General features: G+C 65.5%; 47 protein-coding genes and 1 other RNA gene. 21 read left to right on the top strand and 27 right to left on the bottom strand.

Annotation, left to right across the window (positions count from 1 at the left end):
* The 3 genes from K7W03_RS15025 to K7W03_RS15015 form a co-directional block, all read left to right on the top strand.
* A partial coding sequence (locus K7W03_RS15025) for a fimbria/pilus outer membrane usher protein (protein WP_319024319.1) occupies positions 1-2,308 on the top strand: 2,308 nt, incomplete at its 5' end.
* A complete protein-coding gene (locus K7W03_RS15020; RefSeq protein ID WP_044662699.1) occupies positions 2,305-2,811 on the top strand; it encodes a spore coat U domain-containing protein in 507 nt (168 codons plus the stop codon). The genes K7W03_RS15025 and K7W03_RS15020, both read left to right, overlap by 4 nt.
* 265 nt (positions 2,812-3,076) lie before the next feature.
* Positions 3,077-3,730, top strand: coding sequence for a Crp/Fnr family transcriptional regulator (locus tag K7W03_RS15015; protein ID WP_025547559.1), 654 nt, complete (start codon positions 3,077-3,079; stop codon positions 3,728-3,730).
* 182 nt (positions 3,731-3,912) lie between these two features.
* Here the strand turns inward: K7W03_RS15015 and K7W03_RS15010 are convergent, their stop codons facing one another.
* From K7W03_RS15010 to K7W03_RS14980, 7 genes are all read right to left on the bottom strand, one after another.
* Positions 3,913-5,370, bottom strand: a complete 1,458-nt coding sequence (locus K7W03_RS15010; RefSeq protein WP_222886691.1) for a TRAFs-binding domain-containing protein — start codon at positions 5,368-5,370, stop codon at positions 3,913-3,915.
* Positions 5,371-5,422: 52 nt separating this feature from the next.
* The gene (locus tag K7W03_RS15005) at positions 5,423-6,022 is read right to left on the bottom strand and encodes a hypothetical protein (RefSeq protein WP_044662700.1); all 600 of its coding nucleotides are present in this window, start codon (positions 6,020-6,022) and stop codon (positions 5,423-5,425) included.
* Entirely contained in the window at positions 6,023-7,735 is a 1,713-nt protein-coding gene (locus tag K7W03_RS15000) for a toll/interleukin-1 receptor domain-containing protein (RefSeq protein WP_222886690.1), read from the bottom strand.
* Positions 7,736-8,144: 409 nt separating this feature from the next.
* Positions 8,145-8,960: a ferredoxin--NADP reductase gene (locus K7W03_RS14995; protein ID WP_222886689.1), complete on the bottom strand. Its 816-nt coding sequence runs from the start codon at positions 8,958-8,960 to the stop codon at positions 8,145-8,147.
* Positions 8,961-9,118: 158 nt separating this feature from the next.
* Positions 9,119-9,331: a hypothetical protein gene (locus tag K7W03_RS14990; RefSeq protein WP_226870181.1), complete on the bottom strand. Its 213-nt coding sequence runs from the start codon at positions 9,329-9,331 to the stop codon at positions 9,119-9,121.
* A 143-nt stretch (positions 9,332-9,474) separates the two neighbouring features.
* Entirely contained in the window at positions 9,475-9,792 is a 318-nt protein-coding gene (locus K7W03_RS14985) for a hypothetical protein (protein ID WP_222886688.1), read from the bottom strand.
* A gap of 111 nt (positions 9,793-9,903) precedes the next feature.
* Entirely contained in the window at positions 9,904-11,499 is a 1,596-nt protein-coding gene (locus tag K7W03_RS14980) for a phosphoenolpyruvate carboxykinase (protein WP_061938393.1), read from the bottom strand.
* Between the two features lie 289 nt (positions 11,500-11,788).
* On the opposite strand from K7W03_RS14980, the gene K7W03_RS14975 reads away from it, so the two are divergent.
* The 9 genes from K7W03_RS14975 to K7W03_RS14935 all read left to right on the top strand — a co-directional run bounded on the left by K7W03_RS14975 (position 11,789) and on the right by K7W03_RS14935 (position 19,736).
* The gene (locus tag K7W03_RS14975; protein ID WP_044662702.1) at positions 11,789-12,496 is read left to right on the top strand and encodes a response regulator transcription factor; all 708 of its coding nucleotides are present in this window, start codon (positions 11,789-11,791) and stop codon (positions 12,494-12,496) included.
* On the top strand, positions 12,462-14,057 hold the full coding sequence (locus K7W03_RS14970; protein WP_025547574.1) for a stimulus-sensing domain-containing protein: 1,596 nt from the start codon (positions 12,462-12,464) through the stop codon (positions 14,055-14,057). Before K7W03_RS14975 ends, K7W03_RS14970 begins: the two co-directional genes overlap by 35 nt.
* 227 nt (positions 14,058-14,284) lie before the next feature.
* Entirely contained in the window at positions 14,285-14,734 is a 450-nt protein-coding gene (locus tag K7W03_RS14965; RefSeq protein WP_025547576.1) for an HPr kinase/phosphorylase, read from the top strand.
* Positions 14,731-15,663, top strand: a complete 933-nt coding sequence (gene rapZ, locus K7W03_RS14960; protein ID WP_222886687.1) for an RNase adapter RapZ — start codon at positions 14,731-14,733, stop codon at positions 15,661-15,663. Before K7W03_RS14965 ends, rapZ begins: the two co-directional genes overlap by 4 nt.
* A gap of 32 nt (positions 15,664-15,695) precedes the next feature.
* Positions 15,696-16,100: a PTS sugar transporter subunit IIA gene (locus K7W03_RS14955; RefSeq protein WP_025547579.1), complete on the top strand. Its 405-nt coding sequence runs from the start codon at positions 15,696-15,698 to the stop codon at positions 16,098-16,100.
* The gene (locus K7W03_RS14950) at positions 16,097-16,369 is read left to right on the top strand and encodes an HPr family phosphocarrier protein (protein ID WP_025547580.1); all 273 of its coding nucleotides are present in this window, start codon (positions 16,097-16,099) and stop codon (positions 16,367-16,369) included. The genes K7W03_RS14955 and K7W03_RS14950 overlap by 4 nt, the downstream gene beginning before the upstream one ends.
* A 117-nt stretch (positions 16,370-16,486) precedes the next feature.
* Complete coding sequence (locus tag K7W03_RS14945) at positions 16,487-17,482, top strand: sensor domain-containing diguanylate cyclase (protein ID WP_222886686.1); 996 nt, start codon at positions 16,487-16,489, stop codon at positions 17,480-17,482.
* A 134-nt stretch (positions 17,483-17,616) separates the two neighbouring features.
* Positions 17,617-18,417 carry a TrmH family RNA methyltransferase gene (locus tag K7W03_RS14940; protein ID WP_044662706.1) on the top strand — a complete coding sequence of 267 codons (801 nt, stop codon included), beginning with the start codon at positions 17,617-17,619 and terminating at the stop codon, positions 18,415-18,417.
* 44 nt (positions 18,418-18,461) lie between these two features.
* On the top strand, positions 18,462-19,736 hold the full coding sequence (locus tag K7W03_RS14935; protein ID WP_222886692.1) for an MFS transporter: 1,275 nt from the start codon (positions 18,462-18,464) through the stop codon (positions 19,734-19,736).
* On the opposite strand, the gene K7W03_RS14930 is transcribed toward K7W03_RS14935, so the two are convergent.
* From K7W03_RS14930 to K7W03_RS14890, 9 genes are all read right to left on the bottom strand, one after another.
* Positions 19,708-20,244 (bottom strand): GNAT family N-acetyltransferase, encoded by a 537-nt coding sequence (locus K7W03_RS14930; RefSeq protein ID WP_222886685.1) that lies wholly within the window; start codon positions 20,242-20,244, stop codon positions 19,708-19,710. The genes K7W03_RS14935 and K7W03_RS14930 overlap by 29 nt on opposite strands.
* 101 nt (positions 20,245-20,345) lie before the next feature.
* Positions 20,346-22,970 (bottom strand): TonB-dependent receptor plug domain-containing protein, encoded by a 2,625-nt coding sequence (locus K7W03_RS14925; protein WP_226870179.1) that lies wholly within the window; start codon positions 22,968-22,970, stop codon positions 20,346-20,348.
* 341 nt (positions 22,971-23,311) lie between these two features.
* Positions 23,312-23,680: a 50S ribosomal protein L19 gene (rplS, locus tag K7W03_RS14920; protein ID WP_025547586.1), complete on the bottom strand. Its 369-nt coding sequence runs from the start codon at positions 23,678-23,680 to the stop codon at positions 23,312-23,314.
* A gap of 11 nt (positions 23,681-23,691) precedes the next feature.
* Positions 23,692-24,423, bottom strand: a complete 732-nt coding sequence (gene trmD, locus K7W03_RS14915; RefSeq protein WP_061940132.1) for a tRNA (guanosine(37)-N1)-methyltransferase TrmD — start codon at positions 24,421-24,423, stop codon at positions 23,692-23,694.
* Complete coding sequence (locus tag K7W03_RS14910; protein ID WP_222886684.1) at positions 24,420-24,692, bottom strand: hypothetical protein; 273 nt, start codon at positions 24,690-24,692, stop codon at positions 24,420-24,422. Before K7W03_RS14910 ends, trmD begins: the two co-directional genes overlap by 4 nt.
* A 133-nt stretch (positions 24,693-24,825) precedes the next feature.
* Positions 24,826-25,305 (bottom strand): ribosome maturation factor RimM, encoded by a 480-nt coding sequence (gene rimM / locus K7W03_RS14905; RefSeq protein ID WP_025547590.1) that lies wholly within the window; start codon positions 25,303-25,305, stop codon positions 24,826-24,828.
* 5 nt (positions 25,306-25,310) lie between these two features.
* Positions 25,311-25,763, bottom strand: coding sequence for a 30S ribosomal protein S16 (rpsP, locus tag K7W03_RS14900; protein WP_025547592.1), 453 nt, complete (start codon positions 25,761-25,763; stop codon positions 25,311-25,313).
* Between the two features lie 79 nt (positions 25,764-25,842).
* Positions 25,843-27,294, bottom strand: coding sequence for a signal recognition particle protein (gene ffh / locus K7W03_RS14895; protein ID WP_044662712.1), 1,452 nt, complete (start codon positions 27,292-27,294; stop codon positions 25,843-25,845).
* Between the two features lie 203 nt (positions 27,295-27,497).
* The gene (locus K7W03_RS14890) at positions 27,498-28,217 is read right to left on the bottom strand and encodes a hypothetical protein (RefSeq protein WP_222886683.1); all 720 of its coding nucleotides are present in this window, start codon (positions 28,215-28,217) and stop codon (positions 27,498-27,500) included.
* Positions 28,218-28,394: 177 nt separating this feature from the next.
* Here K7W03_RS14890 and K7W03_RS14885 point away from each other — a divergent pair, with 177 nt between their 5' ends.
* The 7 genes from K7W03_RS14885 to K7W03_RS14855 all read left to right on the top strand — a co-directional run bounded on the left by K7W03_RS14885 (position 28,395) and on the right by K7W03_RS14855 (position 35,059).
* On the top strand, positions 28,395-29,795 hold the full coding sequence (locus tag K7W03_RS14885; protein WP_044662714.1) for an amino acid permease: 1,401 nt from the start codon (positions 28,395-28,397) through the stop codon (positions 29,793-29,795).
* A 41-nt stretch (positions 29,796-29,836) separates the two neighbouring features.
* The gene (dapF, locus tag K7W03_RS14880; protein ID WP_222886682.1) at positions 29,837-30,637 is read left to right on the top strand and encodes a diaminopimelate epimerase; all 801 of its coding nucleotides are present in this window, start codon (positions 29,837-29,839) and stop codon (positions 30,635-30,637) included.
* A 1-nt stretch (position 30,638) separates the two neighbouring features.
* Complete coding sequence (mtaB, locus tag K7W03_RS14875) at positions 30,639-31,901, top strand: tRNA (N(6)-L-threonylcarbamoyladenosine(37)-C(2))-methylthiotransferase MtaB (protein WP_222886681.1); 1,263 nt, start codon at positions 30,639-30,641, stop codon at positions 31,899-31,901.
* Positions 31,902-32,021: 120 nt separating this feature from the next.
* Positions 32,022-32,954 carry a signal recognition particle-docking protein FtsY gene (gene ftsY, locus K7W03_RS14870; protein WP_025547600.1) on the top strand — a complete coding sequence of 311 codons (933 nt, stop codon included), beginning with the start codon at positions 32,022-32,024 and terminating at the stop codon, positions 32,952-32,954.
* A 106-nt stretch (positions 32,955-33,060) separates the two neighbouring features.
* Positions 33,061-33,711, top strand: coding sequence for a septation protein IspZ (gene ispZ, locus K7W03_RS14865; protein WP_044662717.1), 651 nt, complete (start codon positions 33,061-33,063; stop codon positions 33,709-33,711).
* A gap of 172 nt (positions 33,712-33,883) precedes the next feature.
* Positions 33,884-34,498, top strand: coding sequence for a superoxide dismutase (locus tag K7W03_RS14860; protein ID WP_222886680.1), 615 nt, complete (start codon positions 33,884-33,886; stop codon positions 34,496-34,498).
* 123 nt (positions 34,499-34,621) lie between these two features.
* Complete coding sequence (locus K7W03_RS14855; protein ID WP_222886679.1) at positions 34,622-35,059, top strand: hemerythrin domain-containing protein; 438 nt, start codon at positions 34,622-34,624, stop codon at positions 35,057-35,059.
* A gap of 2 nt (positions 35,060-35,061) precedes the next feature.
* On the opposite strand, the gene K7W03_RS14850 is transcribed toward K7W03_RS14855, so the two are convergent.
* From K7W03_RS14850 to mscL, 11 genes are all read right to left on the bottom strand, one after another.
* Positions 35,062-35,400, bottom strand: a complete 339-nt coding sequence (locus K7W03_RS14850) for a (2Fe-2S) ferredoxin domain-containing protein (RefSeq protein ID WP_222886678.1) — start codon at positions 35,398-35,400, stop codon at positions 35,062-35,064.
* Positions 35,373-35,921 (bottom strand): J domain-containing protein, encoded by a 549-nt coding sequence (locus K7W03_RS14845; RefSeq protein WP_025547607.1) that lies wholly within the window; start codon positions 35,919-35,921, stop codon positions 35,373-35,375. Before K7W03_RS14845 ends, K7W03_RS14850 begins: the two co-directional genes overlap by 28 nt.
* 100 nt (positions 35,922-36,021) lie before the next feature.
* Positions 36,022-36,407, bottom strand: an RNA gene (rnpB, locus tag K7W03_RS14840) — RNase P RNA component class A.
* Positions 36,408-36,467: 60 nt separating this feature from the next.
* Positions 36,468-37,166, bottom strand: coding sequence for an N-acetylmuramoyl-L-alanine amidase (locus K7W03_RS14835; RefSeq protein ID WP_025547608.1), 699 nt, complete (start codon positions 37,164-37,166; stop codon positions 36,468-36,470).
* A 114-nt stretch (positions 37,167-37,280) separates the two neighbouring features.
* Positions 37,281-38,189 (bottom strand): CheR family methyltransferase, encoded by a 909-nt coding sequence (locus K7W03_RS14830; RefSeq protein WP_226870178.1) that lies wholly within the window; start codon positions 38,187-38,189, stop codon positions 37,281-37,283.
* Positions 38,189-39,268, bottom strand: a complete 1,080-nt coding sequence (locus K7W03_RS14825; protein WP_025547611.1) for a chemotaxis protein CheB — start codon at positions 39,266-39,268, stop codon at positions 38,189-38,191. The genes K7W03_RS14830 and K7W03_RS14825 overlap by 1 nt, the downstream gene beginning before the upstream one ends.
* Before the next feature lie 67 nt (positions 39,269-39,335).
* Positions 39,336-39,701, bottom strand: coding sequence for a response regulator (locus K7W03_RS14820; protein ID WP_025547613.1), 366 nt, complete (start codon positions 39,699-39,701; stop codon positions 39,336-39,338).
* Between the two features lie 94 nt (positions 39,702-39,795).
* Positions 39,796-40,233, bottom strand: coding sequence for a chemotaxis protein CheW (locus tag K7W03_RS14815; RefSeq protein WP_044662721.1), 438 nt, complete (start codon positions 40,231-40,233; stop codon positions 39,796-39,798).
* Between the two features lie 18 nt (positions 40,234-40,251).
* Complete coding sequence (locus K7W03_RS14810; RefSeq protein WP_222886677.1) at positions 40,252-42,621, bottom strand: chemotaxis protein CheA; 2,370 nt, start codon at positions 42,619-42,621, stop codon at positions 40,252-40,254.
* A gap of 148 nt (positions 42,622-42,769) precedes the next feature.
* Positions 42,770-43,045 (bottom strand): hypothetical protein, encoded by a 276-nt coding sequence (locus tag K7W03_RS14805; RefSeq protein WP_025547617.1) that lies wholly within the window; start codon positions 43,043-43,045, stop codon positions 42,770-42,772.
* A gap of 135 nt (positions 43,046-43,180) precedes the next feature.
* Positions 43,181-43,609 carry a large conductance mechanosensitive channel protein MscL gene (mscL, locus tag K7W03_RS14800; protein WP_065846006.1) on the bottom strand — a complete coding sequence of 143 codons (429 nt, stop codon included), beginning with the start codon at positions 43,607-43,609 and terminating at the stop codon, positions 43,181-43,183.
* A 101-nt stretch (positions 43,610-43,710) separates the two neighbouring features.
* Here mscL and K7W03_RS14795 point away from each other — a divergent pair, with 101 nt between their 5' ends.
* Both K7W03_RS14795 and K7W03_RS14790 read left to right on the top strand, forming a co-directional pair.
* Positions 43,711-44,313, top strand: a complete 603-nt coding sequence (locus K7W03_RS14795; protein ID WP_222886676.1) for a LemA family protein — start codon at positions 43,711-43,713, stop codon at positions 44,311-44,313.
* A 7-nt stretch (positions 44,314-44,320) separates the two neighbouring features.
* Positions 44,321-45,036: TPM domain-containing protein (locus K7W03_RS14790; protein ID WP_222886675.1), on the top strand; the 716-nt coding region annotated here is incomplete at its 3' end.

Raw genomic sequence — 45,036 nt, 5'->3', positions numbered from 1 at the left:
AGGGGCCATGGTCGCGCTCTGCCTCCTGTCCCGCCCCGCCGCCGCCCAGGCTCCCCCCGGCCATGGATCGCCGCCGGCCGCCCGGGAAGACGGCGACGGGCCCTCGCTGATGCTGGTCCGGCTTCTGGTCAACGGCCAGGCGCAGGAGGGCGAGATACTGGCCGGGCGGCGCGGCGATGCCTGGTTCCTGAAGGCCGCGGACCTCGAACGCTGGAAGATCCGCCCCGATGCCCCGCCCGTGACGATCGACGGAGAGGCGCTGGTCCCCCTCCCCTCCTTCATCACGCCCTCCTTCGATGCGGCCAGCCAGCAGCTTGACCTGACCGTACCCGCCGAACGGTTCGCGGTGCAGCGGCTTTCCGGATCGGCCGGCAGGCTGCTGCCCACAGCCGGCACCTTCGCCGCCTTCCTCAATTACGACCTGTCGGTCTCCTATCAGGACGAACTGGCCTCCTCCGCCTTCCTGGAAGCCGGCCTGTCGGACGATTGGGGCCTGTTCGCCAACAGCATGACGGTCGGGCAGAGCAGCGGCATCGGCAACGGCGTCGTGCGGCTCGACAGCTATTTCATCCGCGACGATCCCCAGGATCTCCGCCGACTGATCCTGGGCGATACCGTCACGACCAGCCCCGACTGGGGTCGCCAGATACGCTATGGCGGCGTTCGCTACGGCACGGAATTCGGACTCAGTCCCACCCTCATCACCTTTCCCACCCCCGCCTTTCTCGGCCGCACCGCCGTGCCCTCCAATGTCGAACTGCTCGTGAACAATGCCGTGCGCTTCCAGTCGGACGTCGATCAGGGGCCCTTCTCCATCGATCAGGTGCCTCTGGTAACAGGCGCGGGCGAGGTGACGCTGGTCGTGCGCGACGCCACGGGCGTCGAACGGCGCGTGCGCACGCCCTATTATGTCAGCCCCCGGCTGCTCAGCGCCGGGCTGTCCGCCTGGTCGTTCGAAGCCGGGGCGGAACGGCGCGACTATGGCATTGCCAGCTTCAGCTACGGCACCGCCTTCGCCGCGGGCAGCTACAGGCGCGGCCTGACGGACTGGCTGACCGTGGATGCCCGGGCGGAGGCGAGCGGCAACGTGCAAATGCTGGGCGGCGGCCTGTCGTTGGTCTGGCCGCTGCTCGGGGAATTCAGCCTCGCTTTGGCGGGATCGCGCGGGAGGGAGGGGAGCGGCGGCCTCTATCGCGCCTCCTTCGCCCGCATCACGCCGCGCTGGAACATCGCGCTCAGCTATCAGCGCGCGTCGGATCGCTTCGACCAGATCGGCATAGACCGCCCGGCGGACCGCATCGCGCGGCAGTTCCAGGCGTCGGCAGGGGCGTCGCTCGGCGATCTGGGCAGCATGGTCGTGACCTGGACCGACCTTGAATATGGCGACGGCAACCGGGCGAGGATCGGATCGGCCAATTACAGCGTCGGCATCGGCAGCCGCGCCTATATGAGCCTGTTCGCCATCCGCAGCGACATGGCGGGACGGGAACCGGAGGCGGTCGTCGGCCTTGGCCTCACCATTCCGCTGGGCCCGCGGACCAGCGTCTATGCGCAGGGCGACAATCGCAACCGCCTGGCGGAAATCCGGCGGACGGCGCCGCTTTCGGGCGGCTGGGGCTATCGCCTGGCGGGCAGCGAGGGCGAAAACGACCGGCAGCAGGCGGAAATGAACTGGCGCGGCTCCACGGGCGAGCTGAGCCTGGAGGCGGCCCGCTTCCGGGGCAAGACGGGCGTGAGGCTGCTCGCGAGCGGCGGGGTCATGTTCGCGGCCGGCGGCATCCATGCCTCCCGGCGGATCGAAAATGGCTTTGGCGTGGTCGAGGTGCCGGGGCAGGGCAATGTGCGCATCTATCAGGAAAACCGCCCCGTCGCGCGCACCGACCGGCGGGGCATCGTCATCGTTCCGGACCTGCGCCCCTATGAGGCGAACCGGATTTCGCTGGCGCCGTCCGACCTGCCGCTGGACGTGCGGCTGCCCGACGACACGATGATCGTCGTTCCGCGGATCAGGGGCGCGGCCCATGCCCGCTTCCCGGTCGAGCAGGACCGGCCGGGCACGGTGGTCGTCGCCACCGCCAACGGCAAGCCGGTCGCAGCCGGCGCGAACGTGCGCACCGACGACGGCGAGACGCTGTTCGTCGGCTTCGGCGGAGAAATTTTCGTGCGCAATCTCCGCGAAGGGATGGTGCTGGAGATCGACACGGGCGGCGGCGTCTGCAAGGCGACCGTGACAGGCATCGCGCCGCGCGACACGCTGCCCCGCATCGGCCCCGTCGCCTGCGCGTTCCGGCGGGAGCCGGCGCCATGAGGCGGCGCGCTCAGGCCCTGACGGCCCTGCCGCTGCTGACGGCCATCCTGTTCCTGATGCAGCCAAGCCCTGCCCAGGCCGCCTGCAACGGTCTGGCCGGCTGCTCCTGCACGGTCACGGCCACCGGCATCAGCTTCGGCAACTATAATCCGCTCTCGCCCACCGCGACCGACGCGACGGGTACGATCAACGTCCATTGCGATCTTCTGGTGGCGCTGGCCGGCTCCTACACGATCGACATCAGCGCCGGCAGTTCCGGCAGCTTCGCGCCACGCACGCTGCGAAGGGGCGCCGCTGCCCTCAACTACAACCTCTACACCAACGCCGCACGCACGCAGATATGGGGCAACGGCACCGGCGGATCGGTCAACGTCACGCGCACCGTCCTGGCATTGCTGGTATTCAACGACAGCGTCACCGTCTACGGCCGCATCCCGGCGGGACAGAATGTGGCGGCCGGCGCCGGCTATCTCGACACGCTGACGGTGACCGTCACCTATTAGGGCAGCGTATACGGGCCGGCGTCAAGCTGAGCATGGTGGGCGCCTTCTCCCGCCCAACGCCTTTGTCGGAGATCGACGAAGCGTGATGCACGTCACGCGCAAGATGGGAAGAGGCGCTTATTGTTCCGCCCGCGACCCGAGGAACTCAGGCTTGCCTGATTTCCAACTCAGGGCCCGGCAGCCTTCGCGCTGCTGGGCCTTTTTTTGAGAGCCATCAGCCGGTAGGTTCGACCGCGCTGGCCCACATGGTTTTTGGGGGAAGAGCTTGCTTGAGACGGAACGGCTGGCCGTTATCAGAAGCGTGTTTTCATGTGGGCAGGCAGGTGCCGAGGCTCTGGCGTCCGCCGTTCGCGACATGGTTTTTCCGCACAAGGCCGTCGTCGCGCATCAGGGCGACCTGGCCGATCATTGCTGGGTGGTCGTGGAGGGCGCCGCCCAGGCCCAGATCAACTCGGCCGATGGCCAGTTGACCTTGCTCGCTTCCCACGGGCCGGGCGAAATCTTCGGCAGCTATCCCGAACCGGCGGCGCTGCGCAGCGACATCGTCGCGCAGGGTTCGCTCCATCTCCTCTGCATCGAAACCTCGGCATTGGTGGACCTGGCGCGGCACAGCGCGGATATCGCCCATGGCCTCAGCCTGCTGTTCGCGCGGCAGTTGGACGTGATGCTGGACCGCATGGCCGCCAGAACCACTTTGACGGCGAATGGCCGGGTCTATGCCGAACTGCTGCGCCTTGCGGGCGCCTCCAACCGCATCGAGCCGCCGCCCGTGCTGTCCGCGCTGGCGCTGTCGGTGCATACCACGCGGGAGACGACATCCCGGGCCATTGCGCATCTGCTGCGGCGGGGCATCGTCAGCCGGACAGACGAGGCGCTGGAGATACTGGCGCCGCGCCTGCTCGCCGAATTGATAGCGTGAAGCCTGCCCGGACCACGCCATGCGGAGATCGGGCCTGCAAGCGCCGATTCTCCTCCCGGTCGCGGAAGCCGGATCCTCGCACATCCTGAGCGACGTCCGATGAACCGGAACCGCTCACATCCGTTCGCCCTCAGCTTGTCGAAGGACTCAGCGCGGACCAGAAAGAGGTGATTCCCCCAGGCTCAGGGAAACAGGCCATAAAGCGCCAGGTCGCCCGACGCCGTCCTGATGTCGCCCATCGGCTGCACATTCGCCTCCGGCGCATGCAGGGCAAGGGCAAGGGCGGCCGACTCACTCAACGCCACCGCCCCCTCCAGGTCCGCGGCGGCGATCATGAGCGCACGATCCCAGCGTCCGTCCTGCGTGTCGGCCAGGGCGCGGTAATCCAGCGCCAGCCGGGCCTCGGGATGATCGCCGCGCAAAGCAGCGGCCCTGTGGGCCGCGTCGGCAAGGGAAGACAGGCCATAGGCATGCTGCCCCTCCTGCCCGATCAAGAGCGTCGCATCCCCGCCGAAGTGGAAGGGCAGGGATTCCGGAACGGCGATCAGCGCCACGACTTCCGCCTCCGGCGACAGGGCGACCTGAGCGGCGTTGCTCCGTTCCAGCGCCAGCCGATCCAGCCGAAGCCCCAGCGCTTCCCAGCCTGCCATGTCGCCTCCCCCCTCCTCGCCCCGCCCGACGATCTGCAAGGCGCGGGCGGAGGATTGCAGGCGCTTGGCCTCGCACAGGGCCAGCCCCATGGCGGCCTGCCTCGACACCTCGACGGATGCATTGCTGAGCGGTTGCCAGTCGTCCATTTCCCTGACCGACACCGCCCTTCCCATCAACGCATCGAACCGATCGGCCCATGCCGGACCGAAAGGATCGACCGACGCCGCCCGGAACAGTTCGGCCGGACAGGGCAGAACGACATGCAGCTGGCGGCCCGCCTCAATGGCCGCCTCCGCCACCAATATGTCCGCCCCGGCGGCCAGCGCCCCGATCACCATGGAAGGGGCCAATGCATCCACCGCCCCGGCAATCGTGCGGGCCGCCTGGGCGTCATCGGCTGCAAGGCCCAATATTCCTTCGAAATAGAGCGGCGAAGCCGGACGGTGACGGTCCAGCCAGTCCGCCGGCCGCCCCGCCTCCGCCAGGATCATCGCGAACTGTCGCAGCGTGGAGGCATGGTCTTCCCACGCTTCGGGCTGATGCCCGATGGCCTGCCGCAGCATCCGTTCGGCATCCTGGGTCCGGCCCAGCAGCAGCAGCGCCTCGGCCCGCGTCGCATCGATCCAATAGGGCGTCTCGGCGGCGCGCAGCGGATCGTCGAGCAGCGTCATCACGGCATTGGCCAGCGCCACCGCCGCCTCGTGCCGCCCTGCCACATAGGCCAGCGTCGCCGCGTTGATCAACGGATAGGTCGCATGCGAAAGGGCGGAAGCACGCTCATAGGCGGTGATGGCCCGGTTCAGCAATTCTTCCCGCGCCGCGCCGCTCTCCCCCGCCGCGCGGTCCTTCAGCAGGCGTCCGTAAACCGTCAGCACATCCGGGTCGTCCGATTGCGGCGACAGGCCGGCGGCATGGAATGTGGTCCAGGCCTGTTCCAGCGCGCCCGCCCGGGCCAATCGCGTGATGCTGTTAAGCTGCGGCCTGATCATTTCCCGCCTTGTCCCACAAGCGCCCGTCCGCCGCCACCGGATTCGCGCGATCCTATTTCCGCGGTCCCTTGCTGACGCCGTCGGGATCGATCGCCAGGACAACCCCCGAATCGCCGCCATGTTCATAACGGCCGCGAATATAGAGATTGAAGATGAAGCCCTGCTCCTCCCCTTCCTTCAACGGTTCGCCGGTATAGCCGTTGCACATGTAGTTGCGGCAGCGCAGCGCCGGATAGCCGCCGATGTCGGTCATCTCCAGGTCGTAGAAGCTGCGGTTGGGCGCCACCGGCGCGGGCGGCGGGGGCAGCGAACTGTTTTCCTTCTTCTCCACGAACCAGATCGGATCGGTGTCCTTTCCGTCATGGAAGCTGTAGCCGGGCGCATCCAATATGATGGTGAAGAAGCACATATATTCGACGAAGGCGATGTTCTCGAACCCATAGCCCCTGAATTCGGGATATTGCGCGGGGTCGCGGGACTGCGCCATCTTCAGCAGGCGCGCCTCCGTGGCCTGCAGTCCGCGTTCGCAGATCGGCGCGAACCAGCGGCTGACATTCCACGCGCCTTCCCGCACGCGAATGGAGAGCAGGGTGACATGATCGATCTTGTCGCCGGGGCCGATGGTCCTGACACTGTTCCCGTAAGGCAGCATTCACTCCCCCTTTGCCGAAGCCCTGTCATTCGACTGTGCTATAGCATCCAGACGTCGGATCGACGTAGCCCGAAATGCCGGGTCCGCCGCGGCCGTCGGACTTGCATCATGCATGATCCGACGGGCCTGGTCGACCAGTCGGTGGACCTCCGCGCCCTGGTGGCGCGCCCTCGCCACCTCGGCTGCATCCATCAGCAGCCGCAAATGCTGCTCGAACCAGTTCTGGTTCTCCGGATCGCGCTGGCGCAGCGCCGAAGACTGGCTCCGCGCATCGCGCAGCAGCCTGACCGCCTTGGCCGTCTCACCGGTCTCGAACGCGATCCGTGCAAGCGAACGGGTCGCCACCAGAGTGTCATAGGCGATGTCGCCATTTTGCGGATCTTCCCGCCGCAAGGGTTCGAGCAGCCTCAGTTGCTCCAGCCGATGCTGCTCCGACGCCCGGAAGTCGCGGCGGTCGAAATGCACGTCGGCCAGCCGCGCATGGCGTTCGGCCACCTCCATGCGAATGTTGAACGATCCGGGATCGGCCTGCTGCGCCCGCTGGAACCAGTAGAGCGACTTCGCATAATTCCGGATCGCATCGTCATGGTCGTTCTTCGATTCCCATTGGACCGAAGCGATGTTGCTGAGCGCATAGCCCATTTCCGTGAAGCTGCGCGCCGCCTGGGGCTGATACCGGAAAAGCTCGCGGGCCCAATGCAGATAGGCCCGATAATGCCTGAGCGCGGCGTCGGCCTGCCCGGATAGCTGATCGACCTGCCCGATCCAGAATTCGCTCTGCGCATGAACGAAAATCCATTCGGGGCGCTTGGGATCGTCGTCCAGCAGAGCGGTGGTGGTGCGATGCGCTTCCTCGAATTTGCGCCGCGCCGCCGGCAGGCTGCCGCGCGCAATATCGTCCTCCCCCATCGCCTGAAGGATGCGCGCCCGCCTTTCCAGGCTGTCGTCCGGCAAATCGTCGAGGTCGCCCTGGTCCCGATAATAGTTCATCGCCCGGTCGTTGACGACGGTCAGGGCATCCAGGCGACCGACGCTGCGCAGACGTTCCCGCAAATCGGTCAGCATGAATTCGATGATCCCTTCTGCTTCGGCGCGTTGCCGCTCCGCTTCCCGCTGCGCTTGCAAAGCCGCAATCGACAGCGCGAGAAAAGCTAGCATGACCAGCAGCAGGGCCAGCGTGACAGCCGTCACGCGCCGGACGCGCCGCTGCGCATCGCGCTGCACCAGCCGGTCCAGGCCGATCCCGGCCAGCCCGGCAATGATCTTCAGGGTGCCCAGCCGAACGCCGTCGCCCTCCCGCCGAAGGTCGGCGGCAAGCGGTTCGCCACCGTCCTGCAGCGCGGGCGGAAAGGCCTCTTCCGGTTCGCCTTCGATGATCGCCGCCAGGATCGGCCGGTCGGGATGGAGGACGCGGAACAGGCGGATTTCCTTGTCCACCCAGGGCGAAGCCGCCGCATGGGGCGAACACAGGACCACCAAAGCCGCCGATCGGGAAAGCGCCTGCTTCACCGCCTCTGACAGGTCGGCCGCGGCAGGCAGTTCGTCGCGGTCGCGGAAGATCGGGCCAAGCCGCCGCCCGCCGTCGGATCGCATGGCGCCCTTGGGCAGCCGATAGGATTCCAGCCGCCGTTGCAGCCCGCGCGCGGCCCGAACGTCCCTGTGATTATAGCTCAGGAAAGCGGTGTAGGCCGCCTTCGTACTGTCTGCCCGCATCTCCACAAATCGCGCCGTCGCCCCTTCCTACGCCGGAGGTGGACTGCTTATCGCGATGTTCCACCGAAAAATCGACCGCTTTGCCGAATCGCCCGCTGCCGCAACGGCCGAATGGAGCCGCATCCCGGGCGCGACTCGCCGCGAGGGCCATGCGCGGACGCCGGAGCATATCCGATAAACCGTTCATAATGGACGATGATCATCTTGCCATCGGCACGGGAAAGGGAAACAAGGATAGGGACCGGCCAGAAGCAAAGCCTCGGGTCGCAGCCGGTTCATTGCGATGACATCGTCTGGCGCCGTTGCGATGCCGGCCTTGCGCCGCCTGCCCCCGTCATGAAGACCATCCACGGAAAAGCAGAAGGGCCGGCATCGCCGCCAGCCCTTCCCTTGCCGATGCCGCAGGCGATCAGCCTACGAAGGCGCGCTCGATCACATAGGCGCCGGGCGCGGCGTTGGAGCCTTCGGCAAAGCCCTGTTCCTCGAAATAGGCGCCGAACTGCTTGATCATCTCCATGCTGCCGCACATCATGATCCGGTCGGTCTCGGGATTGAACTTCGGCTCGCCTGCAATCCCTTCGAACAGCGCGCCCGTTTCCACCAGCGTGTCGATGCGGACATTGTTGCGGAAGGGTTCGCGCGTCACGGTCGGCACATAATGGAACTGGCTGGCCGCCTGCTCGGCCACCAGCGGATCTTCCGCCAGCTTGCCCGACAGCTCGTCATGGAAGGCAAGGTCGCTCACCCGGCGGACCGAATGCACCACCACGACCTGCTCGTAAAATTCATAGACGTCCGGATCGCGCGCCAGGCTGAGGAAGGGCGCCAGACCCGTGCCGGTCGACAGCATGAACAGCCGCTTGCCCGGCAGCAGCGCGTCCGTGACGAGCGTGCCGGTCGGCTTGCGCCCCAGATAGATCTGGTCGCCGGGCTGGATCAGTTGCAGTTTGGACGTCAGCGGCCCGTCCTGCACCTTGATCGACAGAAACTCCAGTTCCTCGTCCCAGGCGGGGCTGGCGACCGAATAGGCGCGCAGCAGCGGCTTGCCATTGTCGCCCTGCAAACCGATCATCACGAACTCGCCCGACCGGAAGCGGAAGCTGGCCGGCCGCGTGATGCGGAAACTGAACAGATGTTCGTTCCAATGCCGCACCGACAGCACGGTTTCCACTGAAAGCGCGCCGGTCGGTTCCAGCACCGGCTTTTCGATCGTCACGTCGTTCAAAACCTTTTCCCCTGCCAAATCCAGGGCGACTGTCGCGGTAAGAGCGTCAGTTGCGTGGGCTTCGCAATAAGCTATGCAGCGCGAATGCCCCTTAGGACGTTCCAAGGCAAGGCGAAAAAAACTTGTCCGTGCGAAAGCTGGCGATCATCCGCTCCGGATCAGGACCGCGGGCAAAGCGGCGGCACCGCGCGACGCGCCGGCACGCAGCAGGGAAGATTGCGCGTCTCCGGCGCATTCAGGGCACGGTAGCTGGGCACGCAGGCCCCGTCCTGCATCCATTCACCGGACAGAAATTGGCTCTGCGCCTGCGCGTTGCTGCTCAATATCGCTGCAATGGCGGCGCTGCCGCGCAGCATATCCCCCATCATCATGATTTTCCCCTGCTCCCGGAGCGCCGACACGCCCGTCCCGCAGCAAGCTCATAATCGCTTATCTATCCAAAAGCATACCCAATCCGGGGTATCCCGGCCATTTCCGCAAAATCCGTCATCCCAGCGTGTGCCGGGACGGCGGATCAGCCGAAAAGACCTTTGGCCAGCCCGCCCAGTTCGTTGAGCGGATTGCCGTCGCCATCCCGGTCGAACAGGCCTCCGATCTTCGACAATATGGCTTCCGGGCCGCCGAAATGGGCGAACAGCTCCTGCAACTTGTCCGCCGACACGCCATGTTCGGCGGCCGTGGTCGCCAGCGCGGCGACATCGGTCTCGCCCGAAGCGATCTTGCCGCCGATTTCGCTCATCAAGGCCTGCATCTGGTCGGGCTGAAGGCCGATCTTCGCGGCAACCGCCTCCAGGCTACCCATATTGCCCAGCAAATCGTCGAACAGTGCCATAGCTCATATCCCGCTGAAGTTTGATGCAGGATAGCATTCCGTCCCGCCGACGGGAAGCGAAAGAGGCCGGAAGATCGCTCCCGGCCACTGTCGTTACGAAATGCGGGCCTGTCAGGCCGCCGTCAGCGCCGCGTCGCGCACCGACGCATCGACATGATCCTCGAACTGGGCGAAATTGTCGACGAACTGCTTGACCAGCTTGCCGGCGGTTTCGTCATAGGCCGCCTTGTCGGGCCAGGTCGCGCGCGGATCGAGTATGGTCGAATCCACGCCCGGAACCGCAACCGGCACCTGGAAGCCGAAATTGGGATCGGTGCGGAATTCGGCGTTGTTGAGGCTGCCGTCGAGCGCCGCGTTCAGCAGGGCCCGCGTCACCTTGATCGGCATGCGCTTGCCGACGCCATATTTGCCCCCGGTCCAGCCGGTGTTGACCAGCCAGCAGGTCACGCCGCCCTTGTTGATCCGTTCCTTCAGCAGGTTGCCGTAAACGGAAGGGTGACGCGGCATGAACGGCGCGCCGAAGCAGGTGGAGAAGGTCGCGGACGGCTCCGTCACGCCGATCTCCGTCCCGGCGACGCGCGCGGTATAGCCCGAAAGGAAATGATACATGGCCTGGTCCGGCGTCAGCCGCGCGATCGGCGGCAAAACCCCGTAAGCATCGGCGGTCAGGAAGATGATGTTCTTCGGCACCGGCCCCAGATTCTTCTCCGACGCATTCGGGATGAAGTCGATCGGGTAGGAACCCCGGCTATTCTCGGCCAGGCTGTTGTCGTCCAGGTCGATCTCGCGGGTTTCCTCGTCGATGACGACATTTTCCAGCACCGTGCCGAACCGCTTGGTGGTGGCGAAGATCTCCGGCTCGGCCTCGGCCGACAGGTTGATCATCTTGGCGTAGCAGCCGCCCTCGAAATTGAAGACGGCGGTGTCCGACCAGCCATGCTCGTCATCCCCGATCAGCGTGCGGCTGGCATCGGCCGACAGGGTGGTCTTGCCCGTGCCCGACAGGCCGAAGAAGACCGCCGTGTCGCCGTTCGGGCCGATATTGGCCGAACAGTGCATCGGCATCACGCCCCGCGTCGGCAGCAGATAGTTGAGGATGCCGAAGACCGACTTCTTCATCTCGCCGGCATAGCGCGTGCCGCCGATCAGGATCAGCTTCTCGGTGAAGTTGACCGCGATCACCGTCTCGCTGCGGGTGCCGTGACGGGCCGGATCGGCCTGGAAGGTGGGCAGGTCGATGATCGTATATTCAGGCGCGAAATCCGCCAGCTCCTCCGCGCCCGGACGGACCAGCAGCGTGCGGATGAAGAGGTTATGCCAGGCGAATTCGTTGATGATCCGCACGTTGACGCGATGCTCAGGCTGCGATCCGCCGAACAGATCGGCAATGTACAGCTTGTCCTTCTGCCCCAGGGCGGCGAAGAAATCGGCCTTCAGCGCGGCGAAATGGTCCGGCGTCATGGGCACGTTGGTCTTGCCCCACCAGACGGTGGATTCGGTTTCCGCGTCCCTGACGATGAACTTGTCGCTTGCCGACCGCCCGGTATGCTTGCCGGTCTTGACCACCAGCGGGCCGTCCTTGGCCAATATGCCCTCGCCATTGGCAAGCGCGGCTTCGACCAGCGGCGCGGTGCCCAGATTCCAATATTGATCGGCGCTGGTGGAAATGCCCTGCCGATCGAGGGTGAAAGAGGATTTGGCCTGCACGCCTTTACTCCTGAATATCATTATGTCCGGCCGCCATCTTATCATGTTCACGGCCGGTCCGCCTCTCAACGCCGCGATCTTCGCCGCTTGGCGCCATCTGCTGCAGACCTAGCGGGCATAAGCCTTTGCAGAAGATGCGTCAAACCCCGGGAAACCCCGCATCCCCGGCATTTATCCCGAATTCCCATGGCTACACCGCATAACCCGCCCGCCCGGCCTTCCTTGCAGGGGAAGCCGCCTTCGTCTAACGCAGGGGCATTCCCATTGCCGACGATTTTCGGGGCGCAGCATGACCGCAACCATCGCTCTGGTGGACGATGACAAGAATATCCTGACCTCCGTCTCCATCGCGTTGCAGACGGAAGGGTTCCTGACGCGCCTCTATTCGGACCCGGAGGCGGCGCTGAAGGCGCTGATAGAAAATCCCGCCGACCTGGCCGTGTTCGACATCAAGATGCCGCGCATGGACGGGTTGGAACTGCTGCGGCGGCTGCGGGAAAAGAGCCATATGCCGGTCATCTTCCTGACGTCCAAGGCCGACGAACTGGACGAGGCGCTGGGCCTCGCCATGGGCGCGGACGATTATATCAGCAAGCCTTTCTCCCAGCGGCTGCTGATCGCGCGCATCCGCGCGATCCTGCGCCGGGCGGAGGCGAGCAAGGTGGATGCCGCGCCCGACGAGCCGGTGGCCGAACCGATCGTGCGCGGCCGGCTGGAAATGGACCCTGCCCGCCACCGGGTCAAATGGATGGGCCGGGACGTGACGCTGACCGTGACCGAATTCCTGATCCTGGAAACGCTCGCCGCGCGCCCCGGCGTGGTCAAGAACCGCAACCAGCTGATGGATGCCGCCTATCAGGACGACGTCTATGTCGACGACCGCACCATCGACAGCCACATCAAGCGCCTTCGCCGCAAGTTCCGCGAAGTCGACCCCGAATTCAACGCAATCGACACCCTCTATGGCGCCGGCTATCGTTTCTCCGAAGAAGCATGACGCGGGCGCAAGGTGGAGCTGGTCCGGCCGGATCAGCCTGACCCCGCGCATCCTGGCGGTCAATGTGTTCGCGCTGGCGCTGCTGGCGGGCGGCTTCTTCTATCTGGACAGCTACCGCACGCGCATCGTCGACGACCGGCTGGAGCAGTCGGCGCGCGAATTGAAGCTGCTGGCCATTGGCCTTGAAAATGCGCCGGCTGACCGGCAGGACGCGCTGATCGCCGCCTATGCGCGGCAGACCGGCGACCGCGTGCGCCGCTATGACGCGCAGGGACGGCTGATCGCCGACAGCTTCGCCATGAACGCGCCGCGCTATCGCCTGCGCCTGCCCGCCGAGGAGGAATGGCAGCGCCATGTCGCCCGCTTCCTCGACAAGGTGATAGACCGCATCGTGTCCGCCGACCGCCCGCCCAATTTCGAGGAGCCGGCGGTCGACCGGGCACAGGCATGGCCCGAAATGGTGGTGGCGCGCAAAAGCGGCCGCACCCAGGCGGTGAACCGCTATGCCCCCGACCGCACCTTCATGATCTCCGCGGCGGTCAATGTGAAGGACGGCACCGGCCTGCTGGCGACGGAAAACGCCCGCGACATCACGCGCACCGTCCGCGCGGAGCGTTTCCGCCTGGGCATGGTGCTGGCGGCGGCGGTGCTGGCTTCCGTCCTGCTCTCCCTGTTCCTGGCCCGGACCATCGTGCAGCCGCTGCAACGCCTCGCCCGCGCGGCGGTGCGCGTGCGGCTGGGACGGGCGCGCGAAGTCACGGTGCCGCGCCTGCCCGACCGGCGGGACGAGATCGGCATGCTGGCCCGCGCCCTGTCCGACATGAGCCATGCGCTGCGCCAGCGGATCGACGCCACCGACGCCTTCGCCGCCGATGTCAGCCATGAGCTGAAGAACCCCATCGCCTCCCTGCGTTCAGCCCTGGACGCGCTGGACCGGGTGGACAAGCCGGAACTGCGCGCCCAGCTGATGGCGATCGCGCAGGACGATGTGCGCCGGCTCGACCGGCTGGTGACGGACATTGCCGAAGCCTCGCGCATCGACGCGCAGCTTTCCCGCACCCGGTTCGAGCCGATCGACCTCGGCCTGCTGATCGAGAAGATGGTGGTCGCCCGCGAAGCCCGCGGTGTGCCCCGCGGCGTGCGCCTCGCCTTCGCCCGGCCACGCAGGAATGTCGCGGTTGCGCTGGGCGAGGAGCAGCGGATCATCCGCGTGCTCGACAACCTCATCGACAATGCGATCTCCTTCTCCCCCGATGACGGGCTGGTCCAGATCGTCGCGACCGTGGCGGACAATGAAGTGCTGGTCAGCGTGGAGGATCAGGGTCCCGGCGTCCCGCAATCGGAACGCGAGCATGTCTTCCGCCGGTTCCACAGCGTCCGCCCGGAAAATGAGGCGTTCGGCAAGCATTCGGGCCTTGGCCTCGCCATCGCCCGCTCCATCGTGGAGGGGCATCAGGGCAAGATCAGCATCGCGGACCGCCAGGACGCGCAAAGCGGCGCCTGCTTCATCGTGCGCCTGCCCATGGCGGTCGAACGCGATCCGGGGATCGTTTCGGAATAAGCCGGAAAGGGGAGGCTCAGATACTCCCCCTCCCATGGGTGGGAGGAGGCCGGGATTTTCGACTGCCGCCCCCCAGGCCCGCTGCGCCCGCACCGACCGTCTGCGGGGAATAGCCTGGATTTACCGCTCCCCCACACCCCACTGCACCATAATGAGAAACGCCCCGGTTAATTCGATTTCCACCAGCGCCAACAGGAGCTAATATGACGTCAAAGCGATAAGGCGATATGGCGTCGACACATTCTTCCGAAACCCTGCATGCGACCAGCGTGGCGATCGACGGCCGGGCCGTGCTGCTCTGCGGCCCCAGCGGCATGGGCAAGTCCGACCTGGCGCTGCGCCTGATCGATCGCGGCGCCGTGCTGGTGAGCGACGACTATACCCGCCTGCTGGAGATCGAAGGGCGCCTGTTCGCCCGCGCGCCCGACCGGATCGTCGGCATGATGGAGGTGCGCGGCCTGGGCCTGGTCGACATGCCCCATGCGGACAACGCCCCGGTCGCGCTGGCGGTCGACCTCAGCGACGATGTGGAGCGCATGCCGCCGGAAACCGCGCAACGGTCCATCGCCGGGGTCGCAATCCCCGTGGTCCGGCTCGCCCCGTTCGAAGCATCCGCCCCGATCAAGGTGGAACTCGCCGTCCGGACCCTGGGCCTCGGGAGCATGGACCCGTTGTGAGCCTGGAAACGCCGAAGACCATCCTGCTCGTGTCGGGCCTGTCAGGCGCGGGCAAGACGACCGCGCTCAAGACGCTGGAGGATATGGGCTGGGAAGTGGTCGACAACCTGCCGCTGGTGCTGCTCGACCGCCTGCTCGACACCCCCCTGCCGGAGGGGCATGAGGAAGGGACGGACCGTCCTCTGGCGCTGGGCATCGACGCGCGCACCCGCGGCTTCGACGCCGCCGCCATCGTCCAGCGGATCAAGGCCCTGCGCGCTCGCCACGGCCATGATGTGGAAACGCTGTTCCTCGACTGCTCCGGCGAGGAGCTGGAGCGTCGTTTCGCGGAAACCCGCCGCCGCCATCCGCTGGCCACCGACCGCCCGGCCCGCCATGGCATCGCCCGCGAGCGGGAACTGACCGAACCGCTGCGCCGCTGGGCCAATCAGGTGATCGACACCAGCAGCCTCACCAGCAACGGCCTGCAACAGGAAATCCGCAACCGCTTCTCCCGCGAGGGGCTGTCGGACCCGGTGCTGACCATCATGTCCTTCGGCTATTCGCGCGGCGTGCCGCTCAACGCCGATCTGGTGTTCGACATGCGTTTCCTGCGCAATCCCCATTGGGAGGAGGCGCTGCGGCCGAAGACGGGGCTCGACCCCGCTGTCGCCGCCTATATCATGGAAGATCCCGCCTATGAGGAGGCGGTCGGGCGCATCGAACACTTGCTGGCCCTGCTGCTGCCCCGCTATGCGGAGGGCGGAAAAAGCTACATTACCGTGGCCTTTGGCTGTACGGGCGGCCGCCATCGGTCGGTCCATGTGGCCGAACGCATCGCCAGATACTTGCAAGATGCGGGCTTTTCGCCCACGGTCTCGCACCGCAATATGGAATCAGCGCCCCAGGACGCCCTGGAGAAGCGCAGACCGGGAGGCCCGAAAGCGTAATCCATGAAGAACAGGTGGGCCACGTAAGCAAGATGATTGGACTGGTACTCGTCACCCATGGGGCGCTGGCGACGGAATTCGTCGTCGCGATGGAGCATGTGGTCGGTCCGCAGCAGCAGATCGAGACCATCTGCATCGGGCCTGAGGACGATATGGAGATGCGCCGCGCCGACATCGCCAATGCGGTGGCGCGCGTCAACGACGGGTCGGGGGTGATCCTGCTGACCGACCTGTTCGGCGGCACCCCCTCCAACCTCGCCATCTCCCTGCTGAAGGCGGGCGAGATAGAGGTGATCGCGGGCATCAACCTGCCCATGCTGATCCGCCTGGAAAGCGCGCGCAAGGTCATGGACGTGCGCCAGGCCGTCGCCGCCGCGCGGGAAGCGGGTCAGAAATATATCAGCGTTGCATCGGAACTGTTGGGCAGCACCACATGAGCGAAATCAGCCAGGAAGTCAGGATCAGCAACCGCCGGGGCCTCCACGCCCGCGCCAGCGCGAAATTCGTGACCCTGGCCAGCGGCCTTCCCGCGCAGATCACCGTGCGCAAGGATGGCAGCGAAGTCACCGGAACCTCCATCATGGGCCTGATGATGCTGGGCGCGGCGATGGGGGACAGCATCGTCATCAGCGCCACCGGTCCCGAGGCAGCCGATTCGCTGGGCAAGCTGGTGACGCTGGTCGAGGATAAATTTGGCGAGGAATAAGGCCGGTCGAGCCTGCTAAGCCTTTGTCAAACATCGGCAAGCGACTATCACAGGATAATATCGAACGGGAATCGCGGGGCGCAGGAAGGGCGCGCCGCCGGTTGAGGATAGTTGGCAATGCTCGATCCAAAGCTGATGGACGAACCGGCGCGTCTCGCCGCGCTGAACCGGTACGAAGTTCTGGATACGCCAAGGGAATCCTCCTTCGACCGCATCACCGATCTGGTCCGCAGCATCCTGGGCGTGCCGATTTCGGCCGTCTCGCTGGTCGACACCGATCGGCAGTGGTTCAAGTCGCTGGCCGGCCTCGACGAAAGCGAAACCGCCCGCGACATCGCCTTTTGCGACCACACCATCCGCCAGCGGGCGCCGATGGTCATCACCGACGCCAAGGAGGATGCCCGCTTTCGCGACAATCCGCTGGTGACGGGCGATCCCAACATCCGCAGCTATGCCGGCATCCCGCTGGAAACGCCGGACGGCTATAATATCGGTTCGCTCTGCGCGATCGACACCGTGCCGCGCGAATTCGACCCGGCGCAGATCGCCATCCTCAAGAACCTCGCCGCGCTGGTGGTCGAGCAGCTCGAACTGCGCCGCATCGCGGAGCGCGATCATCTGACCGGCGCGCTCAGCCGCCGGGCCTTTCTCACCGAAATGAACCGCGCCATCGCCCTGTTCGAACGGCATGAGCGGCCCGCCAGCCTGCTGCTGTTCGACATCGACCATTTCAAGCATATCAACGACACCTACGGCCATCCCGCTGGCGACGAGGTGATCCGCGGCATCGCCCGGCTCTGCGCCGGCCTGCAACGCCCCAGCGATTCGCTCGGGCGGCTGGGCGGCGAGGAATTCGGCATATTGCTGCCCGAAACGGCGGAGGACGATGCCGCAAGGGCGGCGCAGCGCTTCTGCGACGCGATCGCCGCTGCGGAAATGCCCGGCACGCCGCCGCTGCGCGCCACCGTCAGCTTCGGCGTGGCGGAACTGCGCGGCGACTGGCCGACAGGCGAAAGCTGGCTGGCGGTCGCGGACATGGCACTTTATGAAGCCAAGCGCTCCGGCCGCAACCGCGTCGCCGTCGCCCGGCACGGCGCCTCCCAGGCGACCTGAGATAGGGGATCCGGTTTAAAGCCCGCCGGCAGCAAGGCCAAATCCCCACCCTGCCAAGCCCCCTACCCTTTTCCCCTCTCCCCCTATAGAGAGGCCGTTTCGGCGGACCTGCAAAAAGGGCAAGAGACAGCATCGTGGCGCGAGAAATCACCGGATTTTCCAACCCGCTGGTGAAGCGCGTCCGTTCCCTGCGGGAGAAGAAGTTCCGCAAGGCGGAGGGCCTCTTCCTGGCCGAAGGGCTGCGCATCCTGACCGAAGCGCGCGAGGAAGGCGTGCTGCCCGAAATGCTGTTCCACGCCGGTTCCACCCACCCCCTCGCCGCCGACCTGATCGCGGCGATGGAGGCGGCGGGCGGCGACGTGATCGAGACGACGCCCGACATCCTCTCCAAGATCAGCGGCAAGGATAATCCGCAGGCGGTGGTCGGCGTCTATCGCGACCGCTTGACCCCCCTGGCGAAGCTCGACCGGAGCAGGGCCGACATCTGGATCGTCGCCCAGTCGCTGCGCGATCCCGGCAATCTGGGCACGATCCTGCGCACCGGCGATGCGGTCGGCGCGGGCGGGCTGATCCTGATCGACGATTGCGTCGACCCCTTCTCCGTCGAATCCGTGCGGGCCAGCATGGGCGCCCTCTTCACCCAAAGCATCACCCAGGCGCGCTGGGGCGAGTTCATGCACTGGCTGCGCCAGGGGCCGGGCGAGCTGATCGGCACCAGCCTGAAGGCCACGCACGACTATCAGGAACCGCGCTACCAAAGCCCCAGCTTCCTGCTGGTCGGCAATGAGGCGCAGGGTCTTCCCGAAAGCTATGAAGCCGAATGCGACCTGCTGGTGAAGATGCCGATGCTGGGCAAGGCGGACAGCCTGAACGCGGCGGTCGCCTGCGCGGTTATGGCCTATGAATTGCTGAACCAGAAGCGGGCGGGGAAATGACGACGATGGGGGGCGTGCAAGCGGTGGAAGCAGGGGCCAGGGAAATGGGCGGCATGGGCGCGATGCTGCGCCACAAGCGGGTGCTGGCGGCCAGCCTGATCGGCACGGCCGTCGAATTCTACGACTTCTATATCTACGCGACCGCCGCCAGCCTGGTCTTCGGGCCGCTCTTCTTCCCCGCCTCCTCCCCGTCGGCACAATTGCTCGCCGCCTATGGCAGCCTGGCCCTCGCCTTCTTCGCCCGGCCCCTGGGCGCGGCGGTGTTCGGCCATTATGGCGACCGCATCGGGCGGAAGGCGACGCTGGTGACGTCGCTGATGCTGATGGGCGGATCGACGCTGGCGATCGGATTCCTGCCGACCTATCAGAGCATCGGCTGGTGGGCGCCGCTGATCCTGTGCCTCCTGCGCTTCGGACAGGGTTTCGGCCTTGGCGGCGAATGGGGCGGCGCGGCCTTGCTGGCGGTGGAGAATGCGCCTCCGGGCTGGCGGGCGCGCTTCGGCATGTTCCCGCAATTGGGCGCGCCGGTGGGCTTCCTCGCCGCCAACGGGCTGTTCCTGTTGCTCGGCATGTTCCTCACTGACAAGGATTTCTTCGCCTGGGGCTGGCGCCTGCCCTTCCTGGGCAGCGCGGTGCTGGTGATCCTGGGCCTCTGGATACGCCTGAAGCTCACCGAAACCCCCGAATTCGCTGCCGCCCGGGCCGAAGCGCCGCCGCCCGCCGTGCCGCTCGCCACGCTGTTCAAGAGCCATTTGGGCGCGGCCGTCGCGGGCACCTTCGCCTGCGCCGCCTGTTTCGCCGTCTATTATATCGCGACCGCCTTCGCCCTCGGCTATGGCACCACCACGCTCAGGATCGACCGCGAAACCTTCCTCGCCATCCAATTGGGCGCGATCCTGTTCATGGCGTTCAGCATCATCGTCGCCGGCTGGTGGTCGGACAGGAGCAGCCCGACCCGCGTGCTGGTCGCGGGCTGCATCGGCACGGTGGCGATGGGCGTGATCTTCGGTCCCGCCATGGGCACCGGGCAATTGCTGCCGATCTTCCTGATCCTCAGCCTCGCCCTGTTCCTGATGGGCTTCGTCTATGGGCCGCTCGGCGCCTATCTGCCGCATCTCTTCCCGGTGCAGCTTCGCTATACCGGCGCGTCCTTCGCCTTCAACCTGGGCGGCATCATCGGCGGCGCGCTGGCGCCGATCGTCGCGACCTGGCTGATCCAGGTCCAGGGCGTCGAGCTGGTCGGCCTCTATATGTCGGCAGCGGCGGCGCTCAGCCTGATCGGCCTCTGGTTCACGAGTCGGGACTCTGGCCGGCAATAGGCTTGCGCATCAGGATCAGCGGCACGCCGCTATCCTCGAACGCCCGCATGTCGGCGAAGCCGAAGCTGCGGTAAAGCGGCACGCCCGCCATGGTGGCGGACAGTTCCAGCGCCGCGAAGCCCTCGGCCCGCGCCGCCGCCTCGCAGAGGGAGAGGATCAGCGTGCCCACGCCCTTCCGCACATGATCGGGATGGGTGTACATGGCCCGCACCCTGGCGGCCTCCGTCGCCGGATCGAGCAGCCGGTCGTCCCGCCCCGCGCTATGGTCGCCGCCATAGGCCGTGGCGCGCCGACTCCAGCCGCCGCAACCGGCAATCTCCCCCCGATCCTCGATCGCGAAATAGGTGCCGTCGCTGATCAACCGGCTGTCCAGCCCCATGAAGCCATGGCTGGCCTTCACCTGTTCCGGTGTCAGGAAACCGGATTGCAGGCGGTCGATGGCCAGGGTCATCAGTTCCAGCAGCGCCGGTTCGTCGGCCGGGGTGGCGATACGGTGGAAAAGCGGCATGGACTGGCACCGATAAAAGGCAGAAGGGCGGCGACGGCTCGTGCCGTTCGCCGCCCTTCCCGTTGCAAGACAGGCAGGCCGGAAGGCCTGTCCGCCTTTTTTCAAAAGGTGACGTTCACCCGCGCATAATAATAGCCGCCATTGATGCCGAAAGGCGAGATGGTCGGATATTTGCTGGTCGAATAGCCGCGTTCGCCATTGGCGAGTTCCGCGTTGCGGATGAACTCCTTGGACCGCTGGGTCGGATATTTGTTGAACAGATTGTTCGCACCGATGGAAAGCTTGATCGGCTTGGCGATCTGGTAGCCAAGTTCGAGGTCGGTGATGAACGCCTCCTTGACCGGCACCTTGATGAGGTCGCCGGCATCCGGGCCGCTGCGCGCGGTTTCCAGCGTATAAACCTGCGAATAATAGCTTTCGCGCAGGTTGGCGGAGAATTTGCCCCAGGTCCAGAAGGCGTTGAACGTGCCCCGGAAGCGCGGCGTGCTGTGCTCCAGCTCCACTTCGCTCGACGCGTCGATAAGGCGCGTCAGCTCGGGATTGACGGTGCTGGAATAGAGCGCGGAAGGAAGCGGATTGATGCCCAGGACCTTGTTGGCGTTGTAATTGCCGGTGAAGGTCAGGTCGAGCTTGCCCATTTCGCCAAGGTCGGTGACATAGCTCGCCACCAGGTCGACACCCCGGGTCCGCATCTTCACGCCGTTGACGAAGCTCTGCACCGACACCCCGCCCTCGGTGTTGCGGTCGACGCCATTGTCCGCGAACAGCACATAGGCCGGGATCGCGTCCGCCGTCCTCCAGTCCGTCACCGTGCTGCTGCCGCCCAGCGCCGCGTTCACCGCGCTCAGCACCGCCAACTGGTTGTAGATGGCATATTGGTCCGCATCGAAGGGCAGGCAGGCCGCCGCATTGCCGCCCGCATAACCCGCCGGGCAGCGATTGCCGGTAAAGCCGGAGAAGGCCGTGGAGGTCATGATGCGGTTGCGGATCGTGATCTGATAGGCGTCCAGCGTGATGGTGAAGTTGCGCGCCGGGTTGATGACCGTACCCAGGCTGAAGTTGGTCGATTTTTCAGGCTTGAGGCCGCCAAAGCCCAGCGACGCCGCGGCGGACGATGCGGGCGGAAGCACGCCGCCGATGAAGCCCGGTCCGACGTTCAGGCCGGAATAGCCTCCTTCGGCCAGGGTCGGCGCGCGGAAGCCGGTGCTGACCGTGCCGCGCAACGCAAAGGCGTCGGAGAAGTCATAGCGGCTGGTCAGCTTGAAGACGGTCGTGTCACCGAAATCGCTATAATGTTCGTGGCGGACCGCGCCGTCCACCAGCCAGTTTTCCAGCGGCTTGAGGCTGATGTCCAGATATTGCGAGAAATTGTCCCGCTTGTACTTGCCCGCGTCATTGGGGCTGTAGCCGAAGAAGGACTGCGCACCGCCGCCATAATAGGAGGCCGGATCGCCGGCCCGGATGCCATAGGTCTCATGCCGGAATTCCAGGCCCGCCGCGATGTTGACCGGTTCCGAAAGCCCAATGTCCACGGCATGCGTCAGGTCGAGCGTGTTGCTCCACTGGGTGTTGAAGAAGTCGCCATTGTGGAAGGTTTCGGGCGTGAAGCCGGTATCGGCGTAGAGCTGGGCATTGGCTGAATGATAGACATAGACCTTGACCAGATCCTTGCCATAGGTGGACGCCAGGTCGAACGTCGTGTCCCCCAATGTGCCGCGGAAACCGCCGGTCACCGAATAATCGGTCTCGTCGATGCGCTCCTGCGGCTGGAAGCCGCCGGCATAATAAGGCACGCCGCCGGCGCTGACGACGGTCGTCGGCGGGCGCGTATTCTCATAGGCGGCGGCCTTCTTGTGGCCGTAGCTGCCGAAGCTGTAGATTTCATAGTCGCCGAATTCATAGCCGGCATTGTAGTTCACGACCGTCTGGTCGATGTGCGGGTCGCCTATGATCCGGTTGGTATAGGGATAGCCGGGCAGGTTCCTGATTTCGGGATAGGTGTTGGACAGGTTGATCGATTGCGGGTTGATGTCGCCCCGGAAGCTGAAGCCCTTGTGCTTCTTCTGCGCCGATATGTTCAGATAGGCGCCGTCGAAGGGCGCCAGGCCGATATTGCCGCCGATCGCATAGGTCTTGCCGCCCTGGTCGTAATATTCGCCGCCGGTCGCATTGATGGAGCCGCCATGGTCGGCCTTCTTCTGGAGGAAGTTGATGACGCCCGCGATCGCGTCCGTGCCATATTGCGCCGCCGCGCCGTCCTGCAGCACTTCCACGCGCTCGATCGATTCGGGCAGGATGAAGCTGACGTCCGGAGCGGCGCTGCCGCCATAGGGGCCACCGGCGACCGAGACGTTGGCGGTGCCGTGACGCCGCTTGCCATTGACCAGGACCAGCGTGTGGTTGGGGCTGAGGCCGCGCAGCTTCATCTGCAGGTTATGCGCCTGAAGGTCGCTGCCGAAGGATTGCGCCTGGACGGAGGGAAGCTGCTGCGCCAGGCTTTGCATCAGGTCCGGGGAGCCCGTGCGCTGCAACGTGTCCGCGCCCAGGAGCTGGATCGGCGCCGGGCTGTCGGCCACCTTCATCCCGGTCAGGCGGGTGCCGGTGACGATGATCGCCGCGCCATCCGTGGCGGAGGCCGCTTGCGGATCAGTCTGTGCGTAAACTGTTGCTGAAGAAGACAGCGCAATAATCATGGCTGCGCGAGAAACGAAACTCTTGTGGTTCATGAACCAGCCCCCTTGCTTCGTTATGAAGAGAGCCTCTCCCGACAGATTTTCTTGTTCTTACCTGAACAGTTCGTTCAAATCCTTTGAGCTACGATGATCCTGCTCCAGAGCCGCAGGCTTGGATCTTCGAAATATTGAGCAATCTCTGGAAACGGAACGCTGACACAAAACCGCCATCAAAGAAAAACGAATTTCTGCTGCGGCGCAAAATCATGGCTGACGGGGAAAGGGGAAATCCCCGCAATTCCGGATCAAATCATTGATGCATAAAGAAAAAGGCGGCACCCGCATGGGATGCCGCCTGTCTCTTTTTTACAACTGTCAAGACAGTATGAAAGCGATCAATCCTCGCTGCGCACTTCACGGCGCTCGGCAATGCGAGCGCGCTTGCCGGTGCGGCCGCGCAGATAATAGAGCTTCGCGCGACGCACCACGCCCTTGCGGACGACAGTGATCGAATCGATGTTCGGCGAATAGAGCGGAAAGACGCGCTCCACGCCCTCACCGAAGCTGATCTTGCGCACGGTGAAGTTGCTGCCCATGCCCTTGTTCGAGCGGGCGATGCAGACGCCTTCGTAATTCTGGACGCGGCTGCGGTCGCCTTCGACGACCTTCACGCCGACGCGCAGCGTGTCGCCGGGGCGGAATTCCGGAATATCCTTGGCGAGGGCCGCGATGTTCTCGGCCTCGATCTGCTGGATCAGGTTCATGACTTCAAGTCCTACTTTTCGCGTTGCGCACCAGAGGGCGGCTGGTCCCGAACGCCGATATGGCGTTCCCAAAGGTCCGGCCGCCTTAGCCGTGTGTCCTCTTCCGCCCTTTGTTTCCGCCAGGCGGCGATCTTCGCATGATCCCCCGATCGCAACACTTCGGGGATCATACGCCCTTCCCATATAACGGGCCGGGTATAGTGCGGATATTCGAGAAGGCCGCTTTCGAAGCTCTCTTCATCCCCACTGGAAGCGGCGCCCATTACCCCAGGAAGCAGGCGGATGCAAGCATCCAGCAGCATCAGGGCGCCCATTTCTCCACCGGAAAGGATGATGTCGCCCATGCTGATCTGCTCGACGGGCCGGGCGTCGAAAATCCGCTCGTCAAATCCCTCGAACCGGCCGCAGAGGATGGTGGCTCCGGGACCGGCGGCAAGCTGGCGGATGCGCCCCTGGGTGATCGGCGCGCCGCGCGGCGTCATGGCGATAACGGGCAGGTCCGGGCGCTTTTCCAGCGCATGATCGATGGCAAGGCCAAGTATGTCGGCCCGCAACACCATGCCCGCCCCGCCGCCCGCGGGCGTATCGTCCACGGTGCGATGCCTGTCCGTGGCGAAGTCGCGAATGTGGATGGGATCGCAGCCCCATTTCCCCTCCGCCAGCGCCCGCCCGGCCAGCGACACGCCCAGCGGCCCAGGAAACATCTCCGGGTAGAGCGTCAATATCTGCGCCTGAAAGCTCATGCCTTGCGCGCCTTGAACCAGGCGCCCGTCACGCTGCCCAGCAGCGACACCCCGCCGCCGAGCATCAGCGCAATGCCGATGGCGCACAGCAGGTCCGCGAAGGGCCGGCCCGGCTGCACCAGCGCGGGCAGCAGGAACAGCATCGGAATGGGAACGACCATCGCCACGCCCGCGGCGATCTTGAGCGCCCGCGACCAGGACATGGCGAAGAGACGCCAGCCAGCGGCGACCATCAGGAGCAGATAGAGAGCGGCAAGGATTTTCGGCATGGTTCGCGCCCTCTTACTGCCTCCGATTGATCTACAAGCTGCTCCTGCGAAGGCGGGAGCCTGGTTCCACCGTCCGATCTGAGCTCCTGTCTTCGCAGGAGCACGGCGGTTCAATTGCCCTGGCGAATGAAGCTCAAGCCGCAAACGCGGCCTCTATGACCGCCCGCTCATCCGCAATGGTCACCGCATGCATCGGCGCCATGAACCGCTTGCCGTTGGGCCGCTCCACCTCGATGATGTCGCCGGCGCCGAAATTCTCGACCGCCACGACATGGCCCAGCCCTTCGCCATCGCTGGAGAAGCAGGGCAGGTCGATCAGGTCGGCATGATAATATTCGCCCTCCCCCAGGGGGGGCAAAGCCGAACGGGGAACGGTCAGTTCGGTGCCGCGCAGCGCCTCCGCCGCGGAGCGATCACCGACTTCGGCAAAGCGGGCGACCGCGCCGTTCGGGCCGGGGCGCACCGACTTCAACGTCAGCCTGCGCCCCGCCGCATCGAAGCCGTCATAGGATTTCAGGGCCTCAGCCCCCTCCCCGAACAGCTTCAGACGGACCTCGCCCGTCACTCCATGCGCGCCGATGATGACGGCAAGCGTGACGGGCTTGTCGGTCAAAGGGCTCAGCCTTCAGCCGATTCTTCGGCCGGAGCGGCTTCTTCCGCCGGTGCTTCGGCGGCCGGAGCGGCAGCGGCCTCGGCGGCGGCCGCCTTGGCGGCTTCGGCAGCTTCAGCGGCTTCCGCAGCCTTGGCGGCGCGGTCTTCGGCGCGATCCTTGGCCTTCTGACCCGGCTCGGCCTTCTTCGGGTTGTTGCGGGCGGCGCGTTCCTTCACGCCGGCAGCATCCAGGAAGCGGGCCACGCGGTCGGTCGGCTGCGCGCCGGCGGCAACCCAGTGCTTCGCGCGCTCGACGTTCAGAACGACGCGCTTCTCGTCGCCCTTGGGCAGGACGGGGTTGTAGCTGCCGATGCGCTCGATGAACTTGCCGTCACGCGGGGCGCGGCTGTCCGCCACGACGATGCGGTAATAGGGACGCTTCTTCGAACCGCCGCGCGAAAGACGAATGGACGTTGCCATGAAACCTGACCTTACCTTTCTGTACCAAATTACGTGTTTTTCAATTCGTCATCCCAGCTTGCGCCAATGACGAGCAGCTTCACTTCTTCATAAAATTCTGAAAGCCGGGTGGCAGGTTCGGCATATTGCCCCCCAGTCCCGGCAAACCCTGCGGAGGCGCGCCGCCACCGCCCAGCATCCCATCCAGCCCACCACCGGTGAACATCTTGGCCAGCCCTTTCAGGCCGCCCATCTTGCGGATCTTCTTCATCGCCGTTTCCATCTCCTGATGCATTTTCAGGAGCCTGTTGACTTCCTGCACGGTCGTGCCGGAACCCTTGGCGATACGGATCTTGCGCTTGGCGTTGATCAGGGCGGGCTTCTCCCGCTCCTTGGGGGTCATCGACCCGATCATCGCGTCGAGATGGATCAGCGTCTTGTCGTTGGCGCCGCTCTGAGCCATCGCCGCCTGCGCCTTCTTGAGGCCCGGCAGCATGCCCGCCAGCGCGCCCAGACCGCCCATGCGGCGCATCTGGTTGAGCTGGGCGCGCAGGTCGTTCATGTCGAACTGACCCTTGGCCATCTTCTTGGCAAGCTTGTCGGCTTCCTCGGCGTCGATGGTCTCGGCGGCCTTTTCGACCAGCGAGACGACGTCGCCCATGCCCAATATGCGCTGCGCCACGCGCGCAGGATGGAACGGCTCGATCGCGTCCAGCTTTTCGCCGGTACCCGCGAACTTGATCGGACGGCCGGTAACGGCGCGCATCGACAGCGCCGCGCCGCCGCGCGCATCGCCGTCCATGCGCGTCAGCACCACGCCGGTCAGCGGCACCTGCGCGGTGAAGCTGGTCGCGACATTCACCGCGTCCTGACCGGTCAACGAGTCGACCACCAGCAGGATTTCCGCCGGGCTGGAGACTTCGGCCACCGCCTTCATCTCGTCCATCAGCGCCTGATCGACATGCAGCCGGCCGGCGGTGTCGAGCATCACCACGTCGAAACCCTGCAGCTTCGCCGCCTGCAACGCCCGCCTGGCGATGTCGACCGGCTGCTGCCCCGGCACGATGGGCAGGGTCGCCACGTCGGTCTGCGTGCCCAGCACCGCCAACTGCTCCTGCGCGGCGGGTCGCTGGACGTCGAGCGACGCCATCAGCACCTTCTTGCGCTCTTTTTCCTTCAGGCGCTTGGCGATCTTCGCGGTGGAGGTGGTCTTGCCCGAACCCTGCAGGCCGACCATCATGATGACGGCGGGCGGGGTCACGTCGATCAGCAGGTCGGAGGATTCCGAACCCAGCGTCTCGGTCAGCGTGTCCGAGACGATCTTGACGACCATCTGCCCCGGCGTGACCGATCGCAGCACATCGCTGCCGACCGCCCGCTCGGTCGCCTGATCGACGAACTGGCGCACCACCGGAAGCGCGACGTCGGCCTCCAGCAGCGCGATTCGCACCTCGCGCATCGCGGCGCGGACATCGTCCTCCGTCAGCGCACCGCGCCCACGCAGCTTGTCGAATACCCCACCCAGACGATCGCTTAGCGAATCGAACATCATCACCTCAATTTGGGCCGAAAGGCCCGGAAAACCTTGCTTACCCCGTCAAACGACAAAATCGCCGGCGGGCGAAACCTCGCCGGCCAGCGTCCATCCGGTACTCCTCTTGAGTGCCATGGATCTGTCAGGGTATCGGACGGCAAACCATCCGACTGCTGGCGCGCCCTTAGCGCAAGGGCGCGCCCGACGCAACCGAAAGCGGCTCAGCCGGCCAGGGCGGAAGCCAGCCAGAGGACAGGCCGCGTCGCCGCCAGGACCGGCACGGCCAGTCCCTCCACCAGAATTGCCGCAGCGCCCACGGCATAGGCGGGATGCACCCGGCCCCGCGTGGCGAGGTCATGGACCATGCCGGCCGCGACGAACAGCATCTGCCCGCTCATCACCGCCAGCCCGCCCCAGGGGCCGAGCAGCGGCATCGGCAGGATGCGTCCGAAGGCAGGCCCGATGATCGCCACCATGGCGCACAGCATCAGCCGCCGATGCCATTCGGTCCGTCGGCGCATCCGGATGGCGTCCGTCAGCAGGGCGGCGAAGGTCAGCAGTTCCAGAAGGCTCAGCGCCAGGAAGATCGGCGGCGTGAAGAAGGGCGGCACCCGGTCCAGCACGACCGCCATGCTCATGGTCAGGATGCCCAGCGGCACCATCGCCGTGGCCAGGCCCACGGCCACCCATCCCATGCGCCGATGCAGCGCCATCGATCCGCGATGGGCAAAGGCGTTCTGCATGACGAACAGCAATGTCCAGCCGACGAACACCGCGCCGTGGACATGCACCCAATAGGGCACACGCGCCACATCCACCATCCCGCGCAGCGCGTAGGAGCCGAAGCCCCCGATCACCGTCGCCGCGATGGCGACCGACATTACGAAGTAAAAGCCATTTTCCCGCACGGACGCAGGAACGGTCGACGCAGCAGCATCCATGGGACGCCTTCCCCCTTTTCAAGAAGATTTAAGCCGTCGCGACCTTTGTTTGCGTCCCTGTAACAGAATATCAGGGGAGTCGCGAGAGGCGGCCCGGCGCTGCCTTACATTTGTAAAACCCCTTGCCAGCAGCTTCGGCAGCGGCAAGGTGCGCCGTGCAGAGAGGGGAATCAGGACATGGGTTGGACGCGCCGCAAGCCGATGGAGGCGATGATGCCCTCGCATGAGGGGCAAAGGCTGGCGCGCACCTTGTCCTGGCCGCACCTGCTGGCGCTGGGCGTGGGGGCCATCGTCGGCACGGGCATATTGACGCTGATCGGCGTCGGCGCGGACCGGGCGGGGCCAGCCGTGCTGCTGTCCTTCGCCATTGCCGGCGCGATCTGCGCCTGCGCGGCGCTGGCCTATGCCGAACTCTCCACCATGATGCCCGCCGCCGGCAGCGCGTACAGCTACAGCTATGTCGTGCTGGGCGAAGGCATTGCGTGGATCGTCGGATGGAGCCTGATCCTCGAATATTCGCTGGTCGTGTCGACCGTGGCGGTGGGCTGGTCCGGCTATGCCGCACCCCTGCTGACATCGGCGGGCTTCCCGGACCTGTTGACCAGGGGGCCGGAACTTGGCGGCCTGGTCAATGCGCCCGCCATCTTCATCATCGCCGTGGTCGCCGGCCTGTTGATGCTCGGCACGCATGAAAGCGCGCGTCTGAACTCGTTGCTGGTGGTGATCAAGATCGCGACGCTCAGCCTGTTCGTCGCCATCGCCCTGCCCGCCTTCGACGCCCAGAACCTTCAGCCTTTCATGCCCTTCGGCTTCGCCAAGTCGATGGCGCCGGACGGCGTCGAGCGCGGCGTCATGGCCGCGGCGGCGATCATCTTCTTCGCCTTCTACGGCTTCGACGCCATCTCCACCGCGGCGGAGGAGGCGAAGAACCCGGATCGCGACCTTGCCATCGGCATCGTCGGATCGCTGGTCGCCTGCACGCTGATCTATGTGCTCGTGGCGGCGGCGGCGGTCGGGGCGATGCCCTTCACCCGCTTTGCCGGCAGTCCCGAACCGCTGGCGCTGATCCTGCGTGAAATGGGCCAGGGACAGGTGGCGCGAATCGTCGCCATCGCGGCGGTCATCGCCCTTCCCACGGTGCTGCTGGGCTTCCTCTACGGCCAGAGCCGCATCTTCCTCGTCATGGCCCGCGACGGCTTCCTGCCGCAAAGGCTGGCGCTGATCTCCCGGCGCGGGACGCCCGCCCGGATCACCGCCGTCACCGCCCTGCTGGTCGCGATCATCGCCGGCCTGCTGCCCATCGACGAGATCGCGGCGCTGGCCAATGCGGGAACGCTGATCGCCTTCACCGCCGTGGGCGCATGCCTGCTGATCCTGCGCCGGCGCATGCCCGACATGAGGCGCCCCTTCCGCACCCCGGCCGGATGGCTGGTCGGGCTCGGCGCCATCGGCGGCTGCGCCTATCTGTTCATCAGCCTGCCGGCGAAGACCATCCTCGCCTGCCTCCTCTGGAACGCCATCGGTCTGGCCGTCTATTTCCTCTATGGCCGCAGGCGCGCCGCACTGAACGCGGGATAGGCTGGTCTTTTGCCGGCACAGGCCTTACATGCGCGCCCATCATGGGCCGTTTTTCGAAGATGCATGGACTGGGCAACGACTTTGTCGTGATCGACGCGCGGGAAACCGCGCTCGACATGACGGAGGCGCGCGCGCAGGCCATTGCCGACCGTCACGCCGGCATCGGCTGCGACCAGTTGATCCTGATCGGCAATAGCGACCGCGCCGACGTGTCGATGCGCATCTTCAACAGCGACGGCAGCGAGGTGGAGGCCTGCGGCAACGCCACCCGCTGCGTCCCCCTGTTCGTCGGCCGGGACGTGCTGATCGAGACGAAGGCAGGCCTGCTGGACGCAAGGGCCGTCGATGGCGGCGCGAGCGTCGACATGGGCGAACCGCGCCTCGAATGGGATGCGATCCCCCTCGCCTACGCCATGGACACGCTGGCCATGCCGGTAAGCTGGGAGGATCTGCCTGCCCCGGTCGCGGTCAATGTCGGCAATCCGCACGTGATCTTCTTCATGGACCGTCTGGACGGTGTGAACTTCGACCGTCTTGGGCCGCTGATCGAGCATGATCCGCTCTTCCCCGCCCGCGTGAACGTGAATTTCGCGCAGATGGTGGGCGACAATCATATCCGCCTGGTCGTCTGGGAACGGGGCGCCGGCCTGACCCGCGCCTGCGGAACCGGCGCCTGCGCGACGGCGGTGGCGGCGGTGCGGCGCAAGTTGGCGAGCGGGCCGACCACCGTGAGCCTGCCGGGGGGCGACCTTGTGATCGACTGGGCGCCGGGCAGGCATATATTGATGACCGGCCCTGCCACCCATGTCTTCGACGGCGAGGCTGACTGGGCGCGATTCTGACATGGGCGGGCCGCAGATCATCACGCTTGGCTGCCGCCTCAACATCGCGGAGAGCGAGGCGATTCGAGAGATTATCGGCCGCGAGATGCCGAACGCGCAGGATGATCTGGTCGTCGTCAACAGCTGCGCCGTGACGGCAGAGGCCGTGCGCCAGAGCCGGCAGGCCATCCGCCGCGCCCGCCGCGACCGCCCCGGTGCGCGGATCATGGTGACGGGCTGCGCCGCACAGACGGAGCCGGAAACCTTCGCCGCCATGGCCGAAGTCGACGCGGTGATCGGCAATCGGGAAAAGATGCACTGGACATCCTATCTCCCGAACGGAGGAAGTGACCCAGTCAGGGTCTCCGACATCATGTCGGTCCGCGACACCGCTCCCCATATGGCCAGCGCCTTTGCAGAACATGCCCGCGCCTTCCTGGAGGTGCAGAATGGCTGCGACCATCGCTGCACCTTCTGCATCATCCCCTATGGCCGGGGCAACAGCCGCTCCGTCCCGGCCGGCGCAGTCATCGACAAGGCCAGGGAACTGGTCGGTGCGGGTTACAGGGAAATCGTCCTCACCGGCGTGGACGTCACCAGCTACGGCCCGGACCTGCCGGGCGCGCCGTCGCTCGGCCTGCTGATCGAACGCATGCTGAAGGGGGTGCCCGACCTCCCCCGCCTGCGCCTTTCCTCGCTCGACAGCGTGGAGATCGACGAGCGGCTGTTCGACATCCTCGCCCATGAGCCGCGCATGATGCCGCATCTGCACCTGTCGCTCCAGGCGGGCGACGACATGATCCTGAAGCGCATGAAGCGCCGCCACAGCCGCGCGGACGCCGTGCGCATCGTGGAACGCCTCAGGGCCGCCCGTCCGGAGATCAGCATCGGCGCCGACATCATCGCCGGCTTTCCGACCGAGGACGACGCCATGTTCGAAAACAGCCTCAGGCTGGTCGAGCAATGCGCCATCGTCCATGGCCATGTCTTCCCCTATTCACCGCGCGCAAATACCCCGGCCGCCCGCATGCCGCAGGTGGAGCGGGCCACCATCAAGGCCCGCGCCGCCCGGCTGCGCGCCGCCTGCGGGGCGCAACGGGAACTCTGGCTCCAGAGCCTCATCGGTTCCACCCAATCCGTGCTGGTCGAACGCAACGGGCTTTCCGGACATGCCGAAAATTTCGCCCCGGTGCGTTTCGCGACCCCGCAATCGCCCTCCTCCATCGTCCATGCGACCATCACGGCCCTTGAGAATGGCGCGCTGATCGCGCAAGAGGCAGCGTGAGAGACAATCATTTTTCCGTCATTCCCGCGCAGGCGGGAATCCATCTCCGGGCCGTTCCGCCTGGTGCACCCCATGGGAGATGGATCCCCGCTCGCGCGGGGATGATGCTGGTGGATAGACATGGCTGAAACATCCTGGCGCGATCGCCTCTTCGGCGGCCTCAAGCGCACTTCCGACAAGCTGGGCGAGAATCTCACCGGCCTCTTCTCCAAGGCCGCGCTCGACGAGCAGACACTGGACGAGATCGAGGAAGCGCTGATCGTCAGCGACCTGGGTCCGGCCATGGCCGCCCGCGTGCGCGACCGCCTGTCCGAAGGCCGCTACAACCGCGAACTGACCGAGGATTATCTGCGGGAGATCATCGCGGAGGAGATCGAGAAGGTTCTTGCCCCGGTCGCGCGCCCGCTGGAGATAGAGGCTTTTCCGCGCCCTCAGGTGATCCTGGTCATCGGCGTCAACGGTTCCGGTAAGACCACCACCATCGCCAAGCTCGCCAACCTCTTCCTCGAACAGGATTATGGCGTGATGCTGGCGGCGGGCGACACCTTCCGCGCTGCCGCCATCGGCCAGCTCAAGGTCTGGGCGGAACGGCTCGGCATCCCCATCGTCGCGGGCAAGGAGGGCGGCGACGCGGCGGGCATCGTCTTCGACGCGGTGAAGCAGGCGACCGCCACCGGCATCGACGTGCTGATCGTGGACACGGCCGGGCGCCTGCAGAACAAGACCGAACTGATGGACGAGCTGGCCAAGATCCGCCGCGTGCTCGGCCGGTTGAACCCGGCGGCGCCGCATGACGTTGTGCTGGTGCTGGATGCCACCACGGGACAGAATGCGTTGAGCCAGATCGAGGTCTTCAAGGAATTCGCGCAGGTGACGGGCCTCGTCATGACCAAGCTGGACGGCACGGCGCGCGGCGGCGTGCTGGTCGCCGCGGCGGAGAAATATCGCCTGCCGATCCATGCCATCGGCGTGGGCGAGAAGATCGAGGATTTGCGGCCGTTCGACCCGGGCGACATGGCGCGGGCGATCGCGGGAACCGCCTATGCGCGGTGATCGCTTCCCCTTCGTCATGCCGGCGCAGGCCGGCATCTCTGGCCTCCGCGGCTCGACCCGGCCGCACGAGATCCCGGCTCCCGCCGGGATGACGGAGTGAACATATATGGCTGATCCGAAAAAACCGACCCATGGCGGCAATCTCAGCCTCGCGCTGGACTTCGGCCCTCTCCTCGTCTTCTTCCTGACCTACAAGGGCGCGGGCTGGCTCTGGGGGCCGGGCAACCCCATCACCGCGATGATGTTCGGCACCGCCGCCTTCATGGCCGCCATCGTCGTCGCCGTGATCGTCTCGAAGGTGAAGCTCGGCCGCGTGTCGCCCATGCTCTGGCTATCGGCGCTGCTGATCCTCTTCTTCGGCGGCCTCACCATCTATTTCCGCGACCAGAGCTTCATCCAGATCAAGCCGACCATCATCTACGCCTTCTTCGCGCTGATGCTGTTCGCGGGGCTGATGCGGGGCAAGGCGTTGCTCAAATATCTCCTCCAGGCGGCCTATGACGGCCTGACCGAGACCGGCTGGCGCAAGCTGTCGCGCAACTGGGCCCTTTTCTTCGTCGCCATGGCGCTCGCCAACGAAGTCATGCGACGGACCATGAGCTTCGATAGCTGGCTGGCCGTCAAGGTATGGGGCGTGACCATCGTATCGGTCGTCTTCGCTGCCGCCAACATCCCCATGCTGATGCGCCACGGCCTGGACCTGGGCGAAAAGCTGGACAGTGACGAGATCGGTGAAACCACCCCGCCCCAGGGTTGAATCGGCCGCCTAATTAAGATCGTTTCGCAATAGGCATATATCTGTTTTCATGGCCGCCGGGGGCGCATATGGGAGGGGCGCGGAGGCGTCCACGCCCCGACAGGACCATTGAACCAATCGACCGCACCATCCGTTCTGCGGCCGACCCATAACGAACCCGAGGAGTTCCGCCATGGCCTTTGTTCTTCCCCCCCTGCCCTATGCCAAGGATGCCTTTGGCGACATTCTGACCGCCGAAACCTTCGACTTCCACCATGGCAAGCACCACAATGCCTATGTCGTGAAGGCCAATGAACTGGTCGCCGCCGACGCCTCGCTCCAGGGCAAGCCGCTGGTCGAGCTGATCAAGTCGTCCAAGGGCGGCCTGTTCAACCAGGTCGGCCAGATCTGGAACCACACTTTTTACTGGCAGTCGCTGTCGCCGACCAAGACCGCGCCGTCCGGCCAGTTGCTCGACCTCATCAACGAGGGTTTCGGCTCGGTCGACGCGCTGATCGAAAAGCTGAAGGCCGAAGCCGTCGGCCATTTCGCCAGCGGCTGGGCCGCGCTGATCCTGAAGGACGGGAAGCTGGAAGTCACCAGCTACCATGACGCGGACACGCCCGTCGCGCATGAGGGCCATCAGCCGCTGCTGATCCTCGATGTGTGGGAACATGCCTATTATATCGACTATCGCAACGCGCGCCCCAACTATGCCGACCGCGTCCTCAAGGAAGCGATCAACTGGGACTTCGCCGCGCAGAATCTGGACGGCCAGGGCGTCAGCCGCGCCGACCAGCCGGCCTGAATGGAGGGCGCCCGCCGCGTGGAATGCGCGGCGGGCGGACCGCTCAAGCCTTTGTGAAGTCCGCACAACCGTTTCTTAACCCCGCGAGCGGAATATGCCGGGCGGGGACGAGGAAAGCGGTGCATGGACCTCGACGAATTGCAGAAGCAGCATGATGAGATAGAGGCGATGGCCGCCCGCTTTCATCAGGCGATAGCGGACGAAAGCGTTCCGCAAAGGCTGGGCCCGCTGCGGTGGCAGTTCGCCCGCCTGCTGATGGCGCATCTGGCGCTGGAAGACCGGATTTTCTACCCCAATATGCAACGGCAGCCGCACGAAAAGCTGCGCGGCACCGCAGCGCGACTCGAAAGTGAAATGGCGCCCATCGCCAGCGACTTCGCCGCCTATATGGCGCGTTGGAGCGATGATCGGATCGATCGCGAATGGGCGGATTTCTGCCGTGAAACCCGTGCCATCCTGGCCAGCATCCTGAACCGGCTGCACAAGGAAGAAGGGCTGCTGATGCCCTTGCTGTCCGACGCCGGGCTGATCGATTCGGCCCGGATCAGGCGCGCAGGCTGAATTCAGCCTTCCTTTGCCGGAACCAGGCCCAACGCCTGGGCCAGTTCATCCAGATCGGCGCCCGGCCGCACCAGCAACCAGTCGCGCGATTTTGCGCCATCGACGACTGTCACCGCACCCTTGGGACAGATGCCGAGGCAATTGACCTCGACGATCCCAGCCGCCGCCTTGCGCCCCTTCTTCAGAGAAAGATGCTGGCGCAGCGCCCGGGCCAGCCGCTCGTCCCCGTCCCGGCCGAAACCGCCGTCCAGCTTCTTCGAACATTTGCGGCAGACCAGCACCGCATGATCCCAGTTCGACCGGACGCGATCCTTCAATCCGCCCGCTCCCGCGGTTTCCACGTCCGCCGCTCCTCCGCCGCCCGCAGCACTTCATAGGCAGCCTGGATCGTCTGGAAACGCACAGCCGCCTGCGCGTCGCCGGGCTTCACATCGGGATGATATTCCTTGGCAAGGCGGCGCCAGCTCTTCTTCACGGCCTCGAAATCGGCGTCGTCCTCCAGCTCCAGCGCCTGCAGCGCATGCAACTCGTCGCGCGAGCGGCTGCCGTCACCCGGCCCGCCCCAACCATGATAGGCGCTGTTCTGATAACCGCCCGCGTCACGCCGCTCGGCACGTTCGCGCTGCTCCCGCTCTTCCTGGTCCAGGCCCTGAAAATAGTCCCAGTTGCGGTTATATTCCGCTGCATGGTCGGTGCAGAAATACCAGCGTTCGCGGCTGTTGGGCGATTTGGGCGCGGGGCAGTCGCCCGGCCGGTCGCAGCCATGCCGGTCGCACAGGCGCACCTGCTGCGCCTCACGCGATGCGCCGTAGCTGCGCCAGCGGGGAAAGCCCCAGTCATTGGATCGGCTGCTTCTTGCCATGGTTCCAAATTAGGCAGGCCGCGGGCGGAACACCACCCCGGCAGCCGATGAAATTGCCGTTATTTTAAATCCTCCCCCATCTGCCGATAGGGAGGATTTAAATGCCAGAGGGCCTGTAAGCCGGGTTCTGTCCCCCTCTTGCGAAGGGTGGCGACCATTCCTCTAGGGGACGGATCGCTCCGTCCCTCCAGCAACCAACCCGGGCGGTCTCAGCCGAAACTGGCCTAGCAGCCGAAACTGCGCGCCGCCCCTATTCGGTCTTGCTCCCGGTGGGGTTTACCGTGCCGCCTTGCGTTGCCGCAGGCGCGGTGCGCTCTTACCGCACCCTTTCAATTTCGCTGAGCCGAAGCTGTAGCGACCTGCTTTCTGTTGCACTGTCCCTTGGATCACTCCAGCCGGCCGTTAGCCGGCACCGTCATTTCGTGGAGCCCGGACTTTCCTCGCCGTGGAAGTTACCCGCCACGCCGCGGCCGCCCGGCCCTCTGGCAGAGGGGCCTATACACAAGTCCGGCGCCCCCGTCATCCCCGTTTGGGCGTCGTCCCCGTTCAGTCGTCGCCCATCGGCTTGGGCAGCAGCAACGCCAGCAGGATCGCCCGGCACTCGCCATCGATGATTCCATCGATCAGTTCGGGCCGAAAGCGCCGCTGGAACGCGACCACCGCCGCCTGCGGCTCCGCAATGTCGTATCCGAAGCGCTCCAGCGCCAACATGAAGCCCCCATCGCTCCAATGCGGGTCCATCAGATTCTTGGTCGGGCGCGGCAGGGCCAGCCGCAGACGCGCCAACTGGCCCCAGGGGAACAGTTCGCCGGGGTCCTGCTTGCGGGCCGGGGCGACGTCGCTATGCCCGACGATGTTGCCGCGGGTGATCCTGTGCCGCTGCACGATCTGGTGGATCAGCGGGATCAGCGATCCCATCTGCGCGTCCGGAAAGGGCCGATAGCCCCATTCATGCCCCGGATTGACGATCTCGATCCCGATGCTGGCCGAATTGATGTCGTCGATGCCGCGCCAATGGGCGCGGCCGGCATGCCAGGCGCGCTTTTCCTCATCCACCATGCGGATGACCTGCCCATCCTCCGTCACGACATAATGAGCGGATACCTTGGATTCCGGGCTGGCGAGCCAGTTGATCGCGGTCGCGGCATCGGCCATCCCGGTATAGTGCAGCACCAGCATGGAAATCGGCAGGCTGCGCTCGTCAAAATTGGGCGACGGCGTGTCGATCATCGGGAAGTCGTTCATCGCCAAGGGCCAGTCACTCGCATTCGTCCGTCAGCGCCTTCGGGCGCGCGGACAGACCATGGCCGACAGCGGCAGACCAATCAAGCAGGGCGCGGTATTTTCCCGCCGGGACGATCAGACCGCCCGGCGCATCGCTCCGCCCGATTGCGCCGCGGCGTCGGCGCGGCGTCCATAGCCGCCGCGGAATTCGGCATGGGGGACGAAATCCTCGCTATGGCCGATCACCGTCTCGCCCGCCCCCAAAAGCAGGACAGAGCCCGCATGGCTGTGCCGGGCGAGAAGACGCAGCACGCTCTGGCGGCGTTCGGGCGTGAAATAGAGAAGCACGTTGCGGCAGAGCAAAAGGTCATATTCGCCCTGGGGGGCGTGCGCGTCGAACAGATTGTCCGTGCGGAAATCGATCATCTGGCGCAGGGCCGAATTGGCGCGCCAATCGTCGCCCGAAGGGTCGAACCATTTGAGCAGGTCCCCCACCGGCAGGCCCCGCTGCACATCCATCTGCGTGAAGATGCCCGTCTTCGCCTGCGCTATGGCGGCGGTGGAAATATCGGTCGCCAATATCTCGATCCGCCAGCCGCGCCAGCGCGCCATGTCGTTGCAAAGCTGGATCGCCAGCGAATAGACCTCCTGCCCAGTCGAACAGCCCGCGCTCCAGATGCGCAGCGTCCGGTCCGATCGCTGCGCATGGATGCGCGGCAGGATATGGCGGTGGATCATGTCGAATATCTGGAGATCGCGGAAGAAGCTGCTCTCATTGTTGAGCAGCGCGTTGACCACGTCATTTTCCAGCATAGCATCCTTGTGCCCCATCAGCCGGGACGCAAGTGCATCCATGTCGCTCAGCCCATGGGCCCGCAGCACAGGCTTCAGCGCCGTCTCCATCCGCCAGGCCCGGCTTTCGGACAGGATCTGACCGGTGCGCGCTTCCAGCAGGCCGGAAAAGATGCGCGCCGCCCCGCGCATGTGATCGCCGGAGGAAACGGAGCCGGACAGGAGGGGGTCGGCCGAAGGGGGCAATGCCATCAGTTTCTGTTCTTTCCTCTTCGCGCCACGAAATCCATGATCGCATGGGGTTCCAGCAGGGCGCAGTTCAATCCTTCTCCGGCAACCGATCCGGGCATGCCCCAGACCACGCTGCTCGCTTCGTCCTGCGCCACGATCCACCCGCCGGCCGCCACTATGTCCCGCGCACCGGCGGTGCCGTCCCGCCCCATGCCCGTCAGCACCACGCCGGCCGCGCCAGCGCCATAGGCCTGGGCCATGCTGGCGAACATCGGGTCGACGCCGGGCAGATTGCCGGTCGGCGTGCGCTGCGGATTGAGCACGACGGAAACCCGAGCATAAAGCCCCCGCCGAAGCTGGAGATTGGCGTCCCCCGGCGCGACATAGACGATGTCCGGGGCCAGCAACTCGCCCTGCTCCGCCACCTTGACGCGCAGGGACGTCATCCGCCCCAGTTGCTGGACGAAATAATGGGTGAAGCTGGCGGGCAGATGCTGGGTCAGCAGGATCGGCACGCCCAGCGGCGCGGCCAGACCCGCGAAAAGCTGTCCCAGGGCATGGATGCCGCCGGTCGATGCGCCGATGCCCAGGCAGGCGAGCGGCTGGGCCGCCTGCTCCGGATCGGCCCGCAGCGGCGGCCGGACCGCCACAGGCATGGCTTCGCCGCTGAACAGGCGCGATAGGCGGTCGATCAGGGCCTGGGGGAAGTGCTCACCGAAGCTGCCGCTTCCCGGCTTCGCCAATATGTCGCTCGCGCCCAGCGCCAGCGCTTCTACCGCCGCGGCGCTCCCCTCCTCGCAATTGCCCGACAGGATCACGACCTTGGCGCGCGGATTGGTCCGCAGGATCGCGGGCAGCGCCGTAAGACCGCTCTGTCCCGGCAATTCTATGTCGAGCAGGATCAGGTCGACCTCATGGTCCCGCAAATAGCCCAGCGCATGTTCGGCGCTGTTGGTCTTGTGCGTGACGGAAAACCGCCGGTCGGCGTTCAATATCCGTTCGATGACCGTCCTGACCACGACCGAATCGTCGACGATCAGGGTACGCAGCGCCCTGTCCTCGTCGCGGCTGCTGGCCATGATCGGCACGTGAACGGTCATCGAGGGAAATCTTTCTGAACAAAATCGGGGAGGTCGGTCGAAGATCGCTCGATCCGAAGCGCTACGCCTAGATGACGCCGACGATCGTCAGCTTGCTTTCCAGCGTTTCGCGGTCGAACGGCTTCATCACATATTCGTCCGCGCCGGCTTCGACGGCGGCCTTGATATGGCTGATGCCGTTTTCCGTGGTGCAGAAGATGATCTTGGGCCGCGCGGACAGATTGGCGTCCGGCAACGCCTGGAGGAATTCCATGCCGCTCATCACCGGCATGTTCCAGTCCAGCAGGACCACGTCCGGCACGGACGTTTCGCATTGCGTAAGGGCGTCACGCCCGTCGACCGCCTCGCTCACCGAAAGATCGAGCGATTCCAATATATGGCGGGCAACTTTGCGGATGACCTTCGAATCATCCACGACCAGGCAGTTTTTCATAGAGCGTCCCTTGTTTTGCGTCCCATCGTCACAAGCCTTAACGGGCAAAGGCGAGGATTTGGTAAACGCCGGTACGAGATCGTGCGATCTGGCGTCATGCCGCCTGGGCGACGGTGCCGGCCTCGATGAAGCCGCTCAACGACACCAGCAGATAGGGCTGGCCCTCATGCTCCACCAGGCCGCGGGCATAGGGCGCCCAGGCGGCATCGAGCTGGCCGCGCAGCGGCAGTTCGCCCTCCGGCACCTGGCAGATGTCGTGCACGGCATCGACCATCAGCCCATAGCTGTGGCCGCTGATGTCCGCGATGATCGCGAAGACCCGCCGCTCCATGGGTGTCGGCCGCCCCCGGACCAGCGCGGCGACGTCGATGACGGTCAGCACCCGGCTGCGCAGCGCGGACAGCCCGGCGACATGCGCGCCCATGCCCGGCACCGGCGAGATGTCGGTCAGCTTGACCACCGCCTCCACCTCCCGGGTTTCGACGGCGATCCTCGTGCCCGCCAGCGTGGCGAAGAGGTAAAGCTGGTTCATGCGGCTATTTCTCCGTTCCTATCGCCGCGATCCGGCGAGCGCGGCCATCAGCGCGTCCTGATCATAGCGATAGATGCTGCTGTCCTGGGGTCCGGCGGGTCGCGGCGTGGCGCGCAGATGGACGATGCGGCAGCCCAGCAATTCGCTCGCCTGGGAGGCGTCCGATCCGGTGAACAGCACCACATCCTGCGGGTCGACCGCTTCGTCGGCGGGCAGGCCCATCACCACATCATGCCCGGCCTGGCGGAGCAGCGGCGCCAATATCTCGCGCGTCCAGCCATCCTCGCTGTCGGCCAGCAGGCAGCGACCGCCGCTCCGTTCCGCGACCGGCTCCTCCGGCAGGGCGGCGAACAGGGCGAAGGGGTTGATCACCTCCAGATGCTCGCCATCGATCACGGCAACCCCGCTCAACAGCCCATGCATCGCGATCATGTCCGGCACGGCGGGCATTTCCACGATGTCGAGCACCGCGGCAACCGGATAGCAGGCCTCCCTCGCGCCGTCGCGCAGGCGGAGCGCGGCGACCTTCTCCTCGGAAAAGGCATGATGGCCGTTGGCGACCGGCACCAGCCGCCCGTCCAGACGCACGAAGCCGCGTCCGCCCGACCGACCGAACAGCCGGGCGTCGATGTCCTCGACCCTCTCGATCAGCGACAGCTTCAGCAAGCGCCGCTCGCCCGAATATTCCTCGAACCGCAAGGCAGGCACCATCTCGACACCGCCCTGCGCCTCCTCATCCTCCCCAGCCCGGCGGGCCGCATGATCGTCGATGATGTTGGGCAGACGCGCCGCATTGGCGAGGCCCGCCGCGTCCAGCAGCAGCATCGGCTTGCCATTGTCGGGCAGGGTCATGCCGGCATAGACGCCCGACGCCATCACCAGCGGCGATGCGGGACGGATCACCAGTTCCTCATGATTCTCCACCGCCGACACGCCCATGGCGAAGGGCACGCCGGTCGCGGAACGCACGACCATGACGGCACGCGGCCCGGACTGCGCGACCCGCTCCATGCCCAGCACGTCTTCCAGATCGATCATCGAATGGCGGATGGAGCGGATCGTCGCGATCTTGGCCCCGCCGACCTGCGCGATGTTCAGCGTCTCATTGTTGTCGTGCAGGATTTCCACGACCGCAGCGCGGGGAATCGCGAAATGCAGGTCGCCGGCCCGCACGATCAATCCCGGAATGATGGTCAGTGTCAGCGGCACCCGCAAGGTGATGGTCAATCCGCAGCCGGGCCGGTTGTCGAGCGCGATGACGCCGCCGATCCGCTCCACATTGGCGCGGACCACATCCATGCCGACGCCGCGCCCGGAAATGGCCGTGACCTGACTGGCGGTCGAAAGGCCAGGATGGAAGATCAGGTCGAGCTTCTCCGCCTCACTCATCCGCGCGGCTGCTTCCGGCGTCAGGCGGCCCGCCGCCATCGCCTTGTCGACCAGCCGGCCGGTATCGATGCCTTGCCCGTCATCGGAAATCTCGATGACGATCTGGTTGCCCGACTGGCGCGCCTCCAGCTTCAGCCGCCCCGCTTCGGGCTTGCCCAGCGCCCGGCGCCTTTCCGGCGTTTCTATGCCATGGTCGATGCTGTTGCGGACGATATGGGTGAGCGGGTCGACCACCATCTCCACCATTTCGCGGTCCATTTCGACATCGCCCCCCTCAAGGCTGAGGTCGATGCGCTTGCCCAGGTCCCGGCCGAGATCGCGCACCATGCGCGGGATGGCCGTGAACAGGCGGTCGACGCGCTGCATCCTGGTCTTGGAAATGGCGTCGCGCATGTCCGCGACGCAGGTCGACAGTCTTTCGAAGGCGCTTTCCAGTTCCGGATCGCCCGACCGCTCGCGCAGCTTGCGCGACAGCTCGTTGCGGGCCAGCACCATGTCGGACACGCCGTTCATCAACTGGTCGATCAGCGACAGGGGCAGGCGGATCGTGCGCGGCGCCGATTGCCCGCCGGAAGCGCGCGCGACGGCGACGGACGCCGCCGGCGCCTCGCCCTCATCCGGCGCGGACGCTTCCTTCTCCGTCAGGGCGGCGATCAGATAATCGTCATTCTCCTGCGGCAGCGCAGCGCCGATGGCGACCGCCTCGGCCAGTTCCGCGATCCGGTCCATAATGCCCAGAACGGCGCTGACGGTGGCAGGATCGGCAAGGCGCTTGTCCGCCCGGATTTCCGACAACACATCCTCAGCCGCATGGCTCAGCCGTTCGAACCGCGGCAGGTTGAGGAAGCCGCAGCTCCCTTTCACCGTATGGAAAAAGCGGAAAATGGCGTCCAGCCGGTCGCGGTCCGTAGGGTCGGCTTCCCAGGCGACGACCTCCCCCGCCAACGCCTCCAGCGTTTCCTGCGTTTCCGATATGAATTCCTGGAGTAGCTCGTCCATTCCACCGCCTCATGGGATAGGCGGCGGACCATGGCGCGGCTGTGGTTAAATCCCCGTTAAAGAGGGGTGGCGCGGCAACCATGAAAGGAAAAGGGGCGCCGCGACCGGCAGTCGCGGCGCCCCTTTCGGCTCGGTAACAGCCTTGAACTTAATGCGCCTCGGTCTTCTCGACCGAGTCAGCCGCCTTTTCCCCGGCTTCGCGGGTGGCGTCCGCCTTGTTCTCCAGCGCGTCCGCGGCGTTTTCAGCGGCGCTTTCGGCATTGCCGCTCAGATTATCGGCCATCGCTTCCATATTGTCGGCCTGGTTGTCGATGGCGTCCGCCTGATTCTCATACGCGTTCTCGACCTTGTTCTCCTGCTTGGAATCGCATGCAGCAAGCGCGATCAGGCTGGCAAGGCCAAGGACTGATACGAAGGTTTTCACGGCGTTTTCTCCTGTTGCGCCCCCATGGGCTGACGTCATTCGGCAAGGGGACCGGATGCCCGGAACCCTGACGCCCATCAACTGGTCGCGCGAAGGATGGTTCCCGCCGCACGCTCCTTTCGTCGCGGAAACGACTTATTTTTTCAGGGAATCGCGAATTTCGCGCAGCAGCAGCACGTCCTCCGGCGTCGCGGCCGGCGCTTCCTCGGGCTTGGGCATTAGCTTGTTCACCGCCTTCACCAGCAGGAAGATGATGAAGGCCAGGATGAGGAAATTGACGAACACGGTCAGGAATTCGCCCCAGCCGAACATGGCGACATTGGCCGCCTTCAGGTCGGCATAACTGTCCGGGTTCCCCTTGAACCCGGCGGGAATCTCGCCCAGCCGGATGAAATAGCCGGAAAAATCGGCCCCGCCGAAGATATAGCCGACGACCGGCATGATCAGGTCGTCCGTCAACGACTTGGTGATGGTGGCGAAAGCCCCGCCGATGATCACGCCGACGGCCAGGTCCATGACATTGCCGCGATTGATGAACGTCTTGAATTCGGAAATCAGCCCCATGGCGAACCCCTTGTCCCGATTGCGATATTGACAGCATGAGCCGTTGCGAAGGCTTCGACAACCGCCTATTTCCTCACACGAAACAAGCCTGAGGATGTTCCATGACGATCCTGCGCCAGTTCCGCCTGTTCCTTCTGCCGCTGCTGGGCGCCTTTGCGCTCAGCGCCTGCGGCATCAACAGCGTCCCCGCCGCCGAGGAGGTCGCAAAGGCCAAATGGGCCGACGTGCAGGCGCAATATCAGCGCCGCGCGAACCTTGTCGCCAATCTCGTGGCCACGGTGAAAGCCGCCGGCAAGCAGGAGCAGGACACGCTGGTCAAGGTGACGGAGGCCCGCGCCAGGGCCACCTCCGTCCAGGTCAATGCCGAGGATCTATCCGATCCCGCCAAGGTGCAGCAGTTCCAGCAGGCGCAGGCGCAACTGAGCCAGGGCCTTGGCCGCCTTCTCGCCTCGGTAGAGGCTTATCCGGAGCTCAAGACCAACCAGAATTTCCTCGACCTGCAATCGCAGCTCGAGGGTACGGAGAACCGCATCGCCGTCGCCATTCGCGACTATAACGAAGCGGTGCGCGCCTATAACACCCGCATCCGCACCTTCCCCGACGCGATCGGCGCCAAGATCATCCATGGCGCCAAGCCCATGACTCCGTTCCAGGCCACCACGCCCGGCGCGGAAGAAGCGCCGAAGGTCGATTTCGGCAACTGAGCCGGTGATGCTCCGCCGCCTGCTCCTGATCTTCGCGCTGCTGGTTTTCATGCCCGTGGCGGGAGGGACGGGAATCGCGCCTTCCGCTCAGGCCCAGACCTTCCCCAAGCTGACCGGCCGGGTGGTGGATGACGCCGCCCTGCTCTCCCCTCAGCAGAAGCAGGCGTTGACCGACAAGCTGGCGGCGCTGGAGCAGCAGAGCGGGCGGCAACTGGTGGTGGCGACCCTGCCCGACCTCCAGGGATATGACATATCCGATTATGGCTATCGGCTGGGCCGCGCCTGGGGAATCGGGTCCAAGGACAAGAATGACGGCGCGCTGCTGATCATCGCCCCCAATGAGCGCAAGGTGCGGATCGAGGTCGGCTACGGCCTGGAAGGCATCATGACCGATGCGCTGTCGTCCCAGATCATCCGCAACGCCATCACGCCCCGGTTCAAGGCCGGGGACATGCCCGGCGGGATCGATGCGGGCGTGGACGCCATCGGCAAGCTGCTGACCCTGCCCCCCGAAGAAGCCAAGGCGCTGGCGGCGCAGGCCGAAGCCAGGGCGCGCGACGCAGCGGACGATGGCGGGGCATTCATGGCGATATTCTGGCTCGTGGTCGTCGCGATCATCGTGATCGCCATGCTTTCCGGGCGGGGCAAGGGACGGCGCTATCGGGGCGGATCGGGACCGATCATCCTGTGGGGGCCGGGCGATTCCGGATGGGGCGGCGGCGG

Origin of the sequence: Sphingobium sp. PNB (assembly GCF_019873065.1) — a bacterium.
GTDB lineage: Bacteria > Pseudomonadota > Alphaproteobacteria > Sphingomonadales > Sphingomonadaceae > Sphingobium > Sphingobium fuliginis.
This window is presented reverse-complemented; position numbering and strand designations above follow the sequence as displayed.

Excerpts from the sequence above, each read along its gene's own strand:
- K7W03_RS14795 (WP_222886676.1), top strand. The coding sequence starts at position 43,711 with ATGACGATCCTGCGCCAGTTCCGCCTGTTCCTTCTGCCGCTGCTGGGC.
- K7W03_RS14885 (WP_044662714.1), top strand. The coding sequence starts at position 28,395 with ATGGGTTGGACGCGCCGCAAGCCGATGGAGGCGATGATGCCCTCGCAT.
- K7W03_RS14810 (WP_222886677.1), bottom strand. The coding sequence starts at position 42,621 with ATGGACGAGCTACTCCAGGAATTCATATCGGAAACGCAGGAAACGCTG.
- mtaB (WP_222886681.1), top strand. The coding sequence starts at position 30,639 with ATGGGCGGGCCGCAGATCATCACGCTTGGCTGCCGCCTCAACATCGCG.
- K7W03_RS14890 (WP_222886683.1), bottom strand. The coding sequence starts at position 28,217 with ATGGATGCTGCTGCGTCGACCGTTCCTGCGTCCGTGCGGGAAAATGGC.
- ispZ (WP_044662717.1), top strand. The coding sequence starts at position 33,061 with ATGGCTGATCCGAAAAAACCGACCCATGGCGGCAATCTCAGCCTCGCG.
- K7W03_RS14965 (WP_025547576.1), top strand. The coding sequence starts at position 14,285 with ATGGCGTCGACACATTCTTCCGAAACCCTGCATGCGACCAGCGTGGCG.
- ffh (WP_044662712.1), bottom strand. The coding sequence starts at position 27,294 with ATGATGTTCGATTCGCTAAGCGATCGTCTGGGTGGGGTATTCGACAAG.
- K7W03_RS14975 (WP_044662702.1), top strand. The coding sequence starts at position 11,789 with ATGACCGCAACCATCGCTCTGGTGGACGATGACAAGAATATCCTGACC.
- trmD (WP_061940132.1), bottom strand. The coding sequence starts at position 24,423 with ATGAGCTTTCAGGCGCAGATATTGACGCTCTACCCGGAGATGTTTCCT.
- K7W03_RS14855 (WP_222886679.1), top strand. The coding sequence starts at position 34,622 with ATGGACCTCGACGAATTGCAGAAGCAGCATGATGAGATAGAGGCGATG.
- K7W03_RS15020 (WP_044662699.1), top strand. The coding sequence starts at position 2,305 with ATGAGGCGGCGCGCTCAGGCCCTGACGGCCCTGCCGCTGCTGACGGCC.
- K7W03_RS14935 (WP_222886692.1), top strand. The coding sequence starts at position 18,462 with ATGGGCGGCATGGGCGCGATGCTGCGCCACAAGCGGGTGCTGGCGGCC.
- K7W03_RS15000 (WP_222886690.1), bottom strand. The coding sequence starts at position 7,735 with ATGCGGGCAGACAGTACGAAGGCGGCCTACACCGCTTTCCTGAGCTAT.
- K7W03_RS14910 (WP_222886684.1), bottom strand. The coding sequence starts at position 24,692 with ATGCCGAAAATCCTTGCCGCTCTCTATCTGCTCCTGATGGTCGCCGCT.
- K7W03_RS14955 (WP_025547579.1), top strand. The coding sequence starts at position 15,696 with ATGATTGGACTGGTACTCGTCACCCATGGGGCGCTGGCGACGGAATTC.
- K7W03_RS14860 (WP_222886680.1), top strand. The coding sequence starts at position 33,884 with ATGGCCTTTGTTCTTCCCCCCCTGCCCTATGCCAAGGATGCCTTTGGC.
- K7W03_RS14950 (WP_025547580.1), top strand. The coding sequence starts at position 16,097 with ATGAGCGAAATCAGCCAGGAAGTCAGGATCAGCAACCGCCGGGGCCTC.
- K7W03_RS14845 (WP_025547607.1), bottom strand. The coding sequence starts at position 35,921 with ATGGCAAGAAGCAGCCGATCCAATGACTGGGGCTTTCCCCGCTGGCGC.
- K7W03_RS14925 (WP_226870179.1), bottom strand. The coding sequence starts at position 22,970 with ATGAACCACAAGAGTTTCGTTTCTCGCGCAGCCATGATTATTGCGCTG.
- mscL (WP_065846006.1), bottom strand. The coding sequence starts at position 43,609 with ATGGGGCTGATTTCCGAATTCAAGACGTTCATCAATCGCGGCAATGTC.
- K7W03_RS14820 (WP_025547613.1), bottom strand. The coding sequence starts at position 39,701 with ATGAAAAACTGCCTGGTCGTGGATGATTCGAAGGTCATCCGCAAAGTT.
- K7W03_RS14985 (WP_222886688.1), bottom strand. The coding sequence starts at position 9,792 with ATGGCACTGTTCGACGATTTGCTGGGCAATATGGGTAGCCTGGAGGCG.
- K7W03_RS14990 (WP_226870181.1), bottom strand. The coding sequence starts at position 9,331 with ATGATGATGGGGGATATGCTGCGCGGCAGCGCCGCCATTGCAGCGATA.
- rplS (WP_025547586.1), bottom strand. The coding sequence starts at position 23,680 with ATGAACCTGATCCAGCAGATCGAGGCCGAGAACATCGCGGCCCTCGCC.
- K7W03_RS15005 (WP_044662700.1), bottom strand. The coding sequence starts at position 6,022 with ATGCTGCCTTACGGGAACAGTGTCAGGACCATCGGCCCCGGCGACAAG.
- K7W03_RS14830 (WP_226870178.1), bottom strand. The coding sequence starts at position 38,189 with ATGGCATTGCCCCCTTCGGCCGACCCCCTCCTGTCCGGCTCCGTTTCC.
- rpsP (WP_025547592.1), bottom strand. The coding sequence starts at position 25,763 with ATGGCAACGTCCATTCGTCTTTCGCGCGGCGGTTCGAAGAAGCGTCCC.
- K7W03_RS15010 (WP_222886691.1), bottom strand. The coding sequence starts at position 5,370 with ATGATCAGGCCGCAGCTTAACAGCATCACGCGATTGGCCCGGGCGGGC.
- dapF (WP_222886682.1), top strand. The coding sequence starts at position 29,837 with ATGGGCCGTTTTTCGAAGATGCATGGACTGGGCAACGACTTTGTCGTG.
- K7W03_RS14835 (WP_025547608.1), bottom strand. The coding sequence starts at position 37,166 with ATGAACGACTTCCCGATGATCGACACGCCGTCGCCCAATTTTGACGAG.
- K7W03_RS14825 (WP_025547611.1), bottom strand. The coding sequence starts at position 39,268 with ATGACCGTTCACGTGCCGATCATGGCCAGCAGCCGCGACGAGGACAGG.
- K7W03_RS14945 (WP_222886686.1), top strand. The coding sequence starts at position 16,487 with ATGCTCGATCCAAAGCTGATGGACGAACCGGCGCGTCTCGCCGCGCTG.
- K7W03_RS14815 (WP_044662721.1), bottom strand. The coding sequence starts at position 40,233 with ATGAACCAGCTTTACCTCTTCGCCACGCTGGCGGGCACGAGGATCGCC.
- K7W03_RS14970 (WP_025547574.1), top strand. The coding sequence starts at position 12,462 with ATGGCGCCGGCTATCGTTTCTCCGAAGAAGCATGACGCGGGCGCAAGG.
- K7W03_RS14930 (WP_222886685.1), bottom strand. The coding sequence starts at position 20,244 with ATGCCGCTTTTCCACCGTATCGCCACCCCGGCCGACGAACCGGCGCTG.
- ftsY (WP_025547600.1), top strand. The coding sequence starts at position 32,022 with ATGGCTGAAACATCCTGGCGCGATCGCCTCTTCGGCGGCCTCAAGCGC.